Raw genomic sequence first — 56,563 nt, forward strand, 5'->3', positions numbered from 1 at the left:
GCAAAAGCGGTTCTATTAGTTTTTGCTGCAGACACTTTTTAAAAGTCGAATCTCTTTGAGCGAGAATCTCCTATCTGACGGTATGTTCGCTTTGCGACCAAACCATGGCTTAGATGTGAATTTGAGAAGCGTTAAAGGATCACCGAAGGTTTCTTTAAAAGCCTGACAGCGATGGCTCGGATTTGACGGTCGGTGGCCTACAGTTTCTTCTTTTGCGGTACGACCATCTCACTGCCTATCAAGGTTATTTTTTTGCGAGTTTTGCAAACAGATGGCGGTCTCGATTGCGCCTTCGGAGCGATAGCTCTGGCACCGAAGGCGCGACATTGGATCGTTACGATTCCTCTGCGTCCGCCTCTCCTTTTGTTTCATGCTCAGTTCCAGGCGCATGTTCGGGAGGGCAGTAGGTCGTATATAGCTTGAGCATTTCACTGCCCGTGTTTTGGAAGTTGTGATACACCCCGGACGGCACAATGCTGACATCACCCGTTTTTACATCCACTGTCGTGTCTCCGATGTTTGCTTCGCCGTTGCCCTCAACGAAGTAGAGTAGCTGGTCATGCCCCTCGTGAACTTCCCCTCCGATTTCTCCACCCGGTGGGATTGCCATCAGGACGAGTTGAGTGTTTTCTCCCGTCCAGAGGACCTGTCGGAATTCCTCGTTTTCCTTTGCCATTTCCACGATTGGAAGGGTGGTTTGTCGAACTTCTTTCATAGTTTGGGCTCCTAATTGGTGTGGATGTTGCTTTGTTCTGGCGAATCGTAACGATTTCGTATTCCAGAGACACTGCGTGAATAACTTCTCCTGAACTTAGCTTCTCACGAGCTCGGTTCCGTTTTCCTGGCGACAAACTGGACAACCGAGCCGATGCCAGAATGAAAAGCCCCTTCGCGTATATCCCTCTCTATTTCGCGACAAACAAGAATTTCGTCATCAGCAAAAACCGTCCTTAATTCCTGCTCATCAAACATCATGTCAGTGGTAACTGGTCCTCCGGTACCTCGACCTATTTGAGCAGCGCTGTAGCCTTCAAGGATCAAATAACCATCCCGTCCCAGCGCTTTTCTTGCCTGGTTGAGAGAGCGTCGACGAATCGCCGGCGGTGTGTGGGCGAAAATCATAACAACGGCCTGATAAAAATTGGCTTTTGTCTCGTAAGTCGCAAGGTCCGCTTTTTCAGTGTTGATAATCACACCGTGCTTATCTGCAAGTAGCTTTGCTTTTTTCAGCCCCACCTCTGACAGGTCGACGCAAATCACATCATGCCCGAGGGTGGCCAAATAAACGGCATTCCGTCCTTCGCCTTCGGCAAGGCACAGAACTCCCCCCGGGTTTGCTGCAAGCTCAAGCTGTTGCCACTGCTCCGTGAGAAATGTATTTGGCTGTTCGCCATAGACATAATCTTCACGATCGAATCTTTCATCCCACATGGGTTATTACTCCCATTGAAATTTCCATCTGGGGGCAACGCCAAGTAGCGCTGCTCCCACTCAAGCCAAAGCGCATGATCGTCTCTTCTCGCGTTTTGGCTCCTTTAGTGGTATCCCTCGCCGGCGCGTACCTTGCCCCGGAACACCCAGTAGGTCCAGGCGGTGTAGGCCAGCACGATCGGAATCACGAACAGCAGACCTAACAACAGGAACAGTTGGGATTCATAGGCGGAGGCGGCATCCCAGAGCGTGTATTCCGGGGGAACCACATAAGGCCAGCGGCTGACCACCAGACCCAGATAGGTAGTGATGAACAAGCCCATGGTGGCCACGAACGGCATGCCGTCCCGGCGATCACGCACTGAACGGTAGATCTGGATAGCGCAAAGCAATGTTAGAACCGGCAAGATCCAGATAATGCTCAGGTTAGAGAACCAGCGCTCACGGACCATTTCATCCACGAAGGGCGTCCAGACACCGATGATGCCAAAGACCACAAGAACGGCCAGCAGCAGCGGCAGGGTGATCTTGTACGCCCACTGCTGCAGGTAACCCTCGGTTTTCATGATCAGCCAGGTGGAACCCAGCAGGGCATAGCCGGCCAGCATGCCCAGGCCGGTGAGCACGGTGAACGGCGTCAGCCAGTCCAATGCACCGCCCACGTAAACGCCGTTCGCGGTCTCAAAGCCCTGGATATAGGCCCCCACCACGGCGCCCTGGGCAAAAGAGGCAACGGTAGAGCCGCCGGCAAAGGCCCAGTTCCAGAGATAGCGAGACGTGCGGGCCTTGAACCGGAACTCGAACGCCACGCCCCGGAAAATCAGCCCGGCCAGCAGCAGGAACACGCCGATGTACAGTGCCGGCAGGAAGATGGAATACACCATCGGGAAGGCTGCAAGCAGGCCAGCGCCACCCAGCACCAGCCAGGTTTCGTTGCCGTCCCACACCGGGGCCACCGAGTTCATCATGGTGTCCCGGCCTTCCTCGCTCGGGGCGAAGGGGAAGAGAATCCCCACGCCCAGGTCGAAGCCGTCCATCAGCACATACATGATGATGCCGAAGCCGATAATGAATGCCCAGATAAGGGGCAGATCAAACAGTTCCATAGTCAGTGCGCTCCCTGTCCTGCGGTGTTGCCTGAAATTTCGCCTTCCTCTGGTTCCAGAGGCACATGGGCGGCAGAGAAAGGACGCTTGGGACGTTCCGCCTCGTGCTCATCTTCATCGTGACGATCTTCAAGACCGACGTAGAGTACCCGCATCAGGTAGTAGACGCCGGCAGAGAACACCAGAGCGTACACCACGATATAGCCGATGAGCGTGAACAGCGCCATACCACCGGTCAGTGACGGGGTAAGCGCCTCCGCCTGGGTCATCTGGCCGTACACCAGCCAGGGCGCCCGGCCCACTTCGGTCACGAACCAGCCAGTCAGCACCGCGAAGAAGGGTGCGATACTCATGAAGCGCATGCCCTGCAGGAACCAGTTGGTGCGCCAGTATCGACCGCCGGCACGCAGGACCAGGCCGGCGACTGCAAAGCCAATCATCAGAAAGCCAATACCCACCATGATGCGGAAGGACCAGAATACAATCGCCACCGGTGGCTGCTCCTCAACAGGCACCGCGCTCACGCCCGGCACCTCACCGTCCCACTCGTGGGTCAGAATGAAACTGGCCAGGCTGGGAATGCCAATTTCGAAAAGGTTTCGCTGGTTCTCCTGATCGGGAATGGCAAACAGCAGCAGTGGCACGTTGCGGGAGGTTTCCCAGTTACCTTCCATGGCCGCTACCTTGGTCGGCTGATGCTCCAGAGTGTTCAGGCCGTGGAAATCACCCAGCACCGCCTGGGCGGGGGCGATGAACAGCAACAGCCACAGGCACATGGACAGGGCTTTCTTGTTGGCCTCAACCTCGCGGCCACGCAGCAGGTACCAGGCGCTCACACCGGCCACCACAAAGCCGCCAGTCAGGAAAGAGGCCAGACCCATGTGGGCAAAACGATAGGGGAATGAAGGGTTGAACAGTGCCTCGCTCCAGGAAGTCACATAGAACACCCCATCACGGAGCTCGGTGCCAGCGGGAGTCTGCATCCAGCTATTGGCCGAGAGGATCCAGAACGACGAAATGAAGGTGCCGGTTGCAACCATAATAGCGGCAAACAGGTGAACGCCGGCGGGCACCTTGTCGCGACCGAACAGAAGCACGCCGAGGAACGCCGCCTCCAGGAAGAACGCCGTCACCACCTCATAACTCAGAACAGGGCCGAGGAAGTTGGCGGACGCCTGGGCGAAGTTACTCCAGTTGGTTCCGAACTGGAACGACATCACGATGCCGGATACCACCCCCATGCCGAACACCACGGCGAACACCTTGGTCCAGAAGGCAGAGAGCTTTATCCACACCGGATTCTCGGTTTTGAAGGCCAGGCCTTCGAGTACCGCGATGTAGGAAGCGAGGCCGATGGTAAACACCGGAAAAATGGCGTGAAATGACACCACAAACGCGAACTGGATTCTTGAAAGAAGCAGGGGATCTAATTCCATAGCGCGTACTCCAGTAGACACATAGTTGGTCAGACTATTGGGTTGAGGTTGCAGCCAGGTGTAGCTTGCCTCTTCCCAAATATGGTGAATGAGCGAGTGCTTTCCACGCGTGGTAAGTACTCATGAAGATCTGTCCAGACAACTCTTCGCAGAAATGCGTTCGGCTCAGGCTATCCATAACCGGCCCCTTAACCTCAGCCAGATGAAGCACGATGCCTGAATCTTTCATCCGGCTGTTGATTGCCTCCAGGCTCTCCAGCGCGGATGCGTCAATCACATTCACGGCTTGGCAAGCTAAAACCAGATTCTTCACCTGTGGGTTGTTGGCAATGAGCTCCAGGATGGTTTCTTCCAGATAGCGGGCATTGGCGAAGTAAAGACTCTCATCGACACGAAGAACGATCGTTTCATCATCTGTCTCGACGCTGTGGCGCTCAATATTCCGGAAATGTTCGGTACCGGGTACGAGACCAACCACGGCACTGTGCGGGCGACTGGTACGGTACAGGTAGAGACCAATCGAGAGCCCGACACCGGCAAGGATGCCAGCTTCGACCCCCTCAACCAGCGTAAGCAGAATCGTTGCGAACATCGCCACGAAGTCGGCTTTCGAATAGTCAAAGGTTCGACGGATAGCCCCGAAATCGATCAGAGTGCTCACGGCAATCATAATGGTGGCTGCCAGCGTTGCCTTGGGTAGATAGGCGAGCACGCCCGTGAGCGTCAGGGTGGCCAGGGCAATGCCGACTGCCGTGAACATGCCGGCCAACGGTGTTTGTGCACCTGCCTCAAAGTTCACAACAGAGCGTGAGAAACCACCGGAAACTGGAGACCCACCGCTGACGCCAGCGCCCACGTTGGCCAGTCCCAAGGCAATCAGCTCGGAGTTAGGATCGATTCTCTGGCGTCTCTTGGAGGCCAGCGTCTGCGCGACGGAAACGGATTCCACAAACCCCACCAGGCTAATTAGAATGGCGGCCGGAACCAGAGTGGCCCAGACGTCGAACTCCAGCGGCGGGAGGTTGATTTCGGGAAGCCCGCTGGGCACTTTGCCGACCAGGTTTACACCGGCACTCCCGAGGTTGAATTGCCAGGCGAGTGCAGTTGTAACGATGACCGCTGAAACAGGTGCTGCTTTTGCGAACAAATCCGCAGCCCGCTGAGACAGGCCAAAACCCGAGAGCGTTTGTTTCAGGTATTTCCGGCAGAGGAACAGATAGAGCAGAGTGCCACCACCGATTGCCAGCGTAACAAAATTCGTTGCGGGCAAATCTCTGAGGAGGCCGTTTATCATTTCTATGAGATTGTGGCCGCCGCCTTCGATACCCAGGATATGGCCAAGCTGACTACCGGCAATGAGTATGCCCGATGCTGTTACAAAGCCGGAGATTACGGGGTGGCTCAGGAAGTTGGCCAGGAACCCGAGTCTCAATAGGCCCATTGCGAACAGGATCAGCCCAGAAAGGGTGGCCAGAACCAGTGCTGCGCCAACGTATTCCGGGGATCCAACCGCAGCGATACCGCCAAGCGCCGAAGCGGTCATCAGGGACGCGACCGCCACGGGGCCTACTGCGAGAGTGGCACTGGTGCCGAACAGGGCATAAACCACCAGGGGAATCATGCTGGCGTAGAGGCCAACTTCGGGCGGCAGTCCGGCCAAAAGGGCATACGCTAATGCCTGGGGGACGAGCATGAGTGTAACGATGATCGCCGCAAGGCCATCGCTGATCAATGCATCTGAACCATAGCCTTTCAGCCAGTTGATGATTGGCAGGTAGGCACCAGGATTTTTCACAATTTACCTCCCTTACGCTTCACGGGTGGCCGGCGCGGCCATCCACTCGCGACCTTTTAGCATCCCGTTCCAATAGAGCCAGGGAAGCTGTTTGGCTTTCAGGAACCAGGCCATCCTTGTCGCTTTGGTGCCATCATTGATCCATTTCGGGAAGCTGGGCTGAAGCGTGCCGCCGTAGCCAAATTCAGCAAGAACAATGCGGCCCCTCTCCACGGTCAGCGGGCAGGACCCGTAACCGAGGTACGCTGCGGTAAGTGGGAGATCATGAAGCGAGTGCACGACATTCTGCGCGACAACCGGGGCTTGCTTTCTTACCGCCGCCATCGTTTTGGAGTTAGGTGTGCCGCTTGCGTCTCCCAGGCCGAAAATCGCCGGAAACCGTTTGTGCTGCAGTGTTTCAGAATCAAGGTCTAACCAGCCTTCAGAATTGGCCAGGCCAGATTCTTCGATAAACGAAGGTGCGCATTGCGGAGGCACAACGTGGAGCATATCGAACGAAACATAGATTTCGCGTTGACCATCAAGCGTTGTCTTCAAAAACTTGGCAACCCGATTGGGCCCGTCAACACTTAACAGCCGCTCTTCAAAGCATAAGTTGATGCCGTAACGATCAATGTATCGCTGTAGCTCGGGAACATAGTCCTCAACGCCAAAAAGCACTTTTCCGGCCGAACGATAGGTTACGTCTATATTGTAAAGCCGACGATTTCTGTGCCAGTGATCTGCCGACAAGTACATGGCCTTCTGAGGCGCACCGGCGCATTTGATGGGCATCGGGGGCTGAACGAAAACGGCGCTACCTTTTTCCAGTTCTTGCACTAAGGACCAGGTATAGGGAGCAAGATCGTAACGATAGTTGGAGGTGACACCGTGTTGACCAAGGGTGGCCTCAAGGCCCTCAACGGCCCCCCAGTTAAGAACCAATCCGGGGGCGATTACGAGCCGCCTGTACCCGACCGAACAGCCGTCCGAAAGCAAGACCGTTTGCGTGTTGGGCTGAACGAATTCGGCAGACGCCTTATACCAGCAGCAGCCTTTCGGTATGACCGATTCTGCGGTTCGACGAGTGCTTTCAGCAGAAAAAACGCCACCGCCGACCATGGTCCAGCCTGGCTGATAATCGTGAGTTTCGCTGGGATCAATAACCGCGATATCCAGGTCTCCCTGGCGTTTCAAAAGGCTTGAAGCGGTCGCAATACCGCCTGCTCCGGCACCAATAATGACAACGTCGTGGTGTCTGTGATTGGTCGCGGACTCGGGTTTGGAAAAAGACATGTAGGGTAAATCTCCGTTCGCTTCGAGGACCTCCTTGTCCGCATTAGTAAGTCATAATTGGCATCATTGCCCCAGAAGATCCTTGATAGGCTGCGGATCATGTCCGGCTTCATGGGCCGCTGTCAGAAGATCCGGGATGTTGCACCGTGGGCTCATTGCGCGGCTCTGGGCCCACATGTGGACCGCTCGGCGACCGGTCCTGCAGAAAGCCAGAATTGGCGAGGCGGACGTATCGAGGGCTTTTCCAAACGCGTCGATATCGCGTTGCGGATACTCACCCGATGCGACCGGAATGCTCACCCATTCCAGGCCCTGGGCCTTCGCCGCCTCGGCATATGCTCGTTCACCCTCGTAATCCTCTTCGCTCTCTCTGCGATTGCAGATGACGGTTCGGAATCCCTGCTCTTTGACTTCGCGCATGTCATCCGGATAGACCGCGTCTGCAACGGCGAACTCGGGTTCAAGAAAATGAATTTTCATCTCAATGCTCCGTTTAAAACAGGTTAATGGGAACCTTCAGATAGACTTGGCCATTTTCCTCGGGGACCGGCATCTCACCCGCTCGCATATTGACCTGAACAGACGGCAGGATCAGGCGAGGCATGTTCAGGGTGGCATCCCGTTCTGAGCGGAGAACGACAAAATCCTGCTCGCTCATACCCTCGCCAACGTGGATGTTGTTAGCCCGTTGCTCAGCCACGGTCGTCTCGTGCACGAACTCATCACGACCCGCGGCCTTGTAGTCATGGCAGAGGAAAATGCGTGTCTCTCCCGGCAGCGCAAGCACTTTCTGGATAGACTGATACAGGGTATGCGCATCGCCCCCCGGAAAATCACAGCGTGCCGTTCCGGAATCCGGTGCAAAAATGGTGTCGCCAACAAAAGCCGCGTCGCCGATCACGTAGGTTAAGCAAGCCGGAGTATGGCCGGGTGTGTGCAATATCCGGGCATCAAGACTGCCAATAGTGAACGTGTCGCCCTCCTTAAACAGACGATCGAACTGGCTGCCATCTCGGGCAAACTCCGTTCCCGCATTGAACGCTTTACCGAAAACTTCCTGGACCTCGACGATCTTCTCGCCAATACCTGTCTTTCCGCCAAGCTGTTCATGCAGGTAGGGCGCCGCTGAGAGATGGTCGGCGTGCACATGTGTTTCGAGAATCCATTCAACGGTCAGATTGTTGTTCCTGACATACTCGATAATCTCGTCAGCGGAGCGGACATCCGTTCGCCCTGCCGCGTAGTCGAAATCCAGAACAGAATCGATGATGGCGCAAGCCGAACTGTCCGGATCCTGAACGATGTAACTGAACGTGTTGGTTGGTTCGTCAAAGAAATGAGTAACTAACGGATGCTTCATGGTCTTGACCTCCACTAAGGGGCTTGTTGAACCGTGCAGCTAAAGTAACAATTTAATGGTTATAAGGATAGAGCCAAAAGGTATATCAATATTAATTGATGCTATAGGGTTAAGTGATTGCTTGTTAATGCGCTGATTTTATTTATTATTTTCCGGGAATGTCCGGAGTGGGGCGATCGAAAGTGACTTTGTCACTGAAAGGGTGTTTTGCGCGCGATACGGTCATGTTCCTCTCATTCTTAGTGATTGATTGGGACGTTTAACGATCACACATGCTGAACCTGGGTGGTTCATAGGGAGTTGTATGCGCGGCGACACCCAGACCGAACAACAGTCAGTTCTGATTGTTGGCGGTGGTATTACGGGGCTCTCACTGGCACTTGCGCTTGGGCGCCACAAGAAAAGCGTGACCCTGGTTGAAGCAGACGAGCAACTAGGCGGTAATATCCGGTCGGTCAAGGAACAGGGATGGCACATGGAGCTCGGCCCGAACACACTTATGGCCAAGCCGTCACTGCACCAGCTGCTAAAATCCTTGGATCTCAGCGACAAAGTTATCTTTCCACCTTTGACCAGCCGCAAACGTTATGTTGTCAAGGACGGGGTTCCCGTTGCGTTACCAGCTGATCTGAAATCTGCGTTAAGCAGCCCTCTCATTGGCATCGAAGGCTGGCGTCATTTGATTAGTGAACCTTTTCGCAAGGTAGCCAGCAGCGAAGAAACTCTGGCAGCCTTCGTTCGTAGGCGCCTCGGTAAAAATATTCTCAATCACTTTGTCGATCCCTTTGTCTCAGGCGTTTATGCCGGATCGCCAGAAAAGCTTTCAGCTCAAGCCGCCTTCCCTCGGTTACATCGCCTGGAACAGAACTATGGGTCCCTGCTTCTAGGCGCAATCTCTCTAATGCTAAATAGCAGAAAACAACGCATTAAGGATCGCGAAAGTGGGTTCCCCGACGCGTGGCGTGGAAAGATTGTGAGCTTTCCAGGCGGGCTTTCCACATTGGTTGAGGGAATCAGGGAGGAGTTGAGTCGGCTCGACAACGTCAGAGTGATAACCGGCTGTCGAGTGGAAAAGGTTGAGCAGAATGATCGAGTGTGGCGCGTGGTCGACCAGCGGGGTCAAATGCGCGTTGCCCATCAGCTGGTATTGGCAACGCCGGCTCATGTCAGCGGATCACTCCTGGAACCGGTTAGCCCTGAACTTCGGTCAGAACTGGCCAGTATCGTCTACCCATCACTTGCTGCTGTTGCGTTGGGTTACCCAGACCAGTCCATCAAACACCCACTCGACGGCTTTGGAATGCTCATTCCAAGTCAAGAAAAGAAGCAGACGCTCGGAGCTTTGTTTTCCTCCACACTTTTTCCGAACCGGGCGCCAGAGGGGCATGTGCTTTTCACCTGCTTTATCGGTGGTCGCAGGAACCCGATGGCTGTCGAAAACTCAGATCAGCAGTTGGAAAATTTAGTCAGCGAGGAACTGCGCGAGATGCTTGATATCCAGGCCCGCCCGGTCTTTACCAAGGTCGCACGATGGGCTAACGCCATTCCGCAATATGACGTTGGGCATTTAACCCGTATAGCCAAGATTGACGACATTGCGGAGCGCTACAAGGGGCTTCATTTAATGGGTAACTGGCGAGACGGTATTAGTGTCGGTGACTGCATTGATAGCGGTTTTTCCATGGCGCATAGATTGATAACTGCTGAGCGATGATATCTGTGGAACGGTTGATTCGCCGTTTGGAGCTTCTGCAACCAGCATTAAATCCTGAGCTTAAACTCTCAAAACACCCGAATCGTGAGGATCTGATGAAAATAGCCGTAACAAGCCAGAATCGAAAAACCGTCACCCAGCATGCCGGCCGATGCAGGAAATTCTTTATCTTTCACATTGTAGAAGGGCAGGTGGCTAAAAAGGAGCTTCTCGAACTTCCCAAAGAGCAGTCATTCCGGGAGAGCTCGTCGCAGCTACCGCACCCATTGGATGATATTGATGTTCTAATCACCAGGGGGATGGGCTCTGGGTTGGCAATGCGCCTTCACGAAAAGGGTATTGAAAGTGTAATCACCGAAGATGAAGACCCAGAGAAGGCCGTTCGAAGCTATCTGACTATTTCATAGATAGGTTTTGTTGCCTTTCTTCTCCGTGAAGCCTTTTCTATTTGTTAATCCTATTTGTTCTATAGATATAACTATATTGTCTAACACCCTCCGGACGGGTTATTGTGACTTCGACATCAAGAGGCAATTCGCCTCCACCAGCAAAACCCGACAGGAGATTCATTATGAGTTTATTGCTTGGCTCTACCGCCCCGGACTTCACCATCGACAGCACCGCCGGCCAGATCAACTTCCACGACTGGGCCGGTGATTCCTGGGTATTCTTCTTCAGCCACCCGGCTGACTTCACGCCGGTCTGCACCACCGAGATGGGCCGCACGGCCCAGCTGGCGAAAGAATTTGAAGCCCGCAACGTGAAGCCCCTGGGTCTGTCCACAGATACCGTGGAAGAGCACGTCAAGTGGATTGAAGACGTCAACGACACCCAGAACTGTGACCTGCAGTTCCCGATTGTTGCCGACGCTGACCATAAAGTGGCCGAGCTGTATGAAATGATCCACGCCGGTGAGAGCGAAACTGCAGCCGTACGCAGTGTGTTCATCATCGACCCGGACAAGAAGATCCGTCTGACCATGACTTACCCGATGGCGGTGGGCCGTAACTTCGACGAGATCCTCCGGGTGATCGACGCGCTTCAGTGTGGCGATGAAAACAACTGCGCTCTGCCGGCAGACTGGCGCAAAGGCGACGACGTGATCATTCCCCCCTCCATTTCCAACGAAGAAGCCAAGGGCCTGTTCCCGAATGGCTGGAATGAAATCCGTCCGTACCTCCGCACCACCAAGTTGTAATCTGGTTCGCAGGTAGAAAAAGGGGGCTTGCCGTTTGGCGGCCCCCTTTTTGCGTTTTGATCTTGGTCAAGCAAACGCTTATATGCTTATAACTCTTGTTGAGAGCGGCGGTCATACAGGCGTATGTTGAAGAAAGAATAGGGCCAGGGAGTCAGAGACGTGAAGATTGTTTCATGGAACCGCTTCATCAACCGTTTTCGCGGGCTCTCTGCCCATGTGGTTCTGGCCGGAGCATTGGTTTGCTCCGGCTTTTCTGTTTATGGGGCTCAACGCCCACCCGCCACTGCCGATCACAGCAAATTCGAGGCCCTTCAGGGCCCTTTCGAGAATGCTCAGGAGGTAACCGAAGCCTGCCTGGGCTGCCATACCGAAGCGGGCGAACAGATCCGTTCAACCACCCACTGGACCTGGACCTACGAGCATCCGGAAACCGGCCAGACCCTGGGCAAGAGCAAGGTTATCAACAGCTTTTGCGGCATGGCGATCACCAACGAGCCCCGTTGTACCTCCTGCCATGTCGGCTACGGCTGGGAAGACATGAGGCAACCACCACCCACCGCGGATAACGCCGTTGATTGCCTGGTGTGTCACGACACCACCGGTGACTACTGGAAGTTTCCCACTCTGGCCGGGCACCCCACCTACACGCCCCGGGAATGGCCGAAGGGCAGTGGTAACATGGTCCAGCCGCCAGATCTGGAAATGATTGCCCAGAATGTCGGCGCCAGTGGTCGGGCCAACTGCGGTAGCTGCCACTTCTATGGTGGGGGCGCAGACGGCGTGAAACACGGCGATCTGGACTCCTCTCTGGTTGATCCACCCCGCTCCCTGGATGTGCACATGTCCCCGGACGGGCTCGATTTTAGCTGCGCCGATTGCCATACCAGTTGGGGGCATGAGGTGGCGGGCACCCGCTATCAGGTCAATGCCGCCGATACCCTGGGTATCGATGTACCGGGCCATACCGATCTCAGCCGTGCAAGCTGCCAGTCTTGCCACGGCGATTCACCGCACCCGCAGCAAAAGCTGAATGATCATGTGGACACCCTGGCGTGCCAGACCTGCCATGTACCCGAATTCGCCCGGGGCGGCGTCCCCACCAAAGTCTGGTGGGACTGGTCTACCGCCGGCCGGCTGGATGAGGACGATCAGCCGATTACCGAATACGACGATCATGGTCATCCCAGCTATCTGAGCGAGAAAGGGGACTTCCGCCACGGCGAAAATGTCGTGCCAACCTACGCCTGGTTTGACGGCACGGTGAAATACACCCTGGTGGATGAAAAACTCGATGTGGCTCATCCTCCGGTTGAAATCAACCGCATTGAAGGCAGCCCTGAGGATCCGGGTTCCCGCATCTGGCCGTTCAAAGTCATGCTGGGCAAGCAGCCTTACGACACCGAACGGAAAACCCTGCTGGCTACCCACGTGTTTGGTGCCGATGACAGCTCGCTGTGGAGCAATTTCAGCTGGCCCAGGGCGCTCAAGGCAGGCAGCGAGATGTCCGGAATGCCCTTCAGCGGCAACTACGACTTCATCGAAACCACCATGCACTGGCCCATTACCCATATGGTGCCACCGGCTGAAATGGCACTGGATTGCGCCTCGTGTCATGCCCAGAACAGTCGTCTTGCAGGTCTTCCAGGCATCTATATGCCAGGCCATAGCGGGAACATCTGGCTGGATCGTATTGGTTGGTTATTGGTGGCCATGACCCTGATAGGCGTTGTGTTGCATGGTCTGGCAAGAATTCTTCTCAAGGGGAGGAAACAGTCATGAGCCGGGTAATGATCTACAAACGTTTCGAGCGTTTCTGGCACTGGTTCCAGGCACTTTTGATCTTCACGCTGCTGTTTACCGGCTTCGAAATTCACGGCAGCTATTCCGTGATTGGATTCGGCGAGGCGGCGCGGCTGCATACCCTGGCAGCTTGGGCATTGATTATACTGTGGCTGTTTGCCATTTTCTGGCATATCACCACGAGCGAGTGGCGCCAGTATATTCCTACCCGGAACGGTCTGTTCGCGGTGATCCGCTACTACCTGATCGGGACCTTTACCGGTGAGCCGCATCCGTACCGAAAAACCACCCGGGCCAAACACAATCCGCTCCAGCGTTTGGCCTATCTGTTTTTCAAGCTGATGATTACACCGGTCATCTGGCTCAGCGGGCTTCTCTATCTGTTCTACAACGACTGGCCCGCAACGCTATCCAATGCCTTGGAACTTGAAACGGTAGCACTGGTTCATACCGCAGCGGCTTTTGCCATGCTGGTTTTCATCATTGCTCATGTGTACATGGCAACTATGGGCTCGAAGCTCACCAGCCTGATCAAGCCCATGGTCACCGGCTACGAAGAGCTTGAAGAACACCCGTAAAAAGTCAGCGGCTATTCTTCAATGCAGATCGCCCTGCGCTGAACCGCCAGGGCGGTCTTGCCGATAAGAACTGCGATAAGCAACGTAAGCAGGCCAAGAAGTAAAACACCAAGCCCTTTGAAGAACACGAGTTGAAGCTCCTCGTACATTACGAAAGTGGCGATCGTCATGGCTGCCATTGGGAACGAATACGCCCACCAGGAAAGAAAGAATTCTAGTCGGAGGAACCTGGAGGCCTGGGTCATCAGCATCAGGGTTAGAAAGATCGCAACGTAGTAAAGCACCCGTCCAAATGCGTTCACTTCGCCAACCAGCTGGAACCAGGAAATGAAACCCACGGCAGGCGGGGCGATCAGAATGAACAAAGTGGGCAGGAGTTTGGCCGGAAGCGGCTGATGGAAAAACATCCGGTAGAAAATGATGGTTAACAAAACCAACCAGAAAACCAGGCCAATGCTGAAGAAGAACCACGAGATTTCCACAGATGCATGCTGCACGCCTGCAATGGGTACGAGGATGTTACCTACGATGGGGATAAACCAGGCCGGGTTGATGTGGGCAACTTCAAAGTGGGTCTTGTGCAACCAGGCTGACAAAACATAGAGCGTAAAGCCAAGGTGAAGGGCCGCGCCAATGCTCCAAAGAATGAGTGACACAGCGCCATTGTAGGGTAACAGCGCGATACTCAATAGAATCAGACCAATCGATATGGTGGGGAAGAAGTTCAGTTTGATCGGATGGGCAAACTCCGCTTTTACTGCGCCGGGGTATTTCATGACCTTGGCCAGATAAAGCATTAGCAGAGCAACAAACCCGATGATGGTCAGCCCGAGCAATATGGGGCTTGGCTTCCAAGAAATTCCAAGCAAGCCTTCCGCACGATGCCAGGCGATGGTAAATCCGGTCATTCCCATCACAACGGCGAACCATGAAATCGGAAAATTCTGCAATCGGGAAGGCCGAACTTCTGTCATCCGTCTTCCTCCTTTTCTGAAGACTCAACCAGGGTTGCCCCGTACACCCGGGGCAACCCGAACCTCAACGCTCAGAACGTGAACGTGCGCATCTTCGGGTTCAGCATCTGGCCGGCCATTTCCGGCGGCATGGCAACGCCGACGCCGTCAATCAGATCGTCCTTGCCGTAATCGCTGTTCGGAAGATACAGCGCACAGACCTTCGCCTTACCACCCTGCTTGAGCAGGCCCCGCAGCATCTGCCCCGGAGTGACATCTTTCGGTTTGAGGGCGGGAGCTTCATAAGTCTTCAGCGCTAGGTCACCGGCCTGATCGCATAGCAGTACATTAACTTTTGCCCCTTGCTTGGCCATGGTGTTAGACAGGACCATCGCCATACCTTGGGTCTGTAGGGAATCGCTGGACAGGATTACAAGCACTTCCTCAACAGCGCCTTTGTGGCTGTCGGCATGAACGCTGAATGGCGTGACTGCTAACAGGGCAGCGGCTGCAAGGGCTTTGAATAATTTGATCATGGGGAGCTCCTCTTTGATGGATCAAAAGGCTTCAACGCGAAGGTATCTAGACAGGATTTAACCGTCAGTGACAAAGTCACTTAAGCTGGTCGATGAATCTTCAGTTCAAAAAAAGCCGGGCGTTTTCAGCCCGGCAAAGGGGTTGTGTGCTCAATCTCCGGGTTCATTCCCAGGCGGCACCCTCAAGTGCATCCAACGGAATCTTCAAGTATCGTTTGCCGTTGGCTTCGGGCTCCGGGAGCCGTCCACCCCGGGTGTTGAGCTGCAGCGCATGAAGAATCAATTTTGGCATCGGTAGCTCGCTGTCACGGGTGTTTCGAAGCTCTACATACTCGGCTTCTGAAGTCTCAGCCAGATGCTTGTTGGCCTGCTTCTGCTCTCCAACTGTGCTTTCCCATTCGGGTTCACGGCCGCCGGGCATGTAGTCGTGACCTGTGAACAGCCGCGTCTCATCAGGCAGGGCGAGGATGGCCTGGATGGAGTCCCAAAGTTGATGGGCGTCGCCCCCGGGAAAGTCCGCACGGGCGGTGCCGAAATCCGGCTGGAAAATGGTGTCGTGCACGAACGCTGTATCGCCGATCACATAGGTGACAGAGGCCAGCGTGTGGCCCGGGGAGAACATCACACGGCCCTGCAGCTTGCCAACCCGGAACTCGTCGCCGGCCCGGAACAGATGGTCCCACTGTGAACCGTCGGCCGGAAAATCGGGCCAGTTATAGATGCCCTTCCACAGTTCCTGAACGCCAGTCACATAGCCACCGATCGCAGTCGGAGCGCCGGTCTTTTCCTTAAGATACTGGGCAGCCGAGAAATGGTCGGCATGGGGATGCGTATCCAAGATCCATTGCACTTCAAAGCCCCGATCGCGCACGTAATCCAGAAGTTCGTCGGCGTGGTTCGTCGCCGTTGCGCCGGGCTTTTCATCGTAATCTAGCACCGGATCAATAATGGCACACTGCTTCGTCTCCGGATCGCTGACCACGTACTGAACACTGAATGTGCGGGGATCGAAAAAACCCGCGACATCGGGAGTGTCGAGATGTTTCGCAGGTGATTGTTGGAAAGTCCTCATAAGTGAGTCCCCCTCAACGCTGAAAACGCGTTTTGGATTGATTTGGTTATAAGGATATAACTGAAAGATTTTAAGGGCTAATTGAGATGAGGCATTGAGCCAATGAGGACAACCTAACGGTGCCAAATTTGAGTGGGGGAGCGTGCGTCGATTCGATGGGCTCAGTTCGAAAGGATATGGACTTACCCGATAAGCGTGACATACCCCAGCCTCAAAGGGAGGCTTCTGTTAGCCGCTCAAGGACAAGACTAAAGGTGCCGGAGTCCCAGTTCTGTTTAACAGTATCAGTTTTGATTTCTGACAGCCGTTCCCTTAAGTACTCGCCGGACAGGGCTTGTACGTCTGAAACATCCATGGTGAGTGAGCGTCGGGCTTTTGTGATGATCGGGTCAATCTCAGCGCAGACAATGGGAGCCAGTCGCCGGGCCTCCCTTGGGTCAGTGGTGCCCAATGAGCGTTTGATTTCGGTTTGACCAACAGCAGCTTTGAGTTCTTTGGGAACGCGCTTACGGACCCAGTACTTCGCGCTGTTCTTCGGACAATAAGGGGAGCACATACGTAGACTCACGATTAACCCTGTGTGCCAGTAGTGTGTACCAGCGAGGTCCGTAAGTTACTGTTTCTAGGGTAAGTGTTTGATTCGGAAGGCCATTCAAGAAGAATGGTGCCGAGGAGAGGACTTGAACCTCCACGGGGTTGCCCCCACTAGCACCTGAAGCTAGCGTGTCTACCAATTTCACCACCTCGGCAGGTGATTTGCAGTTCTGCGTTTAGTTCGTTGAAAACTTTGCAGTTCTGCCGCAGCTGAGGTGTTGCCCCTCAACCGATGGCGCGTACTTTAATAATTCCGGAAAACGGTGTCAAACGTTTTTTATCAAAAACCTTGAGTGGTATTTGTGCCTATATTCTTTGTGTGGTTAGGCACTTCCTTTATACCGGCGTTATACTCGGGATCAAATTCAATTCAGATACACCGCATTTCGGTACCAGGACAAGGACACGAATGGCTTCGAGAAAAAAGACAGACAAAGATCCGCACGCAGGTCGTGAAGCAGAAAAATACGACAATCCGATCCAGAGCAGGGAGTTCATCCTAGAGCACCTCAAGGAGCGCGGTGCCCCGGCGACACACGAGACGCTTTGTGAAGAGCTCGGACAGAATTCCCCGGAGGGTATCGAGGCTCTGCGTCGGCGTCTCATTGCCATGTGTCGCGACGGACAGATGATCTGCAATCGCCGTGGGGCCTACCTTCCGATTGAAGAGGCAGAACTGGTTGTCGGCAGGGTGGTTGGCCACAAGGATGGTTTCGGTTTTCTGATCCCTGACGACGGTGGCAGTGACCTGTTCCTCACCGCCCGGCAGATGCGCCAGGTGTTTCATGGTGATCGGGTGGCCGCGCGGGTTGACCGTGTCGATGATCGCGGCCGGCGCGAAGGCGTGATTGTTGAAGTTCTGGAATACCGGACCAGCCAGACAGTGGGACGCTTTTTCCAGGAAAGCGGCATCAGCTTCGTTGTTCCGGAAAACGCGCGGATCAACCACGAAGTGCTGATTCCCCAGGAAAATTGCGGCAATGCCCGCCACGGCCAGTATGTTGTGGTGGATATCGTTCGCCAGCCCACTGTGCGCACCCAGCCATTGGGCAAGGTGGTTGAGGTCCTTGGCGAACACATGGCGCCCGGGATGGAAATTGACGTTGCCATCCGTTCCTACGACATTCCCCATAGCTGGCCGCCCGCTGTCGGTGAGCAGACGGCGGAAATTCCGGAAGAGGTCACTGAGAAAGACAAGGCCAACCGGAAGGATATCCGCAATCTCAGGCTGGTAACCATCGACGACGAAACGGCCCGTGATTTCGATGATGCCGTGTACTGCGAGCCAAGGCCCCGTGGCGGCTATCGCCTGCTGGTTGCGATTGCCGACGTTTCCCACTATGTCCGGCCGGGTACACCACTGGATGAAGAGGCGGTAAACCGCAGTACGTCGGTTTATTTCCCGGATCACGTCGTGCCAATGCTGCCGGAAAAGCTGTCCAATGGCCTCTGTTCGCTGAACCCGGGGGTGGATCGCCTCTGCATGGTGGCCGATATGACCATCAGCGCCGCGGGTAACATCAGCAGCTACAGCTTCTATCAGGCGGTCATGTTCAGTCATGCGCGGCTTACCTATAACAAGGTAAGCACCATGCTGGAGCATCCGGACACCGAGCAGGGCTACAAGCTGTGTGAGCAATACGCCAACGTCCTCCCGCAGCTACACAATCTCTACGGGCTCTACCAGTTGCTGCGCAAGGCCCGTACCGAGCGTGGTGCGATTGATTTCGAAACCACCGAAACCAGGATTGTGTTTGACGCCGACCGGAAGATAGAAGAGATCGTTCCGGTGCAGCGCAACGATGCCCACAAGATCATCGAGGAATGCATGCTGTGCGCGAACGTTGCGACAGCGCGATTCCTGAAAAAACACAAACTTCCGGCACTCTACCGGGTGCATGACGGCCCTTCAGAGGAGCGGCTCAATGCGGTTCGGCTGTTCCTGGGTGAGCTGGGTCTGCAATTGGGTGGTGGTGATAACCCCACGTCTGCGGACTACCAGGAGCTGCTGAACAGTATCAAGGATCGCTCGGATGCCAATGTGATCCAGACGGTTATGCTGCGTTCACTCAGCCAGGCCGTCTACAGCCCGGAAGAGGGCGGCCATTTTGGTCTTGGTTATGCGGGTTATGCTCACTTCACGTCGCCGATCCGGCGTTACCCCGACTTGATTAATCACCGGGCCATCAAATCGGTTATTCATGGGGGGCAGCCTTCCAAGGATGTAGTTCCGCCTCCGAAGCCGGATCCCGAGCTTGCCGAGTATCCCTACGATATGGCCCGCATGGAGAAGCTGGGTGAGCACACCTCGATGGCAGAACGACGTGCCGATGATGCCACCCGGGATGTCATGGCCTGGCTGAAGTGTGAATATCTGAGTGACCATGTCGGCGAGGAGTACGATGGCGTGATCGCTTCGGTGGTGCCCTTCGGCTTCTTTGTTGAGCTCTCCGGAGTCTACATCGAGGGATTGGTGCACGTGTCGACGCTGAGCGGCGATTTCTTCCATCATGACTCCGCCAAGCATCGCCTTATTGGCGAGCGCACGGCAATGAGTTTCCGGCTTGGTGATGAGGTTCGTGTGAAGGTCGTACGGGTCGGCATGGAAGATCGCAAGATCGATCTGGAGTTGATCAGTGAACCGGTTCATCGACAGGCCGATCGCGACGCGCTCAAGGTCCCTGACAAAGGGGAGCGGGGCAAGGGGAAGCGCGGCGCCAGCAAAGGTGGTAAATCGTCCGGCAGGACGAAGCCTGGCCAGAGAAGTACCTCCCGCGGTGAGCCTGGTCCGAAGCGCCCGAGGAAACGCCCGGCGTCTGCGTCACCGAAAACAACGGGCCCTGAGGCCTTTGATGACAATGAAACGCCTTCTGCCAGGGACGAACTGGTGGCACGGGCCGCGAAGCTTGCCCTGAAGAAGGGGAAGAAGAGCGGTGGCACCGGCAAAGACGATAAAAAAGCCAAGCCGCGAAAATCCGGCAAGTAACGGGAAGTGTCAACAGTGTCCGGAGAATTTGTGTTTGGCTGGCACGCGGTTGAGGCTGTCCTCAAGCGCGAGCCCGAACGTTTGCAGCAAGTGTGGATCCAGACCGGCAGGCAGGACAAGCGGGTCAAAAGCATTACCGATGCCCTGGATAACCTGGGGGTCCGATGGAAAGTTGTGCACCGCAAGGAACTCGACGAGCGGGTTTCCGGGGTGCATCAAGGTATTGTTGCTTCCGTCAGTGAAAGTCGCGAGTGGACGGAAGACGATCTGCTGGCACAGTTGGCGGGCAGTGACAAGCCGCCGTTTCTGCTTGTTCTCGATGGCGTGACCGACCCCCACAATCTCGGTGCCTGCATGCGCACTGCCGATGCCGTGGGTATTCAGGCGGTCATTGTGCCCAAGGACAAGTCTGCTTCGCTGACACCGGTTGCTCGCAAGGTTGCCTGTGGTGCTGCCGAGACGGTGCCCTTTGTTCGGGTTACCAATCTTGCACGCTTTCTGCGCAGTCTGCAGGAGCTGGGTGTCTGGCTGATCGGCACCGCCGGTGAGGCGGATGCAACGCTCTACCAGGCCGATTTCAAGGGTCCGGTGGCGCTGGTGATGGGGGCGGAAGGCAAGGGCATGCGTCGACTGACCCGGGAGCACTGTGATCAGCTGATCAATATCCCCATGCTCGGCCATGTGGATAGCCTCAACGTATCCGTGGCTACGGGTGTTTGCCTATACGAAGCCCTGCGCCAACGGCTTGGTTAACCCTTGCACACAGGGCCTTCCCCGCCTAGAATACGTGACCCCTTTTCCAAGGGGTGGTTTTGTATTGCCTGAACGAGGGCAGTCCCAAACCAAGCTTTTGATCAAGCCTTTCTTGTAAAGCCTTATTGATAAAGCAAAAAGAAACCGGCAGCTCGTGCTGTCAACTCCTTGCTTTCATGTTTGTCGGTCGCGGATTGTTGAATCGGGCCGGTAAAAAGGAAGCTGCTTAAACCGTAGGGAGAACTCATGCGTCACTACGAAATCGTATTTATGGTACATCCGGATCAGAGCGAGCAAGTGCCCGCGATGATCGAGCGTTATACCGGCGTCATCACTGAAGATGGCGGCAAGGTACATCGCCTGGAAGATTGGGGCCGTCGTCATATGGCTTACCCGATCAACAAGATTCACAAGGCTCACTACGTGCTGATGAACGTTGAATGTTCACAGGCCGCCATGGACGAGCTGACTCACAACTTCCGGTTCAACGATGCCATTATCCGTGACCTGATTCTGCGTCGCGATGAGGCCGTTACCGATCTGTCTCCGATGAAAGCTGCCGAGTCCCGTGAGGACCGTCGTTCCGGCGGAGACGACCGTCCGCGCCGTTCAGCCGAATCTGACGAGCCACGTCAGCGTGCTGAAACCCAGGACGAAGAAGAGTAATTAACCGGAGTTGAGGAGTTAAGTTATGGCTCGTTTTTTCAGACGTCGTAAGTTCTGCCGCTTCACGGCAGAGGGTGTTAAAGAGATCGACTACAAGGATCTGGACACTCTGAAAGGCTACATCACTGAAACCGGCAAAATCGTGCCCAGCCGCATCACCGGCACCAAAGCACGTTATCAGCGTCAGCTGGCTACCGCTATCAAGCGTGCCCGCTACCTGGCACTGCTGCCGTACTCGGACAGCCACGATAACTAAGTAACAGAAACACAGGACTTGGGACCATGCGTGCACTTGCACAGTATGTAATGCGCGGTCCCCTGCAGGCCGGCGGGGTAGCAGCAGTCACAACTGCGGTACCTTTGCTGTTCTGGATTGGCGCAGCCGTTGTTGGCCTGGTTATTCTCAGGCTTGGCATCAGTCAGGGGCTCAATATCGGGCTCTGGGCATTACTACCGGCGCTTGGCTGGAGCATTTTCGGGCAGGACCCGACCGCTCTGGCTGTATTGCTTCAGGTAATGCTGATGGCATCGCTGATCAGAACCACGCTGTCCTGGGAGAAAGCCCTGCTTGCGGGGAGCTTTCTCGCTATCGTCACAGGCCTGATGTTGCCTGTGATCTACCCGGGTTTACTGGACGATCTGGTCCAGGCCGGGGTGGGCTTTTACCAGCAGTACAATGCCGAAATTGCGCAGAGTCTCGGGGATGACCTCGAAAGGGTCATCCGGGACACGATGAATGCGAGCATGGCCGGCACCTACCTGGTGACGGGTGTGGGCATGACCATGTTGGCGCGGGCGTGGCAGGCGGGGCTGTATAACCCCGGAGGATTCCGCAAGGAATTCCATGGCCTGCGGCTGTCGCCGCCGATTGCGGTTTTGTGTGCGGTGACCATGGTGGTGGGGCCATTTCTTGGGCTCAACTCCATGCTGCTGGCCTGGGCTGCGGGAACCCCGCTGTTCCTGGCAAGCCTGGCACTGGTTCACGGCATTGTTGGTATGAAAAAGCTGAGCGGGAACTGGCTGGCGATGTTTTACGTAGCGCTGGTTCTCCTGGGCCCAAGTCAGATGATTCTGTTAGTGGTTCTGGCTTTTGTGGATAGCTGGCTGGATATCCGGAGGCGTATAAAGCCTGCCGGGCCGGCTGAATAAAGCACGAAGAGGTTAACGAGATGGAAGTTATTCTGCTCGAGAAAGTTGCAAACCTTGGCTCCCTGGGTGACAAGGTAAAGGTTAAGGCCGGTTACGGTCGTAATTTCCTGCTTCCTTATGGCAAGGCCGTACCTGCCACCGAAGCAAACCTGAAGGCGTTCGAAGAGCGTCGTGCCGAGCTTGAGAAAGCAGCTGCTGAAAAGCTGTCTGCTGCCCAGGCCCGCGCTGAAGCGCTTGAGGGTGCTGCTTTCACTATCAGCTCCAAGGCTGGTGAAGAAGGCAAGCTGTTCGGCTCTATCGGTGTGCGCGACATTGCTGATGCGATCACTGCCGGTGGTACCGAAGTCGAAAAGAGCGAAGTTCGCCTGCCAGAAGGCCCGATCCGGGTTACTGGCGAGTACGAGATCGAGCTTCAGCTGCACTCCGACGTTGAAGTAACCATCAAGCTGGCGGTTGTTGCCGAGTAAGCCGTTTTCCCTGAAAACGGCGTCGGGGTTTCCCCGGCTCTGGTAACACGCCGGTGGCCGGAACGCGGCCTCTCCTGAGGTGGCGTTCCGGCCAATCCAACAGGCCCGAACCGCATCTTGCGGCTTTCGGGCCTGTTGCTTTCTGGTATGCTGTTACGTTCCGGTAACCCTCTCCCATTGCTGCGGCAGGTCGCTTAAACTGTCGTGGTTATGATGTCCAACTGAAGATGTGTTCATGGCCAAGCCCAACCTGAAGCCCGCGAGTACCGATCTCGAAACCAGCCGCATCAAGGTTCCTCCCCACTCTGTGGAAGCAGAGCAGGCGGTACTGGGTGGCCTGATGCTGGATAACCGCCGATTTGACGAGATCTCCGAAGTGATTTCGGCGGCCGATTTCTATCGGCAGGACCACCGTCTGATCTTTGGTGCTGTCGAGCGCCTTGCCAGTGAAAGCGAACCTCTGGATGTCGTGACCCTCGCCGAATTCCTGGAGCGGGCGGGTGACATTGAGGATGCCGGTGGGCTGTCTTACCTGGCGGAGCTGGCCGAGAAGACGCCCGGCGCGGCAAACATTCGTGCCTATGCCGATATTGTCCGCGAGCGGTCCATTCTGCGGCAGCTGGTGGAGGTGTCCGGCAAGATTTCCGATTCAGCGTTTAACCCCCAGGGCCGGAACAGTAATGAAATCCTCGACGAAGCCGAGCGAAGCGTTTTCCAGATTGCCGAAGCCCGGGTCAAGGAGGGTTCTGGTCCGCAGGCGATCAACCCCATTCTCGCCAAAACCCTGAGCCGGATCGAGGAACTGTTTGAATCCGGCGAGCAGACCACCGGTCTGACCACGGGTTTCAAGGATCTCGACGAGCAGACCTCGGGCATGCAGCCCTCGGATCTGATCATTGTGGCAGGTCGCCCCTCCATGGGTAAGACGACCTTTGCCATGAATATTGTTGAAAATGCCCTGATCAGCACCGGCACTCCGGTTCTGGTGTTCAGTATGGAGATGCCGGCGGATGCCCTCGCCATGCGTATGCTCTCGTCGCTGGGTCGCATTGATCAGACCAAGGTCCGCGGCGGCAAGCTGGAAGAAGACGACTGGCCCCGGCTGACGTCGGCGGTGAGCCTGCTCAAGGACAAACCGCTCTACATCGACGATACGCCGGGCCTGAGCCCCACCGAAATGCGTTCCCGGGCCCGGCGTATTGCCCGCGAGAACGACGGCAAGATCGGCCTGATCATGGTCGACTACCTGCAGCTGATGCGGGTGCCCGGCAACACCGAAGGCCGTACGGCCGAAATCTCGGAAATCTCCCGCTCGCTCAAGGGCATTGCCAAGGAGCTCAGCTGCCCGGTGGTGGCGCTGTCTCAGCTCAACCGGAGTCTTGAGCAGCGGCCTAACAAGCGTCCGGTTAACTCGGATCTGCGTGAGTCCGGCGCAATCGAGCAGGACGCCGACGTCATCATGTTCGTGTACCGGGATGAGGTCTATAACGAGGATACGCCGGACAAGGGCATTGCCGAGATCATCATCGGCAAGCAACGGAACGGCCCGATCGGGACAATCCGTCTGGCGTTTATCGGCAAGTACACCAAGTTCGAGGATCTGGCACACGGTGACTACAGCGATTACGGCGGGGAGTATTGATGCCCCGCAGTACTGTTGCCCGGATTGACCTCGAGGCCCTTCGCCGGAACTTCCAGACTGCCCGAAGCCGGGCCGGCGGGGCGCAGGTGATGGCGGTGGTCAAGGCCGATGGCTATGGCCATGGTATCGGGCCGGTGGTCTCCGCCCTGGACAGCCTGGCACCAAAGTTCGCGGTGGCCTGCCTGGAAGAGGCGCGGGCTATTCGGGAAACCGGCCTGGTGCAGCCAGTCGTTCTGCTGCAGGGTGTACACGCCGACGCGGATATCGACGAGTGCGCTCAACAGGGGTTTGAGCCGGTTTTTCACAGCTTCCAGCAAATGGCGTGGCTGGAGCGCTTTGAAGCACGACCGGCGTTCTGGCTGAAAGTGAACAGCGGTATGAACCGCCTGGGCTTTCATCCGGAGGAGCTTGCCGGGGTGATGGCGCAGTTGCAGGCCATGGGGGCTGATCAGGGGCTGCTGGGCTTTGTGACCCACTTTGCCTGCGCCGATGATCCCGATAGCGCCATGACCGCGGAGCAGACGTTGGTGTTTGAGCAGGCAACCGCTGCCTTCCCGGGGTTGATGAAGAGCGTTGCCAATTCCGCCGCGCATTTTCGTCCGGGCCAGCCGATGTTTGACTGGAGCCGCCCGGGAATCATGTTATATGGCGGGTCGCCAATGGTTGGCAAGACCGGCCCGGAGCTTGGTCTTGAGCCGGTGATGTCGCTGGAGGCCCCGCTGATAAGCACTCGCATGGTGCCCGCGGGAGAGTCCGTCGGTTACGGTGCCAGTTGGGTGGCCGATCGTGATACCCGGATGGGCATGGTGGCGATTGGTTACGGTGATGGTTACCCGCGGCATGCGGGTACCAACACGCCCGCGGCCATCAATGGCCGGCGGATACGGCTTATCGGCCGGGTGTCCATGGACATGCTGGCCGTCGACCTGACCAATGCGCCAGGTGCCCGGGAAGGCGACAGCGTCGAACTCTGGGGCCGCACCGTGGGGGTTGATGAGGTGGCGGCCTGCGCCGGCACTATCTCCTACGAGCTGATGACCGGCATCACCGGGCGGGTGCCACGGCAATACCGGTAATGCCCAGGGGCGATCTGTCAGCCCTGTTCCGGCTCATGAATGATTTCCTCGATAAAGTCGAGAATGGCAGCAAGGCTGCGGTCGTCCAGCTTTTTGAGCACTTTGTGCACGACCATCTTGCTGCCCTTGAGCATGCTGCTGATGCCCATTTTGGCCATGCCCATCATCATGTTGCTGGCATGCAGGCGCCGCAGTGGCTCCAGGAAAAAGAAGTCCAGACCTTCTTCGGTCATGTCCACAATCAGGTTGAAGAGTTTGTCGATGGCTTCCTTGTCGGCCTTGCCCCGTTCGCGCAGTTCGCCAACGGTATACAGGGCCCGGGTTCGCAGCTCATCGGGGATCGGCGCCACAATGTGGCTCTGTTGTTTCAGCATGACAGTTCCTGTTGTTGTATGCTCTTGAAAGAAATAGCAAAGCGTTACGTTCAGACTGCATCATAGTGTATGGGCCGGAATGAATTAGCCATTGGCCAGACCGGTTCGGGAATACCGTCACATCAGTGATATCCGGAGGCATTGAATCCTAGTGCATGTACTTGTTGTTCACGATTACGGCCCCTTGGGGAAGGTTTTGCTGGAGCGCCTGCGGGAAACCCACCTGCATGTCAGCCCATTGCTTGTCAGCGACTCCTCCAATGCGGATCTCGATGCGCTGGAAAACTGGATTCCCGAAGATACCGATCTGATCGTGAACGCACTCTGGATGGCCGATCCGGAAGTGGCCGAGAAAGACCCTGAGGGCGCCCACATGGCTGCGTTCTCGCTGCCAGTGGCCATGGCCGAGTATGCCCGTGATCGTGGCATGGCGCTGCTCCAGCTGTCCTCCTGCTATGTGTTCGACGGCCGAAAGCAAAGCGGCTACATCACGTCCAACCCCGGGCAGCCGGTGAATGAACTGGGCAACTGGCAATGGGAGTGCGAGCAGGCCCTGCGCACCCTGCTGCCAAGGCACATCATCCTGCGGACCGGCTGGAGCCTGGCGCGGTTCATCCGGAAGGTTCAGGCCAGCACGGCTGCCGACGATGTCCTGTCATTACCTGGGCGGTGTCGCGGCCAGCCGGTAGCGGTTCGGGACCTGGCCCGGGTAATAGAGGCGGTGGTTCTTCAGCTCGATTGTGGCGCCGAGGTGTGGGGTACCTACCAGTACGCAGGGGCCGAGGAAATCAATCTGTACGAGCTTGGTCTGGCGATTGCCGGCCTTCCGGGGATTCCCGAGGGAATTCGGGTGATGGATGAGGTGCCGGACTGGGGGCATCTTGAGCCGGTCAATACCACCCTGATCTGCACCAAGATCCGCAATACCTTCGGGATCAAACAGATGCCATGGCGCTCGGGTCTGGTGGATGAACTGGCCATGCTGAAACAGAATAACGGCAGGGAAGTAGAAAGGGAGCCCGCCGGGTAAGTACCTGGGCGGGCCAGAGTCTGTTGGTCAGTTATTGCACTGACGGGAGAATTCGCGGCTGACCATCTGCAGGGCTTCAATATCCAGAAGTTCGACTTCCCGGCCCCGCGCCTTGATGATTCCCTGATTCTGGAAGCGGGTGAATACCCGGCTTACCGTTTCAACCGCGAGCCCGAGGAAGTTGGCGATGTCGTTACGCGCCATGGGCAGGCTGAAGTTTGTGGGCGACATCCGGCGGCGCTGGAATCGGCTCGACAGCGACAGCAGTAAAGCGGCAATGCGCTCTTCCGCAGTGTTCTTGCTCAACAGCATGGCCAGCTGATGGCTGTTCTGGATCTCCTGGCTCATCAGGTGATACATGTGGTGCTGTAACTCCGGGAGTTTGCCCGTCAGTTCCTCCAGTTTGTCGATCGGAAACTCGCATACGCTGGTCCGTTCCAGCGCCTTGGCCGTGCAGGCATAGTGTTCGCTGCCAATGCTGTCGAGGCCAACCAGCTCACCGGGCATGAAAAAGCCGGTCACCTGCTCCTCACCGCTCTCGGTAATAATCGATGTTTTGATGGATCCGCTTTTCACCGCAAAGCAGGAGCGATAGGGCGTGCTCTGGTCGAAGATATGTTCGCCGCGGTTGAAGATGCGCCCTTGCAGGACAATGTCTTCCAGCCGGTCAAGATCGTTCTCTTCAATCGCCAGAGGAAGGCAAAGATTGCTCAGGCTGCACTGGTTACAGGACGCCTTGAGGGGAGAGGCCTGACGAAACGGAATTGCTTGAGCCATACGTGATGATCCGTCCGATTTGATCCATATCAAGTGTCTACCTTAATACGGATGGCTGTCTTTGCCAATAATCAAGCGGGATGATCTTAGAATATAATTCTCAAAAATAAGGACCCGAAGGTCCTTATTTGCCGCGGGCTCACAGCTTTTCGAATACCAACGATGCGTTGGTGCCACCGAACCCGAAACTGTTGGACATCACGGTGTTCAGCGCCGCATCGCGACTTTTCGGGCCCACCAGAGGGATATCGCCGATTTTCTCGTCCGGGCTTGTCAGGTTTTTGGTGCCCGCGATGAAGCCATTCTGCAGCATCAGCAGCGAATAGATGGCTTCCTGAACCCCCGCGGCGCCCAGGGAATGACCAGACAGCGATTTGGTCGACGAAATGGCCGGTATGTCGGAACCGAATGTTGCCCGTACCGCCCCCATCTCGGCAACATCGCCCACCGGAGTGCTGGTGCCGTGGGCGTTGATGTAGTCGATCTTGCCCCGGATGGTCGCCATGGCCTGCTTCATGCAGCGCTGGGCACCTTCACCGGAAGGCGCGACCATGTCATAGCCGTCGGAAGTGGCCCCGTAGCCGGTGAGTTCGGCAATGATATTGGCGCCCCGTTTCTTCGCGTGTTCAAGTTCCTCGAGCACCATCATGCCGCCACCGCCGGCGATGACGAAGCCATCCCGTCCGCTATCAAAGGGCCGGGAGGCCGTTTCGGGGGCGTCATTGTATTTGGTGGACAGCGCGCCCATGGCGTCGAACATCATGGTCAGGCTCCAGTCCTCCTCTTCACCACCGCCGGCGAACACAATGTCCTGCTTGCCGGCCTGGATCTGCTCCATGGCGTGGCCAATGCAGTGGGCGCTTGTGGCGCAGGCTGAGGACATGGAGTAATTTACACCCCGGATCTTGTAAGCGGTGGCCAGGCAGGCGGAAACCGTGCTGGTCATAATGCGCGGAACCATATAGGGCCCGATACGCTTCACGCCTTTCTCGCGCATGATGTCGGTGGCTTCCACCTGACTGGAGCAGGAGGCGCCGCCGGAGCCGGCGATCAGGCCGGTACGGTCGTTGGAGATCAGGTCCTCGGTGAGCCCCGCCTGGGCGATGGCCTGTTCCATGGACAGAAAACTGTACATGGCGGAAGGCCCCATGAAACGGCGGATCTTGCGGTCGATAACGGATGTATCCACATCCACAGAGCCGGCGATCTGGCTGCGGAAGCCCATGTCCTTGTAGGTTTCGTTAAAGCGGATGCCGGATTTTCCGTTCTTCAGGCTCTCGGTTACCTCGTCCAGTGAGTTGCCGAGGCAGGACACAATGCCCATGCCAGTGACGACGACGCGTCTCATAAGTTCCTCCTTACCGGCTGGCCGAAATGGCCAGCCCTGCGATCAATTACCTTACTGACCAGTCTAGGCGCTTTGGGCCAGATACGATATTTGACCTTGGTAAGGGGAGGTCAGGGGCAGCTCAGTTGGCCGCTTCCTCGGATGCACGGGCTTCGCGCTCGACCATCTCGGGGGTTTCCAGGGAAATGCGCCCAAGTTTGCCGGCCCGAAATTCGTTCAGTAATACCTCGGACACCTTGTGCAGGTCCGGAACGCCTCCCCGGCCAAAGAAACGGCGCTTGGCGGCGATACCGTCCATCAGCGCCAGACCATCCTTGGGCGGTTCCTCGAATCCGTAACGGGCCTTGACCAGCTCCGGGTAGGCCTCCAACAGGAACTCGGCTTCGAACATGGCGGCGTCCTCGAAATCCAGAACCGCGCTGCGAATCGCGCCGGTAATCGCCAGGCGGTATCCGCAGGCTTCGGGGGAAAGCTTTGGCCACAGGAAGCCGGGTGTGTCGTACAGCAGAATGTTGTGGGGCAGCTTGATGGCCTGTTGCGCTCTGGTGACAGCCGGTTCATTGCCGGTCTTGGCCGCCGGCCTGCCGGCCAGGGTATTGATCAGGGTGGATTTGCCAACGTTGGGAATGCCCAGGATCATCACCCGCAGGGCGCTCTTCTGCCGATCGTGTTCCGGCGTCATCTCTTCGGCCAGCTTCAGGATATCCAGTGCCTCATTGCGCTGGTTGTGGGTCAGGGTAATGGCCCTTACACCGCGTTCCTTCTCCAGCCAGGCTTGCCAGCGCGCGGTAATGTCCGGGTCTGCCAGGTCACGTTTGTTGAGCACCTTGATCAACGGTGTGTCGCCACGCAGGGCAGGCACCAGAGGATTCTCGCTGCTGAACGGAATCCGCGCATCCAGAACCTCTATGATGAGATCCATCTGCGGCATCACTTTTTTGATCTCCTTGCGGGCCTTGTGCATGTGCCCTGGAAACCAGTTAATGGCCATCGTATCTGCTCCGGATAGGATTGAACGGCGCCATTATGAAGGGGAATGACCAAACTTTCACATTTGTTTGAATGCCCGTGTGTGGCGGCTTCTGGCGGTGGATACTGAGAAGTGTGTACAAAAAGAGGGCTGATCGGGATGAAAAGGGGTATCCGTATGTTTTAGGGTGTAGGACCTGAAACGATGAAACCCATGTATATCGGTGGTGCTCAGCGTGTGACCACCTTGTAAACGGAGACATTTATGAAGCTTGTAAAACTGTTTGGTACTGCCCTGGTAGCCCTTAGCCTGTCGGTTCCGGCCATGGCCCAGCAAGCGGGCGGACAGCCTGATCAGGTCGACCAGCTGGCACAAATGGTTGGTCTTTCAGATGATCAGCAAACTGAGATTCGCGCCATCCTCGACGAGATGCAGGGTGAGATTGGCGAGCTCCGTGAGGAGGCCCGTGCACTGCAACAGCAGATGCAGGGTGAGATCAAATCAGATTACGATGAAGCGGCCATTCGGGACAGTGCCAAGGAACTGGGTGATGTGACCGGCGAGATTGCGGCCCTGTCCACGCTGATGCAGGCGAAGGTAGACAGCGTGTTTACCCAGGAGCAGCGCGACGAGCTGGACAAGCGCATGCAGCAGATGCAGCAGCAAATGCAGCAACAGCGTCAGATGCAGCAGCAGGGCCAGGGGCAGGGTATGCCACAGGGCCAGGGTATGCAGTAAGCCTGTTTCCCTTTAACTGATCTGGAAAAGGGCCGCACCTTCGGGTGCGGCCCTTTTTAGTTTGTAGCCTGCAAACCAAAAGGCTTAACGAGAACAATGAGCCGGGGAAGCAGGGTGAGCGCCCCCACCAGAGCCATGAACATGGCAAACCCGGTAAATAACCCGAAGTAGATCGTCGGGATGAAATTGGACAGCACCAGTATCGAGAACCCGGAGATGATGGTCAGCGAGGTGAAGAACATGGCCTGGCCGATGCTTCGGTGGCAGCGGTGCATGGTGGCGATGTAGTCGCCATCTTTCCGGAACTCGGTTTTGAAGCGGTGGATGTAGTGGATGGTGTCGTCCACGGCGATCCCCACGGTGATGGCGGCCACGGTAATGGTCATCATATCCAGGGGGATGCCCAGCCAGCCCATCAGGCCGAGCACCGAGCCTGCGGCGATCAGGTTGGGAGCCATGCCGATCAGCGCCAGCTTCAGGGAGCGGAACAGGATCAGGAACATCAACATAATGGCGCCGAAGACCACGCCGATGGTCTTGATCTGGGAATCGAACAGGCTTTGCAGCATATTGTTGTACATCACCGTCATGCCGGCAAAGAGCACCTGGTCTTCCGAGTAGCCCAGTTCTGTGGTCAGGTGATGTTCGATGCGGTTCAACAGCTCCTGACGGCGCAGTTCGGGCATGGTTTCCAGGATGCGGATGCTGAAACGGGCCTGGTCATGCTCCTCGGATATGTACGGGGTCAGCAGGGTATCCTGCAGGTCATCGGGTACCGCCGCCGGAACGAAGGCCAGCTCCAGGGCATCCAGGGGTTCGCCCTGGTTGATTTCGGCCAGAATATCCAGGGTGGTGTTGATGGACAGCACCTTGCCGGTTTCCGGTAATCCGTCCAGATAGTTGTGAACGGCTTCCAGTTCCTGCATTTTCTGGTAGGTGTACCAGGTATCCCGGTATTCCTCGTCCTCGCCACAGTCTTCCACGAACGGGTCACAGTCACTGGCAAACGGGTCGCCACCACCGGCGCCTTCCGGTGGAGGGTCGTCGGTAATGACAACGTCCAGCGGCGTGGTCCCGCCCAGGCGATTATCGATGGTGATCATGCCCTGATGAATTTCGGTAGAGGATTTGAAATAGTCGATGAAGCTGTTTTCCACCGTCAGTTTGCTCAGGCCCATAACGCAGAGCACCGCAATCACGCCAGAGCCGATCAGTACTGTTTTGTCGAAGTGTTCGGTAAACCGCGCAAAGGCGTCGGTGAACGGGATCCGGTCGGAGGTTACCCGGCTGTCCAGGGGCGGCGGCAACAGGGTGAGCAGGGCCGGGAACACAATAAAGGTGATCAGGAACGCTACCGCCAGGCCAAGGGTCATCATCCAGCCAAAGTCGATCACCGGGCGGATGCCGCTAAAGGTGAGAGAGCCGAAGGCGACGATGGTGGTGATGGCCATGTAAAAGCAGGGCTTGATCATCGCCATAACCGTGTTGCGCAAGGTGTCTCTCGGGCCGGCCTCGGGATCATCGTGCTGGAATTCCCGGTAGCGCACGATCAGGTGGATGGTGAGCGAGAGGGTCATGATCAGCAACAGGGAGATGAAGTTGGACGAGATAACCGTCACCGGCCACTGTGCCCAGCCGAGGAACCCGATCATCAGCCATACGGTGAAGCCACAGCACAACAGTGGGACCAGTACCCAGCGCCACTGCCGGAAGATGATGGCCAGGGTGAGCAGCAGAAAGGCGAGCACGCCGAGCCCGAAGGTGGATAGGTCGTTTTCGATGAAGCGGATCATGTCGGCGACGATCATGGGTACGCCACCCAGGTGAATCTCGGCGCCATCGCGGTACTTGTCCAGAATGGAACGGACGGTCCGGATGGTGGCATCGCGCTCCACCCCGAGGGTTTCGGTAAAGGCTATAAATTCCTGTTTAACCTGTTCCAGTTCGGCCAACTCGGCGTCTGAGGCTTCGCCGGCGTCGGCCTTGTCTCTCAGATCGTTGCGCTTTCTCAGCAACTCGAAGTACCGGTCGGGCGTGGGCAGGTTTACCTGAATCGCTGTGGTGCGTCCGTCCTCGCTGATCAGCAGGTTCGGGTAGAGCGGATTGTTCAGCAGCGCCTCGCGGGCCGTGTCCGGGGCGACATCGTGCTCATCCAGGGTCTTGATCTCGCTGTCCACGGTGTCCAGGGTCAGGTCCGGGCTATGGAGCAGGGGTACGTTCAGGATGCTGTTGGTGGAGCCCACGGCCTCCAGGTCTTGCAGTTCGTCCCGCAATTCGCCCAGTCTTGCCAGACCAGTCTCAGAGAAAAGCTCACTCTCAGGGGTATAGGTAACAATCAGAAAATCGTCTGAGGTGGTGAAGCGGCGGTTCACCTGGCGGTACTGTTCGAGGGAGCGGTCGTTTTCCAGCACCAGGGATTCGGCGGAGGCATCCAGGCGGAATTCGCCGAATTTGAAGGCGGCCAGGGCCAACAACAGACCAAAGGCCGCCAGGATAATAAACGGGTGCGGAAAAATCAGGCGATCATACAGGGCGCGAAGACGATTCATGAACAACTACTCTGCCAGCTCAAATGAGTGCAGAGTGTGCCATAAACCTCAGTGAACCGTGACCTTTGACGAGGCTTCTTCCAGAGAATCGATCAACCGTTTCAGGCGGCGGCTCATTTCTGCGCTCTCAGCGAGCTGGGTCACCATGTTCTGGGTGGTTTCGCGAATGCCCTGAACATTGGCCAGCACATCGTCGGTGCCGGCGGTCTGTTCGGCGGAGACATTGGCGATTTCCTGGTTGGTATGATCGATCCGGCTGACCACCTCGTTAATCGCCTCAAGTGCACGGCGGCCTTCCTCGGATTCCTCAACGCAACGGGTGGCATCCTCGGAGCTGCCGGTCATCTGGTTCACGGCGGTGTTCATTGCATTGAGTAGCCGGTCAATGGTGCCCTGAATCTGATCGGTGGAGTCCTGGACCCTCTGGGCCAGCTTCCGGACTTCGTCGGCAACCACGGCAAACCCACGGCCCTGCTCACCGGCCCGCGCTGCCTCAATGGCCGCGTTCAGGGCCAGCAGGTTGGTTTGCTCGGCGATACCGCGGATTTCGGTAATGGCGTGGCTGATTTCATGACTGTTCTCGGCCAGGGCTTCAACGCTGCTGGCAGAATTGCGCACCACATCGGCGAGTTTGCGGATGCTGTCGGCACTCTGGCCAACACGTTTGCTGCCGTCCTGCGCGGCATCGCTGGCCTCGTGGGACAGGGTTTTGGCAATCCCGGCCTGTTCGGCAATGCCGGTAAAGCTTTGCAGCATGGTTTCAATGACCTCCGCAGAGCGGTCAGCGCCGGCCTGCTGTCGGCCCAGATCATCCCGGCGGGCCTCGGCGGCCGAGGTCAGTTCCTGAACTTCGCTGTGTAGTCGCTCGATGGCTTCCTTCATGCTGCGGACCACACCGACGGTTCGGTCCTGCATAGCGTTGAAAGCGCTGGCCATTTCGCCGATTTCGTCGGTGGAGTCCACCACTGCCCGCTGGCTCAGGTTGCCCGAGGCCTGGACGTCGACCATGGTGTTTTTCAGGCGGTTCACATGGCGCTCTATAAATGAGATCAACAACTGGGAACCGGCCATTTCCAGCACCATGAGTACCGCGACGACCAGCGCAAAGCCGGGCGCGGTGTCCGCGAAGACCTGATCGAACGTCTTGCCGGTCTGCCCGGCAATGGTGTGCATGGCGTAGAGAACGAGCAAGCAGAGAACTGCAAAAACGACAATGTTCAGCAACCAGAATTTGTACTTCAGCCGGGCATTTCGCAGCAGTGTCAGCATGAATTTTTCTCAGTCGATGGCCTTCACCGGAATCTGCATGGCATTGGAGGTTTGGGGGACCTCTGGCACGGCGAGACCAAGATTGTTTTTATCGAATACCTTATCGGCCCGGTAGCTGGAGCGGACCATGGGGCCGGACGGCACTTCCATGAAGCCTTTCTCCAGACCGATGTCACGGTAACGGTTGAACTCTTCGGGGGTGACGTAGCGTTCTACCGGCAAATGATTCGGGGTGGGGCGTAGGTACTGGCCCAGAGTCAGGATATCCACACCGATGGCACGCAGATCGTCCATGGTTTCCAGGATTTCCTCTTCAGTTTCTCCCAGGCCCAGCATCAGGCTGGTCTTGGTGAGCACGTCCGGACGGTGTTTCTTGGCGTGTTCCAGTACCCGCAGGGTCTTCTCGTAACCGGCCCGTGGATCGCGGACCCGGCTGGTCAGGCGTTTTACGGTTTCCACGTTCTGGGCAAAGACATCCAGACCGGAATCCACCACCTTTTCAACATCGGACATGACGGCATCGAAATCCGGCGTCAGGGCTTCCACGGCGACTTCCGGGGTGCGCTGTTTGATGGCCGAGACGCAGGCGGCATAGTGCGCGGCGCCGCCGTCGTCCAGGTCGTCACGGTCTACCGAGGTGAGCACAATGTAGCGAAGCCCCATGAGCTCTACGGACTTGGCGGTATTCTCCGGTTCCTCGTGATCCAGCCAGCCTTTCGGGTTACCGGTATCCACTGCGCAGAATTTGCAGGCCCGGGTGCATACCGACCCCATGACCATGATGGTAGCAGTGCCGGCGGTCCAGCACTCACCAATGTTGGGGCAATGGGATTCCTGGCAAACAGTGCTCAAACGGTGTTCACTGACGTTCTTGCGCACCGCCTCATAGCGTTCGCCTCCGGGCATGCGCGCCCGCAACCATTTCGGCTTTCGCTGGGGCAACTCCGTCGGTGTGGCTTCCTGCTTCGATGACCGCTTGACGCCATCCTTGATGGCCGAAAAGCCATGCTCATTGCGGAATTTGGAACCACTGGTAATACGGGGTTTTGCGCTTTCGCTCATTGCAACCGGACTCTCAACACGGGCATGGGGAACCCTAAAGAGTAATGGGCTGGCGGGGGAGTTACAAGACAGATAGGGGCAATCACGGGGGTGCCGGGCACGACATTGGTCGTACCCGGCTGACTGTTATCAAGCCTGGGCTTTGTCCAGGGCCTGGGTGATGTCGGCAATGATGTCGTCGACATGCTCAATGCCGATGGACAGCCGCACCAGATCCTCGCTCACACCGGCACTCTTCAGTTCCTCCGGGTTCAGCTGACGGTGTGTTGTGGTCGCCGGATGGCAGGCCAGGGACTTGGCGTCACCAATGTTCACCAGACGCAGGATCAGGTCCAGGGCATCAATGAACTTCGCCCCGGCTTCCCGGCCACCCTTGATGCCGAAGCTCAGAATGCCGGACGCCTTGCCGCCGCAGATCTTGTCGCAGGTCGCCTTGTAGGGGCTGTTGGCCAGGGTCGCATAGTTGACCCATTCCACGGACGGATGATCCTGCAGGAAGTTGGCGACTTTCTCCGCGTTCTCGCAGTGACGCTCCATGCGCAGTGCCAGGGTTTCCAGCCCCTGCATGATCAGGAAGGCATTGAACGGCGAAAGGGCGGCACCGGTATTACGCAGCGGGACCACACGGCAACGGCCGATGAAAGCGGCAGGGCCCAGGGCATCGGTATAGACCACGCCGTGGTAGGACGGATCCGGCTCGTTCAGCATCGGGAACTTGTCGGCGCTGCCCTTCCAGTCAAACTTGCCGGAATCCACAACCACGCCGGCGACGGTGGTGCCATGGCCGCCGATGTACTTGGTGAGCGAGTGGATCACGATATCGGCACCGTGCTCGATGGGACGGCACAGGAACGGTGTGGCGACGGTGTTGTCCACCATCAGCGGAATGCCGTGCTTGTGGGCAATCTCGGCCCAGCGCTGGATGTCGACCACGTTACCCGCCGGGTTGCCGATGGATTCGCAGAACAGCGCGCGGGTGTTGTCATCAATGGCCTTTTCCACGGCATCAAAATCGTCGTGGCGCACCATCCGGCACTCAATGCCCTGGTTCGGCAGCGAGTGGGCAAACAGGTTGTAGGTGCCGCCGTAGAGCTGGCTGGTGCTGACAATGTTGTTGCCCACCTTGCAGATGGTTTGCAGGGCATAGGTGATCGCAGCCATACCTGAGGCCACGGCCAGGGCGCCAATGCCGCCTTCCAGCTCTGCCATCCGCTCTTCCAGAACCGCGTTGGTGGGGTTCATGATGCGGGTGTAGATGTTGCCCTGAACCTTCAGGTCGAACAGATCGGCACCGTGCTGGGTGTCGTCGAAGGTGTAGGAGGTGGTCTGGTAAATCGGCGTGGTCGCCGCACGGGTGGTAGGGTCGCTCTTGAAGCCTGCATGCAGCGCGAGGGTTTCCGGTTTCATGTCAACGGTCCTTGCTGGTGTGTTGTTCTTGATGGGTTTCAGCCCGTGAGTATGCCACAGAGTTTGGCTGTGGGGGATGACGCTGAACTGTGGCATCCGCATCCGGAAAGACCGTGTCGTAGCACCAGGTAAACACGAACGCATACACCAGGTAAAAGGCGATAAACGCCAGATCCACGATCAGGGCCTCCAGCAGGCTGATGCTCATCCACCACGCGATGATTGGCAGAAATGCCATCATCAGCCCCAGTTCAAAACTGATGGCATGAAGGAAGCGGATTTTCAGGGATTTGCGGGTGGAGCCGTTCAGTTTTTTAAGGCCGTGGTCGAAGAGCAGGTTGAAGACATAATTCCAGAGAGTTGCAAGGGTTGCACCCACAACGCCCAGCACGCCGGTTTTGCCAAGATCGAAACTGAACGCAAATGCGGCGAGGGGAACGGACAGGAGTATACCGATGAGTTCAAAGGAAACGGCTTGCCGGACTCTGTCTTTGGTTGTTCTCATAGCAGGAAAGTACGCAAGCGGGTCGTCCCGCGTTCACTGCCCGGAAAGGGTGGGGTCGTCCCCAGAAACTGAAAAAGCCCGGCGCTTTCGCGACGGGCTTTTCAGAATACTGGTAGCAAGGGGCGGAGTCGAACCGCCGACCCCAGCATTATGAGTGCTGTGCTCTAACCAACTGAGCTACCTTGCCATTTCGCTTTGGGCATCGCCCCAAACGAGGCGCGTATTTTCAGTATTTGGGCCCTTTCTGTCAAGGCTTCGGGGCCAGTTTTTCCTGAAAAATTACACGTTGAAGCGGAAGTGGATAACGTCGCCGTCTTTGACGATGTATTCCTTGCCTTCCAGGCGCCATTTGCCGGCATCCTTGGCGCCAGCTTCGCCGTTGTACTGCACGAAATCGTCGTAGCTCACCACTTCCGCCCGGATAAAGCCACGTTCGAAGTCGGTGTGGATCACGCCGGCGGCCTGAGGCGCTGTGGCGCCGATTTTCACGGTCCAGGCGCGGACTTCCTTCACCCCGGCGGTAAAGTAGGTCTGCAGGCCCAGGAGGCTGTAGCCGGCGCGGATCACGCGGTCCAGTCCCGGCTCTTCCATGCCCATTTCATCCAGGAACATGGCTTTCTCTTCGTCTTCCAGCTCTGAGATCTCGGCTTCCATCTTGTTGCAGATGGGCACAACCACGGCATTTTCCGACTCGGCGATCTTGCGCACGGTGTCCAGATGCGGGTTGTTCTCGAAGCCGTCCTCGTTGACGTTGGCAATATACATGGTGGGCTTGACGGTCAGCAGGCACAGCTCACGAACGAGGGCCATCTGGTCTTTATCCAGGTTCATGCTGCGCACCGGCTTGCCCTCGTTCAGGACTGGCAGCAGCTTTTCGAACATCTCGAGTTGGGCCTTGGCTTCCTTGTCGCCGCTCTTGGCTACGCGCTGCACCCGCTTGATGGCTTTTTCCACGGTATCCAGATCGGCCAGGGCCAGTTCGGTGTTGATCACCTCAATATCGGAGGCAGGGTCAACCTTGTTGGCCACATGAATCACGTTGCCGTCTTCAAAGCAGCGCACCACATGGGCGATGGCATCGGTCTGGCGAATGTTGGCCAGGAACTGGTTGCCCAGGCCTTCACCCTTGGAGGCGCCTGCCACCAGACCGGCAATGTCGACGAATTCCATGGTGGTGGGTACCACGCGCTCGGGTTTCACAATCTCGGCCAGTTTGTTCAGGCGCGGGTCGGGCATGGCAACGACACCGGCGTTCGGCTCGATGGTGCAGAAGGGGAAGTTTTCCGCGCCGATGCCGGACTTGGTAAGCGCGTTGAACAGGGTAGATTTGCCGACGTTGGGAAGGCCGACGATGCCGCAGTTAAATCCCATGGAATGCCTCTGCTGGTACTCGAAAATTTGGGCGGATTATACCGGTTTGAAACTGTGCAGGCGATTCATGGCGGCAGGAAGTTTGCCGCTGGCTGCATCCGGCAGTACCCGCATGATTTCGTCAATGACCGCGTTCAGTTCTTCGGTTTCCTGTTTGCCCAGGCGGCCGAGAACATAACCTGTCACCCTTCGGCTATCGCCGGGGTGGCCAATGCCAATGCGCAGTCTCTGAAATTCGTTGGTGCCCAGGTGGGCAATGGTGTCACGCAGGCCGTTGTGTCCGCCGTGGCCGCCGCCTTTTTTGAGCTTGGCGGTACCCGGGGGCAGGTCGAGTTCGTCGTGGGCAACCAGAATCTGTTGGGGCTGGATCTTGAAGAAGTCTGCCAGTGCCTTGATGGCGAGGCCGCTTCGATTCATAAATGTCGTGGGGTTCAGGAGGTGCAGGTCCAGGCCCTGCCACTGAATGCGGGCGTATAGCCCGTGGTACTTCTTTTCGGGCCGGAGCGTCTGGCCCGCAGAGCGGGCTAGGGCTTCGACAAACAGGGCGCCGGCGTTGTGGCGGGTATTCTCGTAGTCAGCCCCGGGGTTTCCAAGGCCAACCACCATGAGGATATCCTGTGCCATCCACCATTGCCCTCGTCAGTACAGGAGTGATTACTCCTTGTCTTCGCCTTCTTCGCCTTCTTCACCGTCTTCGGCGTCGTCGGCCTTGGCACCGCGCGGCTTGTGGATAGCCACAACCGGCAGGTCGTGATCTTCACCCTGGAGCAGGGCGGCAATCTTGACGTCTTTCGGCAGTTTCAGGTCGCTCAGGTGAACTACCTGGTCCATCTCGACAGTGGTCATGTCCACTTCGATGAACTCGGGCAGGTTCTGCGGCAGACAGATCACTTCAACTTCGTTGATCTGGTGGTTCGCTACGCCGCCCTGAAGCTTGATAGCCGGTGCCGTGTCTTCATTGATGAAGTGCAGCGGTACGTTAACGTGGATCTCGTGATCCTTGTCGACGCGCAGGAAGTCAGCGTGGGTCAGAATCGGCTTGTACGGGTGACGCTGCAGATCCTTCAGGATCACGCTTTCTTTCTTGCCGTTCAGTTCAACGGTCAGAACGTGAGAGAAGAACGCTTCGTTTTCCAGAGCCTTTTTCAGCTCGTTGTGCCAGATGGCAACCGGAGTAGCGTCTTTTCCGCCACCATAGATGATGGCCGGAATTTTACGCTCCTCACGACGCAGGCGGCGGCTCGCACCTCTCCCCTGATCGTCGCGAGGAAATGCTTCGATAACAAATTCCTGAGACATGGTATTAACCTCAATCGTCACCTGAACTGCCCGCGACCAGGCGTTGGATCAGGTGATGTTTCTGAAAAGCCGGATTTTCCGGCTGACTAAAAGAGTCGGGAGCCTGTGTAGGCTCCCGACCCGGTAACTGCTTGTAATGCCTTGATATTACGACCTTCAGGTCATTCAGGCATTCTCGAACATGGCGCTGATGGACTCTTCGTTGCTCACGCGGCGAATAGACTCCGCAAGCAGTCCGGCCATTCCGAGGACGCGGATTCTATCACAATTCCTGGCTTTGTCACCCAGTGGGATGGTATCGCAAACCACCAGTTCGTCGAGCTGGGAGGCATTGATGTTTTCAATGGCCGGGCCGGAGAGAACCGGGTGGGTAATGTAGGCGACCACTTTCGCTGCGCCATGCTCTTTCAGAGCATTGGCTGCCTTGCACAGGGTTCCGGCGGTATCGATAATGTCGTCCACCAGGATGCAGGTCTTGTCTTTGACATCACCGATGATGTGCATGACCTGGGATACGTTCGCTTTCGGGCGACGCTTGTCGATGATGGCAAGATCGGCGTCGTCGAGGCGCTTGGCCACGGCACGTGCGCGAACCACGCCGCCTACGTCCGGGGATACCACCACGAAGTTCTCGAAGCGCTGTTTGAAGATATCTTCAAGCATGACCGGTGTGGCGTAGATGTTGTCCACCGGGATATCGAAGAAGCCCTGGATCTGGTCAGCGTGCAGGTCGACGGTCAGGACACGGTCCACGCCGATGCTGGAGATCATGTCTGCAACGACCTTGGCGCTGATGGCAACACGGGTAGAGCGCACACGGCGATCCTGACGGGCGTATCCGTAGTAGGGGATAACGGCGGTGACACGTGTTGCGGAGGCACGGCGAAGTGCGTCGGCCATCACGATCAGTTCCATCAGATTGTCGTTGGTGGGGTAGCAGGTCGGCTGAATGATGAAAACATCATGGCCGCGGACATTCTCATTGATCTCGACGGTGGTTTCTCCGTCGCTGAAGCGGCCTACGGTGGCCTGACCCATGGGAATGTGGAGTTTGCGGGCAATCGCCTGGGCAAGTTCAGGGTTGGCGTTACCAGCGAAAATCATCAGTTTGGACACGACGGCATCCTTCTCAGTATCGGCGTTTGATTCAGAAGAAGCGGGAGAAAGGTGGCTGGGGTGGCAGGATTCGAACCTGCGCATGACGGGATCAAAACCCGTTGCCTTACCACTTGGCGACACCCCAGTATCGTGCTTTTTTGGCATCATTCCAGCTCTGTTAGCTTTTTGTGTAGAGGTGAAACATTCACCCCTTTAGCTACGAACCCCGTGACGCCGGAGGGTTTGCTTTCCCAGATGATCCGGGCTGCGGATTCTGTCGGGAAACGTCCAAATATGCAAGCCCCGGTTCCGGTTAATCTTGCAGGTCCGAATTGTGAAAGCCATTCCAGGCTCTGGTTAACCTCAGGATACAGTTTTCGAACTACATCCTCACAGTCGTTTCGGTACCTCGAGGCGTCTCCCTCAAAAGCGGGCGCTATTTTGATTCTCGGGGTGTTCCTTGTCAACCCTTGCTCGGAAAAAATCTTGCCAGTGTTTATGTTGCAGCCAGGCTTGAGAATAACGAACCAGTCTTCCGGCGGATTTGCGTTGGTCAGTGTTTCACCAACGCCTTCGCCGAAGGCCGCGTGGCCGCGAACAAACACCGGTACATCGGCCCCAAGACCCAGGCCGATGTCGGCAAGTTCGTCGATGTCCAGGCCCAGGTGCCAGAGGTGGTTCAGTCCCAGCAGCGTGGTGGCGGCGTTCGAGCTGCCACCGCCGAGGCCACCGCCCATGGGCAATCGCTTGGTGACGCTGATGGTGACGCCGGGGAGGTTCCTCTGGTTGTGCTCCATGAGTGCCCTGGCCGCGCGGATAATCAGGTTGTCTTGATCGGCGACACCCGGCAAGGGCTCCGCCAGCTTCACGCCGTGCTCGCCCGGCGCCAGGGTGAAGCTCAGGGTGTCGCCGTAATCGAGAAACTGGAACAGGGTCTGGAGTTCGTGGTAGCCGTCGGGCCGGCGACCAACAATATGCAGGAAGAGGTTCAGTTTGGCCGGCGAGGGCAGGGTTATGTCGGGCGTCATTGTGACTGCTCCTGCCAGTCGCTCACCACCAGCCGAACCCGTTTGTCGTCCTTTAGAGCCGTAATTCGGGCGGGCAACTCCGGATAGCTGTCGAGAAAGGCCCGCCAGCGGTCATAGCGGATCTCCCAGCCGTCCTGGCGGATCATGGCCAGGCTGCCCTGGTCATCGAACAGCAGGCGGTAATCGCTGGCGGGTGACGGCAGGCCGCGAATCCACCAGGTTAGATTCTCCAGGGGCAGCTGCCAGCCGGTGGCGGCCTCCACCAGCGCTTCCGGGTCCCCCGAACGATAGGTTTCGCCATTGGGCAGGGATAGCTCGATAAACCCCGGGACGCCCTTGAGGCTTGTGCTACCCATGCCCAGGAATGACGACGAGAGGGCCAGATCGTAGGATTCGCCATCCTGGATCCAGTGATTGATGATGGCGGTTCCACTGTCCGAAGGCTGCCGGACAGCCAGTTTGCCGGAAAGCTTCCAGTGATCCAGTTCCCCAAGGCTGGCCGAGCGGGCGGTCCAGTCCGAGGGTGGCTGGTCGGTCATGCCCTCCGGCAATGGATCGACCTGGATCGTGGTACAGGCGCCCAGGGTGGCCAGCACGATCATTGCCGCCAGGATTCGGGCCAGTCTCATTCCGTCTCACCACCATTGGTGAGGCGGTCTATGGTCTCTCGGAGCACTTCGTGATCGCTGTCCTGTTCCAGGCCTTCCTGCCAGATAATTCGAGCCTGCTCTTCGGCTCCGTTCATCCACAGGGCTTCGCCATAGTGGGCGGCCACTTCCGGATCCGGGTAGGCGGCCCAGGCGCGTGAAAGGTAGTCGAGGGCGGGCTCAATCTGGCCCTCCAGGAAAAGCACCCAGCCCATGCTGTCGAGGATGGCCGGGTTTTCCGGGTCCAGCCTCAATGCCTTCTCGATATAGGTGCGGGCCTCTCTCAGTCTGTCTGTACGGGTGGTCAGAATATAGCCCAGTGCGTTCAGGGCGACGGCGTTCTCCGGGTCCTGCTCGATAATCTGCTTCAGGTCGGTTTCGGCATCTGCGGTCCTGCCCAGGCTGTCGTAGAGCATGGCCCTGGCATAGCGGATCTGGATGTTTTCGGGATGTTCTCCCAGGGCTTCCGTGGCTGCTTCTAGGGCTTCCTGCTGCTGTTCCTGATCCAGGAGCAGATTGACTTCCAGTAGCCAGAAATTCTCATCCTGCCGGGGGTTGGCATCGCGGAGTCTGCGGATACGGTCCACCGCGTCCTCAAGCTGGCCATTTTCGGCCAGCAGTGAACTGGCGCGAGCCAGTGCCGGAAAGTAGTAGTTGCCCTGTTCCACGCTCTGGTAGAAACCAATGGCCTGTTCGGTGTTGCCGGCCTGGTCTTCGATGCGGCCCAGGTAATAGTTGGCTTCGCTGGCATGGTGGCCCTGCTCTGCCAGTCTTGTCAGTTCTTCCCGGGCCAGTTCGGTCTGGCCATTTTCCAGGGCAACCAGTGCGTGGGAAAGCCGGAGCCCCGGCGTGTCCGGGTAACGCTTGACCAGCCGGTTGAACTCGTCCTGGGCGGCCTGCAGTTCACCTTCATTAATAAGCATGCGGCCGTAGAGCGTGCCCATTTGGCGGTTGCCGGGGAAGCGGCGGGTGTTGGTCAGCAGGTAGTCGAGGGCACGGTTCTTCTGCCCGGTCTGGTAGAGCAGGTCGCCCTTGAGGATGATGGCTGGCTGGAAGTTTCCGTTCTCTTCCAGCAGCGGCTCCAGCCTGTCCAGCCCATCCTGCGGCTGTCCGGTGACCTTGAGCAATAAGGCGATGCTGTATTCCAGCTCTGGAGTGTCGGGATGTCGGTCCGACATTTCTTTGTAGAGAGCCAGCAGCTCCTGCTGTTGTTCCAGGGGCAGGTTGGCTGCCATGGCGGCCAGGCTATCGAAGTCGGCATCGCCGCCCTGGTCCATGATCCGTTCCATGTGATGTATAGCGGTCTGCAGGTCGCTGCCTTTTACCGCCTGGATTGCGGAAATCCGGTGAGCCTGCAGGTTGTCCGGGTCGATCTCCAGCCACAGCTCTGCAAGCTGCTTCTGGGCGTTGTCTCCGTTCAGGGACTGGGCAATTCTCATGGCGCGTTCGATCACGCCCTGGTCGCGGGACTGTTTGGCAGCCTTGAGGTAATTCACCAGGGTAATGTCGTACCGGCCACGCTGGGCAGCGATTTCGGCAGACAGAAGCAGGTAGAGGGTTTCGGGCTCAAAGTCAGCGTATTCAACCGGCGGCTGGGGCGCCGCCTTGCTGTCGGTAGTGGCTGATTCTTTTGGAGCAGGCGTTTCCCCGGAGCCGGTGAGGCTGGCACACCCTGCCAGCGTGAGGCCAAGCAGGCAGGTAACCAGAATCGGTACGGATTTGTGCATGCAAATTCCCATGATCTGTCGAAAACGCATCAGAAATGACCACGTGCCAGCCTCTTTAAATTGAGGTGAATCGGGTCCCGGCCTCAGCCGAATCCCTATAATGGCATAAGCATCTGATCTTGCCCAACCTGTCCGCACTTGCCGAAGCTGTCGTGGTTTTGGGTGGCAGCCCGGGTCGCTGACCGTTAAAATGTCTGGTAATTGCGTGTATTTGCACCGCTCATCGGCAAAAGGTTATACAACCACGAAATGGCACTGGTAACGCTGGGAATCAATCATCGCACGGCCCCCGTGGAACTGCGGGAGCGCGTAGCGTTTACGCCTGAGCGCATGGCCGAGGCCTTTGCCGAGCTGCGGGCGACTTCCGGTGCCACCGAGGCGGCCATTCTTTCTACCTGTAACCGGACCGAATTGTACCTGGCGGGTGACGACGACTGCGCACCCATGGTGTTGCGCTGGATGGCGGGGTTTCACGGTCTCGACGCGGCGGAGCTGGAAGAGGCGCTTTACGTGCATCGTGATGGCGACGCCGTCCGACACATGATGCGTGTGGCCGCCGGCCTGGATTCCATGGTGTTGGGCGAGCCGCAGATTCTCGGGCAACTGAAAGATGCCTATTCCCTGGCCCGGGAGCATGGTGCCAGCGGTTCGTTTCTGTCCCGGCTGTTCGAACATACCTTCTCGGTTGCCAAACGCGTGCGCACCCAGACGGCGATCGGTGAGAATCCGGTTTCCGTCGCCTACGCGGCGGTGAGCATGGCGCATCATATTTTTTCCGACATGTCCCGCAACAAGGCACTGCTGATTGGCGCCGGTAAAACCATCGAGCTGGTTGCCCGGCACCTGGCCGATGCCGGCGTGAAAGATTTCCTGGTGGCCAACCGAACCCTGGAGCGGGCGCAGGCGCTGGCAGAATCCCGGGGCGGCAAAGGCATTGTGCTGTCAGAGATTCCCGAGCATCTGGCTGATGTCGACATCATCATTTCGTCCACGGCGAGCCCATTGCCGATCCTTGGTAAGGGTGCCGTTGAGCGGGCCCTGAAAAAACGCAAGCATCGCCCCTATTTCATGGTAGATATTGCGGTGCCCCGTGACATTGAGCCGGAAGTCTCCTCATTGGCAGACGTCTATCTGTATACGGTTGACGACTTGCGCCATGTGATTGAGGAAAATATCCGCTCCCGCGAGGGGGCTGCCCGGGAAGCGGAAAATCTGGTATCCGCCGGCGTGCAGGATTTCCTCAACCAGCTGAGAGCGCTGGACGCCGTTTCCACCCTCAAACAGTTCCGGCAGCGTGCCGAGATACTGCGCGATGCGGAAACGGAAAAAGCCCTGCGTGCCCTGCGCAATGGTGCAGATCCTGAAACCGTGTTGCGCAGTATGGCTCGCGGCCTCACCAACAAACTCCTGCACGAACCGTCTGTGCAGGTTCGAAAGGCCACCACAGAAGGTCGCACCGAGGTGACAGAGTGGCTGCGTGAGTTGCACCAGCTGGATGCACTGGACGCGGACACGACGACTGCCCCGGAAAAATTATGAAGCCATCGATTCAATCCCGCCTCGAGCAGCTTACCGACCGCTTCGAGGAAGTCAGCGCTTTGCTCAGTGATTCGTCCATTATTTCCCAGCAGGACAAATTCCGGGATCTTTCCCGGGAATTTGCCGAGATCGAGCCCATTGTCCAGTGTTTCCAGGCCTGGCAGCACTCGCTGGATGACATCGAGGCGGCCAGGGAACTGGCAAAAGATGGGGACGCCGATATGCGGGAAATGGCTGAAGAAGAACTTCAGCTTGCCCAGCAGAAAAGCGAGGAACTGGACGAAGAGCTCCAGCGCCTGATGCTGCCGAAAGATCCGAATGACGGTAAGAACGTGTTCCTGGAGATTCGTGCCGGTACCGGAGGTGACGAAGCCGCCATCTTTGCCGGCGATCTGTTCAGGATGTACCTGCGCTACGCCGAGCGTCGTCGCTGGCAGGTTGAAGTGCTGAGCGAGAGCGAAGGGGAGCATGGTGGTTACAAGGAGCTGATTGCCCGGGTGGCCGGCGATGGCGTATACGGCGCCCTTAAATTTGAATCCGGCGCCCACCGGGTACAGCGGGTTCCGGAAACCGAATCCCAGGGCCGGATTCATACCTCGGCCTGCACCGTGGCGGTGATGCCGGAGGCGGATGAAGCCGAGGCCATTGAGCTCAACAAGGCCGATTTGCGGGTGGATACGTTCCGTGCATCCGGCGCCGGGGGACAGCATGTCAACAAGACCGACTCCGCGATCCGGATTACACACCTGCCCACGGGTATTGTGGTGGAGTGTCAGGAAGAGCGTTCCCAACACAAGAACCGGGCCAAGGCGCTGAGTCTGTTGGCTTCGCGGTTGCAGAATGCCGAGACCGAGCGGCAGCAGAAGTCCATGGCCGAGACACGCAAGAGTCTGGTTGGCAGCGGCGACCGTTCCGAGCGCATCCGCACCTACAATTTCCCCCAGGGGCGGGTTACGGATCACCGTATTAACCTCACCCTTTACAAGCTCGACGAAGTCATTGCCGGCGACCTGGGCGCCGTGGTCGGGCCTTTGCAGCAGGAACACCAGGCCGAGCTGCTTGCTTCCCTTGCCGATGACCAGTGAATCCTCACTGACCTGTGAAGGCCTTTTGAAGGCCGCCGCCGCCCGAATTGACAGCGATTCGCCGAGGCTGGATGCCGAGCTTCTGCTGAGCCATATTACGGGGCTCAGCCGGACCAGCTTCCGGGCCTGGCCGGAACGTGAGGTGACCGATGCTCAAGCTGAGGCCTTTGAGGCGCTGGTGCAGGATCGGGTGGCCGGCAGGCCGGTGGCACACCTGTTGGGACAGCAGGAGTTCTGGTCGTTGCCGCTGAATGTCAGTGCCTCAACACTGATCCCCAGGGCGGATACCGAATGCCTGGTGGAGGTCGCTCTGGATTTGCCGTTGCCCCGGCAGGCCCGGGTGCTGGATCTGGGGACGGGCACAGGTGCCATCGCCCTGGCTCTTGCCAGCGAGCGGTCGCAATGGCGCATTACTGCCTGCGATTCGGTGGCTGAAGCTGTGGAACTTGCCCGTGAAAACGCAGTGGCGCTTGGCCTGTCGGTTTCTGTGGTTCAAAGCGCCTGGTTTTCAGGGCTGGAGCCTGACAGGTTTGATCTGATTGTCTCCAATCCCCCCTATATTCCGGACCATGATCATCACCTGACCGAGGGGGATGTCCGGTTCGAGCCTGCCTCGGCCCTGGTCTCCGGCAGCGACGGTCTGGACGATCTCCGGCTGATTGTTGCCCAGGCACCGGACTGGCTGGTTGAAGACGGATGGCTGCTGGTTGAACATGGTTTTGATCAGGCAGAGGCCGTAGCGGGATTGTTCCACGCCCGTGGGTTTAAAGACATTGAGACCCGCCAGGATTTTGGCGACCGGGACCGGATGACGCTCGGGAAATGGTGTTCGGGCGCTGCGAACATTGCTCAGGGGTCTAACCGTGGAGATGCAGATGCTCAGTGACGACGAATTATTGCGGTACAGCCGGCAGATCCTGATGCCGCGTTTCGATATTGCCGGCCAGGAAACGCTGCAGTCGGCCCGGGTTCTGGTGATTGGAGCGGGCGGCCTTGGGTGCCCCGTGGCACTCTATCTTGGCGCAGCAGGTGTCGGGACTCTGACCCTGGTGGATGACGACAATATCGAGCTGGCCAACCTCCAGCGCCAGATCGGTTTTGAAACGGGGCAGCTGGGTGAATCGAAGGCGGAAAGCCTCGCCGACCGGGTCCGGCGGATCAACCCGCTGGTGTCTGTGGCTGCCCTGAATCAGCGTCTTGAGGGGGAAGCCCTTGCACGGCGGGTGGAAGAAGCGACCCTGGTGGTGGATTGCACAGACAATTTCAACACGCGGTTCGCCCTGAACCGTGCCTGCGTATCGGCGAAGGTGCCTCTGGTGTCCGGTGCTGCGATTCGTGGCGAGGGACAGGTTTCGGTTTACGACAGTCGGCAGGAAGAGAGCCCCTGTTACCATTGCCTGTATCCGGAGCAGGGCAATGAGGATCTGACCTGTTCAGAGGCGGGGGTGATTGCGCCGCTGGTCGGGATGATCGGGGCGACCCAGGCGATGGAGGCCATCAAGGTGATTTCCGGGGTGGGGACGCCTTTGATCGGGCGGTTGCTGATTCTGGATGCCTGGGAGATGCAGTGGCGGGAGATGAAGCTGGCTCGGGACCCTGATTGCCCGGTCTGTTCTGGCTGACTTTGGTGCAGGTGGGCTTGCGAGCTTTCGGGCTGCAGCGCCGGGGATGGCCTTCCCAAAACACGCTCCTTGCGGCACGTCCATGTGACGCTTGGGCTCCGCCATCCATGGCTCCGCACAGTTTTGGGAAGGCCATCCCCGGCACTGCGTCAGAGTCTTGGAGTAGCCGCCTCATTGAGTACCTCAGTTTTTCAATTCCTGAAACTTTGCGATCGCCTCTTTTCTGCTCTCTTTCAGATCAACGATCTGTCGCGGATATCCCTTCGGAATCACACCGCCTTTCGCCCCCGGATCATGAATTCGTTTGCTGTCCAGTTTGGCCAGTTCAGGAACCCACTCCCGGATGAAATCGCCTTCGGGGTCGAAACGTTCGCTCTGAGTCACCGGGTTGAAGACCCGGAAGTAGGGAGCGGCGTCAGTGCCGGTTGAGGCGCTCCATTGCCACCCGCCGTTGTTGGAGGCCAGGAAGCCGTCGATCAGTTTTGACATGAACCAGGCCTCGCCCAGGCGCCAGTCGATGAACAGGTTTTTGGTGAGGTACATGGCGGTGATCATGCGCAGGCGGTTGTGCATCCAGCCGGTCTGGTTGAGCTGGCGCATGGCAGCGTCGACGATGGGGACGCCGGTGTTGCCGGTTTTCCAGGCTTCGAACTTGTCGCCCGGGGTGTTCCACTCCAGAGCTTCGGTTTCCGGCTTGAAGGCGCGGTGCATGCTGACCCTGGGGTAGTGGTACAGGATGTTGATGTAGAAATCCCGCCAGGCGATCTCGCTGATCCAGGTCCCCAGGCCTTCCTGGTTTCCGCCGGAGCCCTGGGTCTGTCTGGCCGCGATCAGGCATTGCCGGCCGGAGAGAACGCCGTTGGCCAGGTAGGGAGAGATCAGGCTGGTTCCGTCGATGGCGGGGAAGTCCCGTTTTTCCTTGTAGGCGCCACCGCGCTTTTCCAGGAAGCGTTCGAGTTGGTCGTGGGCGGCCTGTTCTCCTGTGGGTACCAGAGGTTCCGGGGCATCCCGAAAGGCTTCCGGTACGGTATCGATCCGTTCCGGGGTAACCGCGTTACCCCTCGCTTTGGGAATCGAAAACAGGCCGGGATGGGTTTCTTCGATCCAGCTGTGCCAACGTCTCGAAAATGGCGTAAAGACGGAGTAGGGCTCGTTCTGTTGGGTCAGGATCTCGCCCACCGGGGCGACGGTCTGGTCGCGGTATTTGCGAACGGCTATTCCGAGCTCGTCAAAGCGGCGCTTGATGGCCTTGTCACGTTTGCGTTCGTTGACGCCGTACTCCTCGTTGAAGTGCAGTGCAGTCACTTTGTGCTCGTCACAATGGCTTTGCAGTTTAACGATGCTGTCGTCGAAGCGGTTGGCATCTATAAAGGAGAAGGGAATGCCGAGCCCTGCCAGCTCTTCGGAAAGTGCATTGGCATGGGCGATGACGAACTGCACTCGGGCCGGGGACCAGTCGTGTTCCAGCCACTGCTCCGGGGTGAGGATAAAACAGGCTCTCACTTCATCGCTGGTCTCGCAGGCGGCGGTGAGTGCTGGGTTGTCGGCAACCCGTAGATCGTTTCGGAACCAGACCAGTTGTGTCATCCGTCATCCATTGTTGTCCAGAGTGTTGATGTAAGGGTAATTACAGCCCGGTGTATCAATAAAATCACCAACTTGGATATTCGCCCGGACTGGCTGATTGGATTATAGTTAAGGCACTTTTACAAACATTCAGCCAGATGCTTGAAGGGAGTTTTGTGCCGGGAATGGAGACTATCACCGAAGGTCGTCGTGACGGCGTGTGGGCCCAGCCCTATTCTCTGGCTTCCGGACAGACCCAGCAGCATCAACTGGGTCATATCCGTTTGTGGATCACTCTGCTGGATCTGGAGTGGCAGGTTCGTTCCGAGGCGCTTGACCTCGATACCGATCCCGCCAGTTGGACGGAGACCATTGGCCACACTCTGCCCTCCACCAAGGTGCCGCTGCAGCGGTTTATCCGGGAGAGCCAGTCGTCGACGGTTACGTTCCTGCCTGCACTCGCCAGCCTGCCCACCGTGATTCGTCCTTTCCAGCCGCTGACCATTCCCGCGGGGGGGCGCTGTACGATTTATGTAGGAACCCTTTTATGGATGAAGGTCTGTGTCGGTGAAAGGGAAACCGTGTTAACGGAGATCCCCCTGGCGTCGCCCTCTATGACCTGGGTGGGTCGGAATACCATGGAGGGGGAGCTTTGCTACGCCTCTCCCACTTTTGCCAGGCTGGTGCTCGAGGCCGTGCCCAAGAGGCCATGGCGGGCCGTTACGCCAGTGACTCTGATCAACCGCCGGGAGCAATCCCTGCTGCTTGAGCGGTTCAGCCTGCCAACACCCTTGCTGTCCCTGCACCAGAACGAGCGTGGCCAGCTGTGGACGCCCGGTGTAACGGTGGAGGTGGAGACCGATATGAATTCTGCCAGCCTGCATGTGGAGCAGTCATTGTTTTCTGCGGCGGGTACCTGCCGGCACGTGGCGGATGCCCGTGAAAAGATGGCTCGTGGCCGGCTGGTACGGGCTTTTGACCGGATGTTTGGCTGAAACGGACCTGACGGAGTCAATGTTTTGCTGGAAACAATAGAAACAGGCGTGATGAAGGTGTTCACTGACATCGCCTGGGGACAGTGGATCAGCTCGGCTTTTCTTTTGGTGCTCGGGCTTTTTCTGGCGTCCCTGGCGTCCCGGAGCGTTGGTCGATTTATGGCGCAGCGCACGTCCGGTCACCATACTCTCATGGTGCGGCGGCTGGTGTTTTACCTCATTGTGGTTCTGTTCTTTGTGGCGGCCCTGCGGGAAGCCGGGTTCTCTCTGGATGTGGTGCTGGGTGCTGCCGGTATTCTGACCGTAGCCATCGGTTTTGCCTCTCAAACCTCGGCATCGAACATGATCAGTGGCCTGTTTCTGCTGGTGGAAAAGCCCTTCGAAATCGGGGATTTCATTGAGGTGGATGCCACCCTTGGTGAAGTCGTGGGTATTGATATGCTCAGCGTGAAAATGCGCACGCCGGACAACCTGTACGTGCGGATTCCGAATGAAACCCTGATCAAGACCCGGGTAGTCAACCGTTCCCGGTTTCCGATCCGCAGGCTCGACCTGACCGTGGGGATTGCCTACGCTGAAGATGTGGAGCGAGTAGAGGCATTGTTGCTGGGGCTGGCGGAAAAAGATCCAAGCTGTCTCGAAGAACCCAAGCCGTTTACGCTGGTGACGGCCTTTGGGCCGTCGTCTGTTGATCTGCAATTTTCCTTCTGGGTCCCGAAGGACAAAGTGCTTGAGGGCCGAAGCGGCATGATGGTCGCCATCAAGAAAACATTGGATCGTGAAGGCATTGAAATTCCGTTCCCCCACACCAGCGTTTATGCGGGTAGCCATTCAGAGCCTTTCCGTGTTCAGCTGTTGGGGCCGGAACAAATCACTGAAAAGGATATCCCGGATGTCGACAAAGACAGCTGAAGCTATAAAAACCGTTAACCCTACACCCGCCGAGAACAAACTGAGCCTTGGCTGGCGTGAGTGGGTGGCGTTGCCGGACCTGGATATCGGTCGTATCAAGGCGAAAATTGATACCGGGGCAAGAACGTCCTGCCTCCATACGTTCCGTACCGAACCGTACACCGAGAACGGCGAGCGGCGTGTGCGCTTCTGGGTTCATCCGGTACAGAACGATCTTCATCAGGTTGTGGAATGCGATGCGAAAGTGCTGGATGAGCGGAACGTCTCCGACTCCGGCGGCCACAAGGAAATGCGCCTGGTCATTGAAACCACGCTTTTGATTGGCGGCCAGCGATGGCCAATTGAAATGACATTGACCAACCGAGATTCCATGCGGTTCCGGATGTTACTGGGCCGTACCGCTATGTCAGGGCGCTCAGTGATTTATCCCGAAGCTTCCTATCTTGCCGGCGAGCCGGCCTTAAGGACTGAAAAATGAAAATTGCGGTACTGTCGCGAAACCGTCACCTCTACTCGACCCGTCGTCTGGTGGAGGAGGGCATCAACCGTGGCCACGAAGTGAAGGTCATCGACTGCCTGCACTGCTCCATGAACATCACCTCGGCAAATCCCCAGATTCACTATCATGAGGAAGTCCTTGAGGACTTTGATGTTGTGATTCCGAGGATAGGCGCATCGGTGACTTTCTACGGCACAGCGGTCTTGCGCCAGTTCGAGATGATGGGGGTGTTCCCGGTCAACGAATCCGTCGCCATCACCCGCTCCCGGGACAAGTTGCGCTCCTTGCAATTGCTGGCCCGGAAGGGTGTGGGTATGCCGATTACCGGATTTGCCAACAAGCCGGATAACGTACCTGAGCTTCTAAGAATGGTGGGCGGCGCCCCGGTGGTGATCAAGTTGTTGCAGGGCACTCAGGGCATTGGTGTGGTGCTGGCGGAAACCCGTAAGGCGGCGGAGAGTGTGATTGAGGCCTTTATGGGCCTGAAAGCCGACATCCTGGTGCAGGAATTCATCAAGGAAGCCGGCGGTGCCGATATCCGCTGCTTCGTGATTGGCGACAAAGTCATTGCCGCCATGAAGCGCCAGGGTGCCGAGGGTGAGTTCCGCTCCAATCTGCATCGGGGCGGCAGCGCCTCGCTGGTCAGGATAACGCCGGAAGAGCGTCGCACAGCCATTACTGCAGCCAAGTCCATGGGCCTGAACGTGGCCGGTGTTGATTTGTTGCGTTCCAGTCGTGGCCCTCTGGTGATGGAGGTGAACTCATCGCCGGGCCTTGAGGGCATTGAGAATGCCACTGGCAAGAATGTCGCCGGTATGATCATCAACTGGACCGAGAAGAATCAGAAGCCCTGGAAAACCCGGACCAAGGGGAGAGGCTAAAGCATGGCCCGTGCCCCCTATGAAATTGCCGGCACCCAGGTAAAGGCCGGCACCCGGCAAACCGTGGAAGTTCCGGTCGCCAAGCTGTATACGCACACGCCGCTGCATATTCCGGTTGAGGTTGTACACGGCCGCCGGGACGGTCCGGTATTGATGGTGTGCGGAGCCATCCATGGTGATGAGATCAACGGTGTCGAGATTGTCCGCCGGGTGCTCACCAATTCGGCCCTGAGACACCTCCGGGGTACCCTGGTTGCGGTACCCATCGTCAATATTTTCGGATTTGTGCAGCGTACCCGCTACCTGCCCGACCGGCGCGACCTTAACCGCTGTTTCCCTGGAAGTGAAAGCGGGTCCCTGGGTGGGCGCATTGCCTACCTGCTGCGCACCCAGATCATGGAGCGGGTTACCCACATCATCGATTTGCACACGGGGGCGATTCACCGGTTCAATTTGCCGCAGATCCGGGCTGAGCTGAAGAATCCGGAAACGGTCCGCATGGCGGAAGCCTTCGGGGCTCCGATTATCATTAATGCAGGGTTACGTGAAGGCAGCCTGCGGGCCTACGCCGATTCACAGGATATTCCCGTGATCACCTTTGAGGGAGGTGAGGCGCTGCGTTTTGACGATGTGGTGATTGGCAGCGGTGTGAAGGGGGTGATCCGGGTTATGCGTGAACTTGAAATGATACCGGCGAAAAAAGGACCGAAGGCACCGAAAAAACGGTCGGAAACCGCCGCCAATTCCCAGTGGGTCAGGGCGGATATCGACGGCATCATGCGGCCCGTTGCCCGGTTGGGACAGAAAGTCCGCAAAGGGCAGCGGCTGGCCATGGTGGCGGACCCTTTCGGGGAGTCAGAAACAGCAGTGGTGTCCCCCTGTTCGGGTATCGTCATCTGTGTCAACAATCTGCCGTTGGTGAACGAGGGAGAGGCAATTTACCACGTTGCCCGGTTTGACGAGCTCAGTGAGGCGGAAAAAGCCATGGATTATTTCCGCAGCAGCTACGAAAGCGATGTCGGCGACGACGTGGTTCCGGTTCACCCCTGGGACGACCGTCAGAAATAAACACGAGGGTTACCATGATCTGGGATCAGTCATTTATCGAGTTGGCGCCGCTCCCGCGGGGCTTTCATCTGGTCACCAACGAGATCATTGCCCAGGCGCCGGACCTCACCAACTGCGAAGTGGGGCTGCTGCATCTGTTTATCCAGCACACCTCCGCCTCCCTGGCGGTAAATGAGAATGCCGACCCGGATGTGCGCGGAGACCTCGAGCGCCACTTCAACGTGATGGTGCCCGAGAATGCGCCCCATTATGAGCATGTGATGGAAGGGCCGGACGATATGCCGGCCCACATCAAAAGCATTCTGATCGGCCCCTCCCTGACGCTGCCGGTAAATCATGGCCATCTGGCCCTCGGAACCTGGCAGGGGATCTACCTGTGCGAGCACCGGGACCGGGCCGGAAGTCGGCGTATCGTGGCGACGCTGCAGGGGCGCTGGTAGTTCGGTCTCTGAGCGGATCATCGCTGCCCGCGTGACGGCAACAAATTTTTACCGGGTTGGTTACAGGCCAGTAACAAACTACGCAGTATCATCAATGATAATTCCGGTGAATTTTTCGTAGTCTTGGCCACTTTTCCGTACCGGGCTGTCCGGCCCACCGATCGCCTAACCGAAAAGACTACCAGCCATGAAAAACCTGACCATCCAGACGCGGGTGTTGTTACTGGCCCTGGTGCCAGTGATTGTGCTCACGGCATTTTTGACAAACTATAACCTGAACCAGGCCAGCGCTATTGGTGAGGAGGCTGTTGCCGGCTTCTCCTCCGACATGGAAGAAAGCAAGCGGCAGGAGTTGCAGAATTATCTGGCTGTGGCCAAGTCTTCTATCGAGCATCTCTATAATCAACCAGGGTCGGCGGACGATCCGGAAATCCGTGAGAAGGCCTGGGAGATTTTGCGACAGCTGCGGTTCAACGACTCGGGGAGCACTGGCTATTTCTTCGCCTATGACACCCGCGGCGTCAATGTGATGCACGGCGTTAATCAGTCTCTGGAAGGCCGTAACCTTTGGGACTTCCAGGACCCGAACGGGACCTATCTCATTCGTGAGCTGGTAAAGGCCGCTCGCAGTGGTGGGGGATATGTGCCCTATGGCTGGAAAAACATTGATACCGGAGAAGTAGCACCCAAACTGGGTTACGCAGAAATGCTGCCGAAGTGGGGCATTATGATCGGAACCGGTTTCTGGATTGATGGCCTGGAGACCCAGGTGGCCGATATGGAAGGCCAGGTGGGCGATTCGCTTGAGGATGCCGTTATTGGCTCTGTCACTACGTCCCTGGTGGCGCTCGCGATTATTGTCCTGCTTGCCCTGATTGTTGTTCGCAGCATTATTCGCCCTCTGAAATCTGCGGTTTCGGCCATGAACGATATTGCCAGCGGCGATGGCGATCTGACCCGGCGTCTGGAAGTCTCCGGCAAGGATGAGCTTGGGCAGCTGGCAACCGCCTTCAACAGTTTTGCCGACCAGGTGCATGGTCTGGTTGAGCGTGTGTTGTCATCCACCCGGACACTGAACGAGGCCACGGCTGACCTGAATCAGGTCATGAGCGAGGCCGAGCAAGGCGTCGAAAGGCAGAAATCTGAAAGTGATCAGGTGGCCACGGCCAT

The 56,563-nt window shown here is 57.4% G+C and carries 55 protein-coding genes and 3 tRNA genes (1 of these 58 cut by a window edge); 26 read left to right on the top strand and 32 right to left on the bottom strand.

Annotated features, from left to right (window positions below; genetic code table 11):
• Positions 1-334: 334 nt before the first annotated feature.
• The 8 genes from ACESMK_RS11145 to ACESMK_RS11180 form a co-directional block, all read right to left on the bottom strand.
• Positions 335-715, bottom strand: a complete 381-nt coding sequence (locus ACESMK_RS11145) for a cupin domain-containing protein (RefSeq protein WP_372998308.1) — start codon at positions 713-715, stop codon at positions 335-337.
• A 104-nt stretch (positions 716-819) separates the two neighbouring features.
• Positions 820-1,431 carry a class I SAM-dependent methyltransferase gene (locus ACESMK_RS11150; protein ID WP_372998311.1) on the bottom strand — a complete coding sequence of 204 codons (612 nt, stop codon included), beginning with the start codon at positions 1,429-1,431 and terminating at the stop codon, positions 820-822.
• 104 nt (positions 1,432-1,535) lie between these two features.
• Positions 1,536-2,537 carry a cytochrome d ubiquinol oxidase subunit II gene (gene cydB / locus ACESMK_RS11155; protein WP_372998313.1) on the bottom strand — a complete coding sequence of 334 codons (1,002 nt, stop codon included), beginning with the start codon at positions 2,535-2,537 and terminating at the stop codon, positions 1,536-1,538.
• Positions 2,538-2,539: 2 nt separating this feature from the next.
• Positions 2,540-3,973, bottom strand: coding sequence for a cytochrome ubiquinol oxidase subunit I (locus ACESMK_RS11160; protein WP_372998316.1), 1,434 nt, complete (start codon positions 3,971-3,973; stop codon positions 2,540-2,542).
• Between the two features lie 34 nt (positions 3,974-4,007).
• Entirely contained in the window at positions 4,008-5,768 is a 1,761-nt protein-coding gene (locus ACESMK_RS11165; RefSeq protein WP_372998318.1) for a SulP family inorganic anion transporter, read from the bottom strand.
• Between the two features lie 12 nt (positions 5,769-5,780).
• Positions 5,781-7,043, bottom strand: coding sequence for an FAD/NAD(P)-binding oxidoreductase (locus tag ACESMK_RS11170; protein ID WP_372998321.1), 1,263 nt, complete (start codon positions 7,041-7,043; stop codon positions 5,781-5,783).
• A gap of 63 nt (positions 7,044-7,106) precedes the next feature.
• A complete protein-coding gene (locus ACESMK_RS11175) occupies positions 7,107-7,523 on the bottom strand; it encodes a TIGR01244 family sulfur transferase (protein WP_372998324.1) in 417 nt (138 codons plus the stop codon).
• A 13-nt stretch (positions 7,524-7,536) separates the two neighbouring features.
• Entirely contained in the window at positions 7,537-8,403 is an 867-nt protein-coding gene (locus tag ACESMK_RS11180) for an MBL fold metallo-hydrolase (protein ID WP_372998327.1), read from the bottom strand.
• Positions 8,404-8,707: 304 nt separating this feature from the next.
• On the opposite strand from ACESMK_RS11180, the gene hemG reads away from it, so the two are divergent.
• The 5 genes from hemG (at position 8,708) to ACESMK_RS11205 (ending at position 13,693) form a co-directional block, all read left to right on the top strand.
• Positions 8,708-10,117 (top strand): protoporphyrinogen oxidase, encoded by a 1,410-nt coding sequence (hemG, locus tag ACESMK_RS11185; protein ID WP_372998330.1) that lies wholly within the window; start codon positions 8,708-8,710, stop codon positions 10,115-10,117.
• 5 nt (positions 10,118-10,122) lie between these two features.
• A complete protein-coding gene (locus ACESMK_RS11190) occupies positions 10,123-10,524 on the top strand; it encodes a NifB/NifX family molybdenum-iron cluster-binding protein (RefSeq protein WP_372998332.1) in 402 nt (133 codons plus the stop codon).
• 164 nt (positions 10,525-10,688) lie between these two features.
• Positions 10,689-11,315, top strand: a complete 627-nt coding sequence (locus ACESMK_RS11195; protein WP_372998335.1) for a peroxiredoxin — start codon at positions 10,689-10,691, stop codon at positions 11,313-11,315.
• Positions 11,316-11,474: 159 nt separating this feature from the next.
• Positions 11,475-13,094, top strand: coding sequence for a tetrathionate reductase family octaheme c-type cytochrome (locus ACESMK_RS11200; RefSeq protein WP_372998338.1), 1,620 nt, complete (start codon positions 11,475-11,477; stop codon positions 13,092-13,094).
• Positions 13,091-13,693 carry a cytochrome b/b6 domain-containing protein gene (locus ACESMK_RS11205; RefSeq protein ID WP_372998341.1) on the top strand — a complete coding sequence of 201 codons (603 nt, stop codon included), beginning with the start codon at positions 13,091-13,093 and terminating at the stop codon, positions 13,691-13,693. The genes ACESMK_RS11200 and ACESMK_RS11205 overlap by 4 nt, the downstream gene beginning before the upstream one ends.
• A gap of 11 nt (positions 13,694-13,704) precedes the next feature.
• On the opposite strand, the gene ACESMK_RS11210 is transcribed toward ACESMK_RS11205, so the two are convergent.
• The 5 genes from ACESMK_RS11210 to ACESMK_RS11230 all read right to left on the bottom strand — a co-directional run bounded on the left by ACESMK_RS11210 (position 13,705) and on the right by ACESMK_RS11230 (position 17,003).
• Complete coding sequence (locus ACESMK_RS11210) at positions 13,705-14,643, bottom strand: SLAC1 anion channel family protein (protein WP_372998343.1); 939 nt, start codon at positions 14,641-14,643, stop codon at positions 13,705-13,707.
• A 95-nt stretch (positions 14,644-14,738) separates the two neighbouring features.
• Positions 14,739-15,182, bottom strand: a complete 444-nt coding sequence (locus ACESMK_RS11215; RefSeq protein WP_372998346.1) for a hypothetical protein — start codon at positions 15,180-15,182, stop codon at positions 14,739-14,741.
• A gap of 163 nt (positions 15,183-15,345) precedes the next feature.
• Positions 15,346-16,254 carry an MBL fold metallo-hydrolase gene (locus tag ACESMK_RS11220; protein ID WP_372998349.1) on the bottom strand — a complete coding sequence of 303 codons (909 nt, stop codon included), beginning with the start codon at positions 16,252-16,254 and terminating at the stop codon, positions 15,346-15,348.
• A 211-nt stretch (positions 16,255-16,465) separates the two neighbouring features.
• Positions 16,466-16,810: a DUF6538 domain-containing protein gene (locus ACESMK_RS11225; protein WP_372998942.1), complete on the bottom strand. Its 345-nt coding sequence runs from the start codon at positions 16,808-16,810 to the stop codon at positions 16,466-16,468.
• A gap of 106 nt (positions 16,811-16,916) precedes the next feature.
• Positions 16,917-17,003, bottom strand: a tRNA-Leu gene (locus ACESMK_RS11230).
• Positions 17,004-17,257: 254 nt separating this feature from the next.
• Between ACESMK_RS11230 and rnr the strand changes: the two genes are divergently transcribed.
• The 8 genes from rnr (at position 17,258) to alr (ending at position 25,587) form a co-directional block, all read left to right on the top strand.
• A complete protein-coding gene (rnr, locus tag ACESMK_RS11235; RefSeq protein WP_372998352.1) occupies positions 17,258-19,834 on the top strand; it encodes a ribonuclease R in 2,577 nt (858 codons plus the stop codon).
• A gap of 15 nt (positions 19,835-19,849) precedes the next feature.
• Positions 19,850-20,587, top strand: coding sequence for a 23S rRNA (guanosine(2251)-2'-O)-methyltransferase RlmB (gene rlmB / locus ACESMK_RS11240; protein ID WP_372998356.1), 738 nt, complete (start codon positions 19,850-19,852; stop codon positions 20,585-20,587).
• 246 nt (positions 20,588-20,833) lie between these two features.
• Positions 20,834-21,253 carry a 30S ribosomal protein S6 gene (rpsF, locus tag ACESMK_RS11245; protein WP_372998359.1) on the top strand — a complete coding sequence of 140 codons (420 nt, stop codon included), beginning with the start codon at positions 20,834-20,836 and terminating at the stop codon, positions 21,251-21,253.
• Between the two features lie 25 nt (positions 21,254-21,278).
• The gene (gene rpsR, locus ACESMK_RS11250; RefSeq protein WP_007154918.1) at positions 21,279-21,509 is read left to right on the top strand and encodes a 30S ribosomal protein S18; all 231 of its coding nucleotides are present in this window, start codon (positions 21,279-21,281) and stop codon (positions 21,507-21,509) included.
• Positions 21,510-21,535: 26 nt separating this feature from the next.
• Positions 21,536-22,402 (top strand): hypothetical protein, encoded by an 867-nt coding sequence (locus ACESMK_RS11255; RefSeq protein ID WP_372998362.1) that lies wholly within the window; start codon positions 21,536-21,538, stop codon positions 22,400-22,402.
• Positions 22,403-22,422: 20 nt separating this feature from the next.
• Positions 22,423-22,869 (top strand): 50S ribosomal protein L9, encoded by a 447-nt coding sequence (gene rplI, locus ACESMK_RS11260; protein ID WP_372998365.1) that lies wholly within the window; start codon positions 22,423-22,425, stop codon positions 22,867-22,869.
• Positions 22,870-23,104: 235 nt separating this feature from the next.
• Positions 23,105-24,511: a replicative DNA helicase gene (dnaB, locus tag ACESMK_RS11265; RefSeq protein WP_372998368.1), complete on the top strand. Its 1,407-nt coding sequence runs from the start codon at positions 23,105-23,107 to the stop codon at positions 24,509-24,511.
• Positions 24,511-25,587: an alanine racemase gene (gene alr / locus ACESMK_RS11270; protein WP_372998371.1), complete on the top strand. Its 1,077-nt coding sequence runs from the start codon at positions 24,511-24,513 to the stop codon at positions 25,585-25,587. Before dnaB ends, alr begins: the two co-directional genes overlap by 1 nt.
• Positions 25,588-25,604: 17 nt before the next feature.
• Here the strand turns inward: alr and ACESMK_RS11275 are convergent, their stop codons facing one another.
• Positions 25,605-25,961: a hypothetical protein gene (locus ACESMK_RS11275; RefSeq protein ID WP_008176372.1), complete on the bottom strand. Its 357-nt coding sequence runs from the start codon at positions 25,959-25,961 to the stop codon at positions 25,605-25,607.
• Positions 25,962-26,112: 151 nt separating this feature from the next.
• Between ACESMK_RS11275 and ACESMK_RS11280 the strand changes: the two genes are divergently transcribed.
• Positions 26,113-26,991 (top strand): sugar nucleotide-binding protein, encoded by an 879-nt coding sequence (locus ACESMK_RS11280; protein WP_372998374.1) that lies wholly within the window; start codon positions 26,113-26,115, stop codon positions 26,989-26,991.
• A gap of 27 nt (positions 26,992-27,018) precedes the next feature.
• Here the strand turns inward: ACESMK_RS11280 and fnr are convergent, their stop codons facing one another.
• The 3 genes from fnr to ylqF all read right to left on the bottom strand — a co-directional run bounded on the left by fnr (position 27,019) and on the right by ylqF (position 30,107).
• Positions 27,019-27,768: a fumarate/nitrate reduction transcriptional regulator Fnr gene (gene fnr, locus ACESMK_RS11285; RefSeq protein ID WP_372998377.1), complete on the bottom strand. Its 750-nt coding sequence runs from the start codon at positions 27,766-27,768 to the stop codon at positions 27,019-27,021.
• A gap of 139 nt (positions 27,769-27,907) precedes the next feature.
• Positions 27,908-29,116: a beta-ketoacyl-ACP synthase I gene (gene fabB, locus ACESMK_RS11290; protein WP_372998380.1), complete on the bottom strand. Its 1,209-nt coding sequence runs from the start codon at positions 29,114-29,116 to the stop codon at positions 27,908-27,910.
• A 121-nt stretch (positions 29,117-29,237) separates the two neighbouring features.
• On the bottom strand, positions 29,238-30,107 hold the full coding sequence (gene ylqF, locus ACESMK_RS11295; protein ID WP_372998383.1) for a ribosome biogenesis GTPase YlqF: 870 nt from the start codon (positions 30,105-30,107) through the stop codon (positions 29,238-29,240).
• Positions 30,108-30,350: 243 nt separating this feature from the next.
• Between ylqF and ACESMK_RS11300 the strand changes: the two genes are divergently transcribed.
• On the top strand, positions 30,351-30,824 hold the full coding sequence (locus ACESMK_RS11300; RefSeq protein WP_372998386.1) for a Spy/CpxP family protein refolding chaperone: 474 nt from the start codon (positions 30,351-30,353) through the stop codon (positions 30,822-30,824).
• Positions 30,825-30,880: 56 nt separating this feature from the next.
• Here ACESMK_RS11300 and ACESMK_RS11305 read toward each other — a convergent pair whose 3' ends face one another.
• The 14 genes from ACESMK_RS11305 to ACESMK_RS11370 form a co-directional block, all read right to left on the bottom strand.
• Positions 30,881-33,373, bottom strand: coding sequence for an efflux RND transporter permease subunit (locus ACESMK_RS11305; RefSeq protein ID WP_372998389.1), 2,493 nt, complete (start codon positions 33,371-33,373; stop codon positions 30,881-30,883).
• Positions 33,374-33,421: 48 nt separating this feature from the next.
• Entirely contained in the window at positions 33,422-34,642 is a 1,221-nt protein-coding gene (locus ACESMK_RS11310) for a methyl-accepting chemotaxis protein (protein ID WP_372998392.1), read from the bottom strand.
• Positions 34,643-34,651: 9 nt separating this feature from the next.
• Entirely contained in the window at positions 34,652-35,704 is a 1,053-nt protein-coding gene (lipA, locus tag ACESMK_RS11315; protein WP_372998395.1) for a lipoyl synthase, read from the bottom strand.
• Between the two features lie 129 nt (positions 35,705-35,833).
• Positions 35,834-37,111, bottom strand: coding sequence for an O-acetylhomoserine aminocarboxypropyltransferase/cysteine synthase family protein (locus ACESMK_RS11320; RefSeq protein WP_372998398.1), 1,278 nt, complete (start codon positions 37,109-37,111; stop codon positions 35,834-35,836).
• Position 37,112: 1 nt separating this feature from the next.
• Positions 37,113-37,616 carry a PACE efflux transporter gene (locus ACESMK_RS11325; RefSeq protein ID WP_372998401.1) on the bottom strand — a complete coding sequence of 168 codons (504 nt, stop codon included), beginning with the start codon at positions 37,614-37,616 and terminating at the stop codon, positions 37,113-37,115.
• A gap of 110 nt (positions 37,617-37,726) precedes the next feature.
• Positions 37,727-37,803 (bottom strand) — tRNA-Met (locus tag ACESMK_RS11330).
• Between the two features lie 92 nt (positions 37,804-37,895).
• Positions 37,896-38,987: a redox-regulated ATPase YchF gene (gene ychF / locus ACESMK_RS11335; protein WP_372998404.1), complete on the bottom strand. Its 1,092-nt coding sequence runs from the start codon at positions 38,985-38,987 to the stop codon at positions 37,896-37,898.
• 36 nt (positions 38,988-39,023) lie between these two features.
• Positions 39,024-39,611: an aminoacyl-tRNA hydrolase gene (gene pth / locus ACESMK_RS11340; RefSeq protein ID WP_372998407.1), complete on the bottom strand. Its 588-nt coding sequence runs from the start codon at positions 39,609-39,611 to the stop codon at positions 39,024-39,026.
• Between the two features lie 30 nt (positions 39,612-39,641).
• On the bottom strand, positions 39,642-40,286 hold the full coding sequence (locus tag ACESMK_RS11345; protein ID WP_372998410.1) for a 50S ribosomal protein L25/general stress protein Ctc: 645 nt from the start codon (positions 40,284-40,286) through the stop codon (positions 39,642-39,644).
• Positions 40,287-40,451: 165 nt separating this feature from the next.
• The gene (locus tag ACESMK_RS11350) at positions 40,452-41,402 is read right to left on the bottom strand and encodes a ribose-phosphate diphosphokinase (protein ID WP_372998413.1); all 951 of its coding nucleotides are present in this window, start codon (positions 41,400-41,402) and stop codon (positions 40,452-40,454) included.
• A 52-nt stretch (positions 41,403-41,454) separates the two neighbouring features.
• Positions 41,455-41,529: transfer RNA gene (locus tag ACESMK_RS11355), tRNA-Gln, on the bottom strand.
• 19 nt (positions 41,530-41,548) lie between these two features.
• The gene (gene ispE / locus ACESMK_RS11360) at positions 41,549-42,412 is read right to left on the bottom strand and encodes a 4-(cytidine 5'-diphospho)-2-C-methyl-D-erythritol kinase (RefSeq protein ID WP_372998416.1); all 864 of its coding nucleotides are present in this window, start codon (positions 42,410-42,412) and stop codon (positions 41,549-41,551) included.
• Positions 42,409-43,041 carry a lipoprotein insertase outer membrane protein LolB gene (gene lolB / locus ACESMK_RS11365; RefSeq protein WP_372998418.1) on the bottom strand — a complete coding sequence of 211 codons (633 nt, stop codon included), beginning with the start codon at positions 43,039-43,041 and terminating at the stop codon, positions 42,409-42,411. Before lolB ends, ispE begins: the two co-directional genes overlap by 4 nt.
• Positions 43,038-44,786 carry a tetratricopeptide repeat protein gene (locus ACESMK_RS11370; protein ID WP_372998421.1) on the bottom strand — a complete coding sequence of 583 codons (1,749 nt, stop codon included), beginning with the start codon at positions 44,784-44,786 and terminating at the stop codon, positions 43,038-43,040. The genes lolB and ACESMK_RS11370 overlap by 4 nt, the downstream gene beginning before the upstream one ends.
• A gap of 249 nt (positions 44,787-45,035) precedes the next feature.
• Between ACESMK_RS11370 and hemA the strand changes: the two genes are divergently transcribed.
• The 4 genes from hemA to ACESMK_RS11390 are packed head-to-tail and all read left to right on the top strand — an operon-like array spanning position 45,036 to position 49,032.
• Entirely contained in the window at positions 45,036-46,325 is a 1,290-nt protein-coding gene (gene hemA, locus ACESMK_RS11375; protein WP_372998424.1) for a glutamyl-tRNA reductase, read from the top strand.
• The gene (gene prfA / locus ACESMK_RS11380; protein WP_372998426.1) at positions 46,322-47,410 is read left to right on the top strand and encodes a peptide chain release factor 1; all 1,089 of its coding nucleotides are present in this window, start codon (positions 46,322-46,324) and stop codon (positions 47,408-47,410) included. The genes hemA and prfA overlap by 4 nt, the downstream gene beginning before the upstream one ends.
• Entirely contained in the window at positions 47,400-48,296 is an 897-nt protein-coding gene (gene prmC, locus ACESMK_RS11385) for a peptide chain release factor N(5)-glutamine methyltransferase (protein ID WP_372998429.1), read from the top strand. The genes prfA and prmC overlap by 11 nt, the downstream gene beginning before the upstream one ends.
• A complete protein-coding gene (locus ACESMK_RS11390; RefSeq protein ID WP_372998432.1) occupies positions 48,286-49,032 on the top strand; it encodes a molybdopterin-synthase adenylyltransferase MoeB in 747 nt (248 codons plus the stop codon). Before prmC ends, ACESMK_RS11390 begins: the two co-directional genes overlap by 11 nt.
• Positions 49,033-49,215: 183 nt before the next feature.
• Here ACESMK_RS11390 and phrB read toward each other — a convergent pair whose 3' ends face one another.
• Positions 49,216-50,619 (bottom strand): deoxyribodipyrimidine photo-lyase, encoded by a 1,404-nt coding sequence (gene phrB / locus ACESMK_RS11395; RefSeq protein ID WP_372998435.1) that lies wholly within the window; start codon positions 50,617-50,619, stop codon positions 49,216-49,218.
• 164 nt (positions 50,620-50,783) lie between these two features.
• Here phrB and ACESMK_RS11400 point away from each other — a divergent pair, with 164 nt between their 5' ends.
• The 7 genes from ACESMK_RS11400 to ACESMK_RS11430 all read left to right on the top strand — a co-directional run.
• Positions 50,784-51,593, top strand: a complete 810-nt coding sequence (locus ACESMK_RS11400) for a hypothetical protein (RefSeq protein ID WP_372998438.1) — start codon at positions 50,784-50,786, stop codon at positions 51,591-51,593.
• Positions 51,594-51,644: 51 nt separating this feature from the next.
• Positions 51,645-52,505, top strand: coding sequence for a mechanosensitive ion channel family protein (locus ACESMK_RS11405; protein WP_372998945.1), 861 nt, complete (start codon positions 51,645-51,647; stop codon positions 52,503-52,505).
• Positions 52,486-52,983, top strand: a complete 498-nt coding sequence (locus ACESMK_RS11410; protein ID WP_372998440.1) for an ATP-dependent zinc protease — start codon at positions 52,486-52,488, stop codon at positions 52,981-52,983. The genes ACESMK_RS11405 and ACESMK_RS11410 overlap by 20 nt, the downstream gene beginning before the upstream one ends.
• Complete coding sequence (gene rimK / locus ACESMK_RS11415) at positions 52,980-53,885, top strand: 30S ribosomal protein S6--L-glutamate ligase (protein WP_372998443.1); 906 nt, start codon at positions 52,980-52,982, stop codon at positions 53,883-53,885. The genes ACESMK_RS11410 and rimK overlap by 4 nt, the downstream gene beginning before the upstream one ends.
• 3 nt (positions 53,886-53,888) lie before the next feature.
• Positions 53,889-54,953, top strand: coding sequence for a succinylglutamate desuccinylase/aspartoacylase family protein (locus tag ACESMK_RS11420; RefSeq protein ID WP_372998446.1), 1,065 nt, complete (start codon positions 53,889-53,891; stop codon positions 54,951-54,953).
• A gap of 14 nt (positions 54,954-54,967) precedes the next feature.
• The gene (locus tag ACESMK_RS11425; protein WP_372998449.1) at positions 54,968-55,393 is read left to right on the top strand and encodes a secondary thiamine-phosphate synthase enzyme YjbQ; all 426 of its coding nucleotides are present in this window, start codon (positions 54,968-54,970) and stop codon (positions 55,391-55,393) included.
• 187 nt (positions 55,394-55,580) lie between these two features.
• Positions 55,581-56,563, top strand: partial view of a methyl-accepting chemotaxis protein gene (locus ACESMK_RS11430; protein ID WP_372998452.1) — the 5' portion only. It continues 712 nt past the right edge of the window; only the first 983 of its 1,695 coding nucleotides appear in the window; its start codon is at positions 55,581-55,583; its stop codon lies beyond the right edge, outside the window.

Source organism: Marinobacter sp. (assembly GCF_041687235.1).
Taxonomy (GTDB): Bacteria; Pseudomonadota; Gammaproteobacteria; order Pseudomonadales; family Oleiphilaceae; genus Marinobacter.

Coding starts and splice junctions, on each gene's coding strand:
- ACESMK_RS11145 (WP_372998308.1), bottom strand. CDS start 715: ATGAAAGAAGTTCGACAAACCACCCTTCCAATCGTGGAAATGGCAAAG.
- ACESMK_RS11150 (WP_372998311.1), bottom strand. CDS start 1,431: ATGTGGGATGAAAGATTCGATCGTGAAGATTATGTCTATGGCGAACAG.
- cydB (WP_372998313.1), bottom strand. CDS start 2,537: ATGGAACTGTTTGATCTGCCCCTTATCTGGGCATTCATTATCGGCTTC.
- ACESMK_RS11160 (WP_372998316.1), bottom strand. CDS start 3,973: ATGGAATTAGATCCCCTGCTTCTTTCAAGAATCCAGTTCGCGTTTGTG.
- ACESMK_RS11170 (WP_372998321.1), bottom strand. CDS start 7,043: ATGTCTTTTTCCAAACCCGAGTCCGCGACCAATCACAGACACCACGAC.
- ACESMK_RS11175 (WP_372998324.1), bottom strand. CDS start 7,523: ATGAAAATTCATTTTCTTGAACCCGAGTTCGCCGTTGCAGACGCGGTC.
- ACESMK_RS11180 (WP_372998327.1), bottom strand. CDS start 8,403: ATGAAGCATCCGTTAGTTACTCATTTCTTTGACGAACCAACCAACACG.
- hemG (WP_372998330.1), top strand. CDS start 8,708: ATGCGCGGCGACACCCAGACCGAACAACAGTCAGTTCTGATTGTTGGC.
- ACESMK_RS11195 (WP_372998335.1), top strand. CDS start 10,689: ATGAGTTTATTGCTTGGCTCTACCGCCCCGGACTTCACCATCGACAGC.
- ACESMK_RS11205 (WP_372998341.1), top strand. CDS start 13,091: ATGAGCCGGGTAATGATCTACAAACGTTTCGAGCGTTTCTGGCACTGG.
- ACESMK_RS11215 (WP_372998346.1), bottom strand. CDS start 15,182: ATGATCAAATTATTCAAAGCCCTTGCAGCCGCTGCCCTGTTAGCAGTC.
- ACESMK_RS11220 (WP_372998349.1), bottom strand. CDS start 16,254: ATGAGGACTTTCCAACAATCACCTGCGAAACATCTCGACACTCCCGAT.
- ACESMK_RS11225 (WP_372998942.1), bottom strand. CDS start 16,810: ATGTGCTCCCCTTATTGTCCGAAGAACAGCGCGAAGTACTGGGTCCGT.
- rnr (WP_372998352.1), top strand. CDS start 17,258: ATGGCTTCGAGAAAAAAGACAGACAAAGATCCGCACGCAGGTCGTGAA.
- rpsF (WP_372998359.1), top strand. CDS start 20,834: ATGCGTCACTACGAAATCGTATTTATGGTACATCCGGATCAGAGCGAG.
- rpsR (WP_007154918.1), top strand. CDS start 21,279: ATGGCTCGTTTTTTCAGACGTCGTAAGTTCTGCCGCTTCACGGCAGAG.
- ACESMK_RS11255 (WP_372998362.1), top strand. CDS start 21,536: ATGCGTGCACTTGCACAGTATGTAATGCGCGGTCCCCTGCAGGCCGGC.
- rplI (WP_372998365.1), top strand. CDS start 22,423: ATGGAAGTTATTCTGCTCGAGAAAGTTGCAAACCTTGGCTCCCTGGGT.
- dnaB (WP_372998368.1), top strand. CDS start 23,105: ATGGCCAAGCCCAACCTGAAGCCCGCGAGTACCGATCTCGAAACCAGC.
- alr (WP_372998371.1), top strand. CDS start 24,511: ATGCCCCGCAGTACTGTTGCCCGGATTGACCTCGAGGCCCTTCGCCGG.
- ACESMK_RS11275 (WP_008176372.1), bottom strand. CDS start 25,961: ATGCTGAAACAACAGAGCCACATTGTGGCGCCGATCCCCGATGAGCTG.
- fnr (WP_372998377.1), bottom strand. CDS start 27,768: ATGGCTCAAGCAATTCCGTTTCGTCAGGCCTCTCCCCTCAAGGCGTCC.
- fabB (WP_372998380.1), bottom strand. CDS start 29,116: ATGAGACGCGTCGTCGTCACTGGCATGGGCATTGTGTCCTGCCTCGGC.
- ylqF (WP_372998383.1), bottom strand. CDS start 30,107: ATGGCCATTAACTGGTTTCCAGGGCACATGCACAAGGCCCGCAAGGAG.
- ACESMK_RS11300 (WP_372998386.1), top strand. CDS start 30,351: ATGAAGCTTGTAAAACTGTTTGGTACTGCCCTGGTAGCCCTTAGCCTG.
- ACESMK_RS11305 (WP_372998389.1), bottom strand. CDS start 33,373: ATGAATCGTCTTCGCGCCCTGTATGATCGCCTGATTTTTCCGCACCCG.
- ACESMK_RS11310 (WP_372998392.1), bottom strand. CDS start 34,642: ATGCTGACACTGCTGCGAAATGCCCGGCTGAAGTACAAATTCTGGTTG.
- lipA (WP_372998395.1), bottom strand. CDS start 35,704: ATGAGCGAAAGCGCAAAACCCCGTATTACCAGTGGTTCCAAATTCCGC.
- ACESMK_RS11320 (WP_372998398.1), bottom strand. CDS start 37,111: ATGAAACCGGAAACCCTCGCGCTGCATGCAGGCTTCAAGAGCGACCCT.
- ACESMK_RS11325 (WP_372998401.1), bottom strand. CDS start 37,616: ATGAGAACAACCAAAGACAGAGTCCGGCAAGCCGTTTCCTTTGAACTC.
- ychF (WP_372998404.1), bottom strand. CDS start 38,987: ATGGGATTTAACTGCGGCATCGTCGGCCTTCCCAACGTCGGCAAATCT.
- pth (WP_372998407.1), bottom strand. CDS start 39,611: ATGGCACAGGATATCCTCATGGTGGTTGGCCTTGGAAACCCCGGGGCT.
- ACESMK_RS11345 (WP_372998410.1), bottom strand. CDS start 40,286: ATGTCTCAGGAATTTGTTATCGAAGCATTTCCTCGCGACGATCAGGGG.
- ispE (WP_372998416.1), bottom strand. CDS start 42,412: ATGACGCCCGACATAACCCTGCCCTCGCCGGCCAAACTGAACCTCTTC.
- lolB (WP_372998418.1), bottom strand. CDS start 43,041: ATGAGACTGGCCCGAATCCTGGCGGCAATGATCGTGCTGGCCACCCTG.
- ACESMK_RS11370 (WP_372998421.1), bottom strand. CDS start 44,786: ATGCACAAATCCGTACCGATTCTGGTTACCTGCCTGCTTGGCCTCACG.
- hemA (WP_372998424.1), top strand. CDS start 45,036: ATGGCACTGGTAACGCTGGGAATCAATCATCGCACGGCCCCCGTGGAA.
- prfA (WP_372998426.1), top strand. CDS start 46,322: ATGAAGCCATCGATTCAATCCCGCCTCGAGCAGCTTACCGACCGCTTC.
- prmC (WP_372998429.1), top strand. CDS start 47,400: ATGACCAGTGAATCCTCACTGACCTGTGAAGGCCTTTTGAAGGCCGCC.
- ACESMK_RS11390 (WP_372998432.1), top strand. CDS start 48,286: ATGCTCAGTGACGACGAATTATTGCGGTACAGCCGGCAGATCCTGATG.
- phrB (WP_372998435.1), bottom strand. CDS start 50,619: ATGACACAACTGGTCTGGTTCCGAAACGATCTACGGGTTGCCGACAAC.
- ACESMK_RS11400 (WP_372998438.1), top strand. CDS start 50,784: ATGGAGACTATCACCGAAGGTCGTCGTGACGGCGTGTGGGCCCAGCCC.
- ACESMK_RS11405 (WP_372998945.1), top strand. CDS start 51,645: ATGAAGGTGTTCACTGACATCGCCTGGGGACAGTGGATCAGCTCGGCT.
- ACESMK_RS11410 (WP_372998440.1), top strand. CDS start 52,486: ATGTCGACAAAGACAGCTGAAGCTATAAAAACCGTTAACCCTACACCC.
- rimK (WP_372998443.1), top strand. CDS start 52,980: ATGAAAATTGCGGTACTGTCGCGAAACCGTCACCTCTACTCGACCCGT.
- ACESMK_RS11420 (WP_372998446.1), top strand. CDS start 53,889: ATGGCCCGTGCCCCCTATGAAATTGCCGGCACCCAGGTAAAGGCCGGC.
- ACESMK_RS11425 (WP_372998449.1), top strand. CDS start 54,968: ATGATCTGGGATCAGTCATTTATCGAGTTGGCGCCGCTCCCGCGGGGC.